A 53,548-nucleotide genomic window follows, 5' to 3' on the forward strand; every position below is an offset into this window, starting at 1 on the left:
CCAGGCCCTGCGCGACGCCCAGCTCCTCGCCGACGCGATCGTCACAGGCCACGGCGGCACGGAACCACTCGAATCGTCCCTCACCCGCTACGCCCGCACCCGCGACGACCTGTCGGCGGACATGTTCGCCGCCACCGACGCCCTGGCCTCCTACGACTGGAACCTGGCCGAGGCCCGGCACCTCCTACGCCACCTCTCCGCCGCCATGAGCCGGGAAGTCGAATTCCTGAGCCCGGTCCCCCTGGCCACAGCCGGCCGTCACAGCGCGGAGTAGGCCGTCGATGCGGTGCTGCAAGCCTTCGACGTCCAGGTGGGAGCGCGCGTCGGCCCAGGTCTGCGGGTCCACCATGGCGCGGACCAGAGCTTCGGTGTCCGCGTGGGACGCGCGTTCGCAGGCCGGGACCGGCGCGGTGATCTGCTCGCGGACGCGACCGGCGGCGCCGAGCAGTTCAGCGGCGAGCATGGCGTCGCGGAGGCATACCGTCGCCCGGGCGAGCGCTTCGAGCACGCTGGCCTGCCGCCAGCGGTCGCCGAGTTCGCGGTGGAGCCGCAACGCGGTGGCCAGGCGGCGGAGCGCCTCCCGGGGCCGGCCCTGGCTGAGGTCCACGAGGGCGAGCAGGTTCTCCGCCCAGGCGATGCCCTCCTTGAAGCGTACTTCGAGGAACATCAGCAGAGCCTGGGACAGCCGCCGGGAGGCTTCGCCGGTCCGGCCGGTGTAGAAGGCCGCCGCGCCCAGGTCGAGCAGGCACCAGGCGAGCCGTTCCCGGTCGCCGACCGGGTTGAACAGCCGGGCGGCCCGGCCGGAGCGGCGTTCGGCCGCCGCGAAGTCGCCCGACAGCCAGGACGCGAAGCCGAGGAGTTGTGCGGTGTGCCCGGCCGCCCAGCTGTCGCCGCGCCGCTCGGCCGCCGCGAGCGACCGCAGGCCCAGCTCGATCGCCTGATCGTAGTCGCCCAGTTCACGGCAGACCGCCCCGAGCAGTTCCTCGGCACGCGCCACCCCGCGCTCGTCGTCTTCCGCCTCGGACAATTCCATGGCTTTCCGGGCGAACGTGTCAGCCTCCGGATAGTCGCATTCCAGCGCGGCCAGCCGGGCCGCCGACCAGTACGCCTTCGCGAGCACCCGCCCCGGCACACCCGCGGTCGCCGCCTCCAGCGCTCCCCGCAGCCAGTCGCGTCCCTCTCCGTACCGGCCGCGCAGATAGTGGTAACGCCACAGGGATGCCGCCAGCCGCAGCGCGGACTCGGGGTCCTCGCCGGTCAGGCAGGCGACGGCGGCCTGGAAGTCCTCGTGGTGCTCGGCCAGTTCCGCCATGACGGCGGCCACACCCGCGCCCTGCAGCCGCCGCTCCGCCTCCTCCGCCCGGCGCAGGTAGCAGGCCGCGTGGTCCCGGCGCGCCTGAGCGAACTCCTCCGGACGGGCGGCCAACTGCTCCCGCGCGTAACCCCGTACCGTCTCCAGCATCTGATAACGCACCCCGGACGGCGTGTGCACGGCTTTGAGCAGCGACTTGTCCACCAGCCGGCTCACCGTCCGGATGATCGCCGATTCGCCGTGCACGGCCGCGGCCGCCTCCAGTGTGAACGTGCCGCCGAGGACGGAGAACCTCCGCAGCGCGCGGCGTTCCCCTTCGGTGAGCAGCTCGAAGCTCCAGTCGACGGTCGCCCGGAGCGCCCGGTGCTGCGGCCGCGCCCCCCGCGGCCCGTCGACCAGCACGGCGTACGGGTTCCCGAGCCCGCGCGCCGTCGCCGCCAGCCCCAGCAGCCGAGCCCTGACCGCGGCCAGCTCGACGGCCAGCGGCAGCCCGTCGCACCGGGCGCAGATGACGGCCACGGCTCGCGCGTCCGCCGGGGAGAGGTCCTCGATGTTCCCGATCCCGGCACGCTGCGCGAACAGGGTGACCGCGTCGTACCCGGCGAGATCGGCGGCAGTGCGGACCAGCGCCGGATGCGGCATGCCCAGCAGCGGCACCTGGCGGACCACCTCACCGGGCAGCCGGAACGGCTCCTGGCTGGTGGCGAGGATCTTCAGCTGAGTGCACCGGGTGAGCAGCTCCCGCACGATCCGCGCGCACTCCCCGACGAACTGCTCGCAGTTGTCCAGAACAAGAAGAACACGGTCCCCGGAGACCCGCCGCACCACCCGCTCGAATACAGCCCCATGAGACGCCGCCTCGGCACCTTGGGCCCTTGCGGTCATATCCACCGCACCGGGCGACACCCCTGCGCCGAGGGCTGCCGCGATCACGCCCACGACGCCGTCCTCACCCGCCGCCGTGGCGAGATCGGCGAAAGCGACCTCACCGACGCCCTCCGCCGCGCGTGCCGCGGCGAGCGCCAGCCGGGACTTCCCGCATCCGCCGAACCCGGTCAGCGTCACCAGGCGGGCCTCGTCCAGCGCGGCCCTCGTCGCCGCGATCTCACCGGCGCGCCCGACGAGCGTGCTCATCTCCTGCGGCAGGGCGGGCATCCCGGCCACCGACGCGGCAGGCGGAAGCCGCAGCAGCGCCCGCGGATCGGTGACCCCCCGCAGGACGCCCGCCTCGACGTGCCGCAAGCCCTCCCCCGGCTCGGCGCCCAGCTCGTCCACCAGCACCCGGCGCGCCCGCCGGTACATGCTGTGCGCGTCCCCCGACCGCCCGCTCACCTGCAACGCCACGATCAGCAGCTCCCACAGCCGCTCCCGCAGCGGATGCTCCGCCACCAGCCGTTCGATCTCCGCCGCCGTCGTGTCCCGCAGCCCCGCCGCCAGCCTCGCCGCGAACAGCCCCTCCTGCGCCTGAAGCCGCAACCCGTCCAGGTAGCCGGCCTCCGCCGCCGCCCAGCCGTACACCACACACCCGGACAGCGCCTCCCCGCGCCACAACGCCAGACCCCGGCCGAGCCCTCGCGCCGCCTCCGCGTAACGCCCCGACGCACTGTCGCGCAGCCCGCCCGTGACCACATCCTCGAACCGGTCCCGATCGACCCGTACGGCGTCCGCCGCCAGCGCGTACCCCGGATCACGCCGCTCGATCACCCGCCCGCCCTCCGGCTCGGCCAGGGCGGCCCCCAGCTTGGCGATGTGCGCGTGCAGCGTACGCATGGCCGTCGGCGGCGCGTCCTCCCCCCAGAGCCCGTCCACCAGCTGCTCGCCCGTGACCACGCCCCCGGCCCGCAGCGCCAGCAGCGCCAGCAGGCTCCGCCGCCGCGGCGGCAACACGACCGCCCGCCCCCCGCACCGCACCTCCAGCGGCCCGAGCACGTTGATCGCCCAGGCGCCGTTTCCGTCACCACGCCCTGCTGGCAGGGTTGTCGGCTGCCCCATCCCCGTACTATCGCCCCGGGTGCTGAAATTCCACTGATGCGGCACTGGAACCCGCTCGAAGGAGACCCGGATGACACATCAGGTCACATCCGCGAACGCGACGCTCCGCCCGACCGCCGTCCTGGCCGCGACCACGACCTGGCACGAGTTCCCCGACCTGTGGCCCCACCTGCTCGACGAGGTGCACGCCAACGTCCACTGGACCGGCACCGCCCGCAAGGGCCGCAACGTGATGCTCTACAAGAACGACATCCCCCACGTCGAAATAGGCGTGGAACTGGACCAACCGGCCACCGTCTCCGGGCGCGTGATCCAGTCCGCGCTGCCGGCAGGCGCGGTGGCGATGACCGTCCACCGGGGACCGTACGGGGACCTGGGGACAGCGCACGAGGCGGTGCTGCACTGGTGCGCCGACCACGGACTGCACCCGGCGGGCCCTCGCTGGGAGGTCTACGGGCACTGGACCGAAGACCCGTCCCAACTGGAGACCGAGGTGTTCTACCTGCTCTAGGAAACGATTTCTGAATATGGTGAACCTTCGCCGAAAACATCAATGGCGTCACCGGCCCACGACATCCGGCCCGGTCACAAAGATCCAAAGATCAAGCGTGAAATCCTGAACACAGTAGCATTCTCCCCATTTCATCCTTGACAAGCTAATATCGCCACGCTCATGACGGCGATCGCCCAGATTCAGATCCGGCAGGGGCGGGCAAATCCCTGCGCGATCTGGAACGCACCCGCCCGCACCTGCACACCGCCACCCAGGCCGCGTACGCGCTGGCGCTGGCCCTCTCCGGGGACCTCCAGACGGCCGAGCGCTTCGTTCCGGCCTGGAAGAACGAACAGGACGCTTCCGTGCTGCTTCGCGTCGCCCGCGTCCTGGAAACGATCGCACGCCGCCGCCTGGAGGAGGTCAGCCGGGAGGAGGCCGGCCGGGACGTGATCCGCCGGGAAGAGGCCCGCCTTGAGGAGGCTCACCGGCTGGCCGTCCGCGCTACGGCGGCGGACGCCAGGCCCCCGCTGCCTTCCCATCTTCTGTCACTGGAGGCGACTGAGCGGTTGACCAGGTGAGATGACCGTTTGGCCACAGAATCCGCCGGGTCGCGTATATGCCTTTTCCGGATGCCGGATGCCGTAATCTTTGACGGTGCCACGCACTGATGATCTTCGAGGCGAGGATTCGGACAATACCGTCGAATCCCAATCCTCGCCGGAGGGCAGCCGAACGGGCTCGCCTAAAAGCCCATCACTGCTTTCCCTCTTGTCCAATAATCGGCGCTTCAGGCATTACATGACGGGATCCGTCCTTTCGATGACGGGAACACGGACGTTGGGCGTCTGCTACCCGTTGCTCGCTTTCACCCTCACCGATTCGGCGACCTGGTCCGGTTGGGCGGTCTTCGCGCTCACCTTTCCCGGCCTGTTGTGCTATTTGCCGGCGGGGACGCTGGCCGATCGATTCGGCCACCGGGAAGTCATGATCTGGAGCGAAGCGCTCCGCTGCGCGCTGGTCGTCGTCGTGACCGTGGCGATGGTCACCGGACAACTCGGCATCGGCCTGCTGCTGGCGATCGCCTTCCTGGAAGGCGGTCTCTCCGTCGTCTCGGGGATCGCGGAGACGGCGCTGCTTCCGCTGGTCACCTCGGACGAGGAGCTGAACAAGGCCCTCGCCCTCCACGAGACGACCATTCACGGCGTCGTCCTGGCCGGCCGGCCGTTCGGGGGGTTCCTGTACAGCGCGATGTCGGCGGTTCCCTTCCTGATCAGTATCGCGACGTTCGCCCTCTCCGCCTCGGCCATATTCAGCGTGCGAGAAACCGGGCCCAGACCTGCTCCCCCTCGCAGGAAGATTCTCGACGAGATCCGCGCGGGCCTGGTGATCACATGGGATGACGGATTCCTCCGGTCCGCGATGTTGCTGACCGCCTTGACCAACATCGCCTTCCACGCCCTGGTCGTGATCTTCATCGCGGAGGGGGACGCGCTGGGCCTCCATCCCGTCCTGTTCGGGCTCATCCTGGCCGCGTCGGGCATCGGGGGAACGATAGGCGCCTTCATCTCCCCTTCCAGACTGACCATCGTCCAGCGAATCACCCTGCTGACCGCTCCCTATGAGCGGATCGCCCGTTTCACCAGCAGAATCGGGCTCACCGGCCGGGGCCGCTCGATGATGCTGGTCCATCTCTGGATCTGCGCCTGCGCGCTCGCCCTCACCCCCGTCTTCGCGCTCAGCCCGTACGGCTTCGCGTTGGCCATGCTCTTCATCGGCCTGGCGGGCGGCCTGAGCAACGTCACCATCCGTACGGTCTTCGCCCAGGTCCCCGCGCAGGACACCGGCAAGGTGGTCAGCGTCTTCCGTCTGGGCAGTTTCGGAGCCGCCGGATTCGGCTCACTGCTCGGAAGCGTGCTCTTCGAGAACTTCACGCCCGCCCAATCGGTTTGGACGCTCATCGCCATGGTGGGCATCACCACGCTCGCCGCGACCTTCATCAATCCGCTCAGGAGACACCTCTCCCCGGCCTGGGCGCACGCCACTCCCCGGCGGAACCACCGTCATCGCGTAGCGGGCGGGGCTGACGCCGAGGATGCGTTTGAAGTGGCGGGTCAGATGCGGCTGGTCGTAGAAGCCGGTCTCTACGGCCACGATGCTCGCGGGCAGGCCCTGGAGCAGCAGGCGACGAGCGCGGTCCACGCGGCGGGCGGTCAGGTACTGGTGGGGAGCCATCGCGAATTCGCGGCTGAACGCGCGGACGAGGTGCGTCGGATGCCGGCTCAGCAGCTGAGCGGCCTCGTCGAGAGTGAGGCCTTCGCGGATGCGGGAGTCGAGGAGGTCGCGAAGCCGGTGGGCGAGGCGGGGGTCGGTGCCGGCGTGGGGGTGTGTGCGGGAGAGGTGGTGGAGGAGGCGGTCGCGGATGAGGGTCAGGGTGGTCTCGGCTTCGAGTTCGTCGCCGGGGGAGGTCAGGGTGTGGTGCAGGTGGTCGATGCGGCCGCGCAGGGTGGGGTCGACGATGGCGGGGTGGTCGACGGCGGGGCCGATCAGGTGGTCGGCCAGTTGGGATCGGTCCAGGTAGAGGACGCGTTTGCGGAAGCCGTGGCCGTCGGCGGCGCGGCCGTTGTGCGGGACGTACGGCGGGAGCAGGGTCACGAGTTTGGTGAGGGCGCCGTGTTCGTGGCGGTCGAGGTCGTAGCGGACCGCGCCTGAGTCGATGATCAGCACGGTCCAGGAGGAGTGGACGTGCATGGGGTAGGCGTGCTCGGTGAAGCGGGCGTGCAGGACTTCCGCGATTCCCTTGACCGCTGGGCGCCACGCTTTGACGAGCTCGTGTCGGGCCGCCATGCCAGGATCGTACAAGACGGGCGGGGTACGGTCCGGGCAGCGTGCAGCCATGGAATCTGAGACCGTGCGCTTCGACACCAAGATCGCTGTCCTGTTGCGGGACGACCTTCTGGTGTGGCAGCGGCTGAACGTTACGGCCTTTCTGGTGGGCGGGGTGGGCGCCGCTGTACCGGAGGTGATCGGCGAGCCTTACCGCGACGCCGATGGCGGGACCTATCTGCCGATGTTCCGGCAGCCGGTGCTGGTGTTCGAGGCGAGCAAGGAGCAGCTGTCCGCGGCCCACGGCAGGGCGATGTCCCGCGAACTGCCGATGTCGATCTTCACGTCGGATCTGTTCGGGACCGGTCATGACGCCGCCAACCGGGCGGCGGTCCGCGCGGTCGGGACGGCCGCACTCGACCTGGTCGGGATAGCCGTCCATGGCCCTCGCAACGCGGTGGACCGGGTGACGAAGGGAGCACGCATGCACCCGTGATCGCCTCAGCCGGACGGGCCACGTGGCTGGCACGGCCAGGCAGAGGGAAGGATCGGACCCAGGGCGCGCGTCCTCCCGCTGTCCGAGGAACCGGCGCTCGCCTACCACTTCATCGAACTCGAGGGCGCGCGTCTCCCCTGCCGGATGGTGCGCGTCGCTCTATCCAGCGCCCCCAGATCGCTGCCCCAGGCCACCAGCGCGCGTGCTCCCGGTCGACTGGGGCGCGTTGCCCCGGTTCGGGGGGCTGCGGTATCAACGGGCATGGGATCGATCGTGATCGACCTGGCTGTCGGGCTGCTGGCCGTCTACGTCGTCTTCTCCCTGCTGATCAACGGCATCGTCGAAGGCATCGTGAAGTTCCGGGGGCTGCGTGGCCGGTTCCTGTGGGAGCACCTGCGCGACGAGCTCGATCCGCAGCGGCCGGCGGGCAGTCCCGCGAAGCTCTGGCGGTGGCTGGCGGGGCTGCCGCTGGTCGGGTCGATGGCGGGGCACAGTTTCCGGGAGATCCTCGATCCGTACCGGCCGAGGGCGGCGCGTAGCACGATGCGGTTCGCGCGCCAGTTGGTGATGGGCGGCAAGGACCACCGGCCGTTCTTCGAGCAGGCCGGGAGCCCGGCGATGGAGGAGCCCGTGGCGCTCGCGGATCTGCTGCACCAGCGGCTGCGCGCGATCGACGATCCGGAGCGCGGCGGGCGGAGCGGGATCAAGCGGATCTCGCCGAACCTGTTCGCCCGCGCGATGGCGGAGATCGTGGAGGAGCTGGGCGGGGCCGAGCAGGCGGTGGTCAGGCTGCGGGCCGGCGGGAACCCGTTCTCCCGGTCACTGCATCTGATCAGGCAGAAAGCGGGCGACGATGTCGAGAAGCTGCACCAGGCCATGGAGGAGTGGTTCACGATCCAGGACCAGTTCGTGTCGGGGCTGTTCCGGCGGCATCTGCTGCGCGTCATCATGGTCGTCGCGTTCGGGCTGACCTGCCTGTTCGCGGTGGACACCCTCGCCTACGTCCAGGACATCGTGAACGACAACGCGCTGCGTGCGCACCTGGCGTCCGACGGCGGGATCGACGACGCGGCGGTGCCGAGCATGATGCCGTGCCCACCCGGCGGCCCGGCCGACGTGTGCGTGGCGATGGAACTCGGCAGGCCGGCCCTGATCGAGGTGTTCGCGCACTCCCCCGTCCGCCTGACCTTCCCGCCGTACGGCCCGCCGACGCTGGTCCTGGACGTCGAGGGCTGGTGGGATCGGCTGACGGACTCCAACCACTGGCTGGGCTACGGCGTGACGTTCGTGGCGCTGGCCATCGGCTCCAGTTTCTGGTGGAACGTCGTCCTGTCCATCGTGGGCATGCGCCCCCGCCGCTGACTTCCGGCGGGCCTCAAAACCGGCCGCGCGCCGTGGAACAACCAGGAAACAAGATCGTCCGCTCACCTTAACAAACCGGTCATATCGTGCGAACCACTCGGCGCTCCTGATCATCGCAGGGGCTCCACCGGTTCGTACGAGTAAGGCCCTCCCTTGAGCAATCTCCTCCGCCGCGCGCGAGGTCTCGCCGCGGTACTCACGCTCGCCTGCCTGCCTTCCGCCCTCGTCACGGGGACCGCTTCGGCGGACCCCACGCCCGCCGACACGGTGGCCTCCGGGCCGCAGTGGTCCGTCACCCGTGTCGCGGGCGGTTTCCGCGTCACCCTCGAACTCACCGGGGAACTGCCCGTCATCGGCAGCGCCCCCATCCTGTCGGCAGACGGCAAGGTCCTCGGCCCGGCCACGGAATCCGCCGACGGGAAGTCCCTCTCCCTCGTCACCACCGACTCCTCGGTGCTGGCGGCCACCTCGGTGACGACCGACATCCCGGCGTCGCCGGAACAGCCGTCCTCCGCCCGTACGGCCCCGGGCGCGACGGCCGCCCAGCCGTTCGCCCCGCTGAGCGTGCTGCAGACCGACCCGTCGGCTCCCGGACCGCACCACGTCTCCGAGGGCGTCTACGACTTCGGCGACCTGGCGATCCCGCTGCTCAACATCGGCGGCGTACGCGGCGAGCTGACCGGCAAGATCTACCTGCCGGACGGCCGCGGCCGCAAGCCCGTCGTGATCTTCTTACACGGCCGCCACGCCTCGTGCTTCGGCTCGGGCGCGGCCAACCCGGCGCGCTGGCCCTGCCGCCCCTCGCCGGACAGCCCCTCCCAGCGTGCGACGATCCCCAGCTACCTCGGGTACGACGCACCCGCCCGCGCCCTGGCCGGCAACGGCTACGCGGTGGTCTCCATCTCGGCCAACTCCATCAACGCCAACGACAACCAGCTCGCCGCCGACTACGGCGCCCAGGCCCGCGGCCAGCTGATCCTCGACACCCTCACCATGCTGGAGCGGGCCGACGACGGCGACCCCGTCGTCTACCACGACACGTTCACCAACCGCGACGTCACCCTCGCCCAGGCGCTCACCGGCGACATCACCCCCGCCGACCTGGTACGCGCGTTCGACCTCAACAACGTCGGAATCATGGGCCACTCCCGCGGCGGCGAAGGAGTGGTCGCGGCGGCCACCCTCAACGACGCCCTCCCGCTCTGGCAGCAGCACGGCATCAAGGCGGTGCTCCCGCTCGCGCCCGTGGACTACGACCGCATCTCCCTGCCGAACGCGGCGACGGCCACGATCCTGCCGTACTGCGACGGAGACGTGGAGAACCTGATGGGCCAGCACATCGTGGACGACTCGCGGCACAGCTTCGACGACGACGTGCTGCGCTCGGCGGTGCTGGTGATGGGCACGAACCACAACTTCTTCAACACCATCTGGACCCCCGGCGGCTGGCCGTCGGGCACCGCCGACGACTGGGTGTCGCTGGCCACCGGCGCGAGCGACCCGGTCTGCAACCCGTCCGCCCCGGGTACGACGCGGCTCACGGCCGCCCAGCAAGTGCAGGTGGGCGCCACGTACATGGCGGGCTTCTTCCGGCTCACGCTCGGCGGCGAGAAGCAGTTCCAGCCGCTGTTCGACGGCTCGGCCGTGACCGCGCCCTCCACGTCCTTCGCGGGCATCTCGGTGGCCGCGACGCAGCCGGCGAAGTCGCGGACGGACATCGCCACCTTCGAGCGGGCCGACCCGGCCGTGCGAGTCTCCGGTGACGCGACGGCCGGCACCTGTGTGAACATGGGCGGCAGCGGCGGCGTGCAGCTCCCGCAGACGCTGCCGCACTGCACGACCACGCTCAACTCGGCGGCCGTGCCGCACTGGTCTCCCGCGCTGTGGGCGTTCAACATCCCGTCCTCGCCGATGCTGCACCTGACGTGGACGTCGCCGAGCGGGCAGGTGTCCGTCGCCGTCCCGCCCGCCGCCCGCGACATCAGCCGCTTCGAGCAGCTGTCGGTGAAGATGGCCGCGGACGAGTTCGTCGCCACCGGCACCGACGTCGTCGTCAGCGTGCTGGACGGCTCGGGGAACACCTGGTCGTCGCCGGTCTCCGCGCTCAACCCGGCCGCCGTCACCCGCCTGCCGGGCGTCAGCTCGCCGTGGCTCCGCAAGGTGATCCTCCAGCAGGTGACGATCCCGACGTCGTCCCTGATCGGCGTCAACCTGACCGACGTCCGCGAAGTGCGCTTCTCCGCCGGTACGGCCTCCGGCGGCGTCTACCTCTCCGACCTCTCCGCGGAGAACCGTTCGGTCGGCGCACGCTCTCCCCGGCAGCAGACGGCGGTCAACCTGGTGGCCGCCAACGTCGAGGAGGGCTCCGGCCCGGGCAACGCCGAGATCGCGGCCGTCCTGTCGGCGCGAACCGGCCACCCGGTCACCGCGTACGTCAGCGTCTTCGGCTCGGCCACCGGCCGGACCGGCATCAGCATGCGCGAGGTCGCCTTCGCGCCCGGCCAGATCTGCGTGCCGGTTCCGGTGACGACGCTCGGCGACCAGCTGCCCAGCTCCACTCCCGCCACGTCGTTCAAGGTGTCGGCGACCAACGTGGCCGGCGGCGTCATGGGCGACAAGGGCTTCACCACCTTCACCGTACGCGAAGACGACGGCGTCACCGGCGGAACCCCGGCCCCCCAGGTCGGCGTGCCGGGCGACGTCTGCGCCGAGTACGCGGCGTCGCTGAAGCCCGGCTACCTGCACGTCGCGGGCGTCGTGACCGCCGGGGCGACGTCCACGCTCAGCGCGGACGGCTACCGGGCCGGTGAGAGCGTGGAGTTCCGCCTGGACTCGACGCCGCTCGGCCGCGCGGTCGCGGACGGCGCCGGCGCGGTCTCCTTCACCGCGGCGATCCCGGCGGGCACCCCCGCCGGAAAGGTGACGCTGACGGCGACGGGCGCCGGTTCCGCGTACACGACCACGACGAAGATGAAGGTCCGACCGGCTCCGTGACGCTGAGCGGTGCGGCCGGGCAGACGTCCCGGCCGCACCGCTCAATCGGCAGTCTTATCCACCGGGGCCGCGCTGCGCGGCGAAGAAGGTCCAGATGGTCGTCGTGGCGGCGAACGCGTTCGAGGGTTCGTCGAGGCCGAGAGCCTCGCGGAGCGCCGAGTCGCGGCCGCCCGGCCACTGGTGGCCCGCTCCCGACACTGTGACCAGGTCGACGGCGCGGCCGTTCGCGCAGGTGGCGGTGGAGATCGTGCTCGGCCCCTCGGTGCGTACGGCGGCCGCGCCGCAGCCTCCGGCCGTACGCCATCGGGTGATCAGGTCGGGCACGGGCGGGCCGTCGACGGCGACCTGGCCGATGCCGGGGCTGCCGTCGTACCGGACGCGCCGGTCGGTGAGGCCGTGGATGTGGATCAGCGAGGACCGTCCCGGCTGGGGGCACTGTCCCAGGAGGGTGCCGGCGACGGGGGCGATGGCGGCGAACAGGTCGGTGTCGCAGGCCAGGCGGTAGGAGAGCATGGCGCCGTTGGACATGCCGGTGGCGTACACGCGGGAGGGGTCGACGGGCAGGTCGCGCCGGATCACGGTGACGACCGCGGTGACGAAGGCCACGTCGTCGATGTCCTGCGCGCCGGGTTTGCCGCAGCAGCCCGCGCCTACGTTCCACGCGCGGGAGAGGCCGTCGGGGTAGGCGACCACGAACCGGCCGGTGTCGGCCATGGGGTTCCAGCCGTAGTCCCGTTCGGCTTGCGCGCCGCTGCCGAAGGCGCCGTGCAGCATGACCACCAGGGGCGCCTCCGCGGGCAGTTCGCTGGGGCGGTACACGTGGAATGTGCGGGTCTGGCCGTCGACCACGATCGTGTGGTCCGAGCGGCCGACGGGGATGACGTCACCTGCTTCGGCGGGCACGCAGGCGACCGCGCCGGCCAGGAGGACGAGCGCGCTCAGCGCCCGCGCGAACCGGGGCATCGTGTCGGTCCCTTCGCCTGCGGCGGGCCCGCCGGAGTCACGGCGGGCCTGGACTCCATCATGCGCCGAATCCCTCCGCCGCGCGGGGACAGCGGATCGCGGTCACCTGCACGTGCGCACCCGGATACGCGGTCGGCCCGGAGGAGGTGCGCGCCTCAGTCCCTCGGGTCGCCGGCCGTGCGTGGGCCCGTGAGCAGGCGGAGCGCGAGCCGTACCGGGCTGTGGCGGGTGGCGCGGGCGAAGGTGGTCTCGCCGAGGGCGATGCGGCGGAACTCGCGCCAGCCGACGGGTGTGCGGGCGAGTAGCGCGTGCATGATGCGCGGGTGGCGCTCGAAGGCGGCGAGGAACGTCGCCCCGGCGCTCATCTCCTGGGCCAGGGTGGATGCGATCCGCTCGGCGTACTCCGCCTGAAGCCACTCGGGGTCCTTCTGGACGGCCTCGGCCGCGAGCCGCCCCGCCATGCTCCCCGACCGGACCGCGAAGGAGATCCCCTCCCGGGTCCACGGTTCGAGCAGACCGGCCGCGTCGCCGCACAGCACGACCCTGCCCTTGCCCAGCGGCGACCGCGGCGTACGGCACCTGGTCAGATGCCCGGAATCCTGCACGACCTTCGCGTCCTGCAGTCCCTGCTGCCGCAGGAACGCGGCGAGGTAGTCCCGCGTCTCCCCGGGAGCGCCCTTCCGCGCGATGACCCCCACCGTCAGCCGCTCCCCTTTGGGGAACACCCACGCGTACGACCCCGGAATCGGCCCCCAGTCGAGATGGATGCGGTTCCGCCACGCGTCCGCGTGGTCCCCCGCCTCCAGCTCCACTTCGAGCCCGAGGTCCACCTGGCTCAGCTCCACCCCCACGAACCGGCCCGTACGGCTGGCGCTCCCGTCCGCCCCGACGACATGCCGCGCCCGCACCGGACCCCGGTTCGTCCCCAGGACGACCGTGTCGCCCTCCTCGGCGATCGACGTCACGGTGGTTTCCAGCCGCGCGACGGCCCCTTCCCGGACCGCCCTGGCCAGCAGCGCGTCGTCGAATTCGGCCCGATCGACCAGCGAGAGGATGCGCTTCCGCGACTCCCTGCGCAGCACGGACTTCCCGTCCCGGCTGAAGGTCGTGGCGAAGATCTCCTGCCGGACCGGCACGTCGAGGTCGCCGGGCAGCGATCCGAGCGTCTGGCCGATGAGCCCTCCCCCGCAGGTCTTGTACCGGGGAAACCGCGACCGGTCCAGGATCAGCGTGTCCGCCCCCAGCCGGGCCGCCGCCAGGGCCGCGCTGCTTCCCGCCGGACCCGCGCCGATGACGACGACATCATGCGCAACGTCATGCGCAACCGAGCTGTCCCGTGCCATCCCGTAATACTCTCAGGCTCCCGAGGCCCGGGACGCCTCCGCGGAGCGGGCCCGGTAGGCGGCCACGTTGGTGCGATTGCCGCAGTATTCGTACGAGTGCCACCGCCGGGTACGGCTCCGCGTGGTGTCGTAGAACACCTCCTGGCACTCGTCGTTGGCGCAGAACCGCAGACGGGACCAGTTGCCCGCCGACACCAGGTCGGCGACCTCGCGGGTGATGCGCCCGGCGACGGGATCCCCGGTGACCTGCCGGAGCTCCACCCGGCCGGGCGTGGAGAAGTCCTGCAGGAAGGTGACGGCGGAGGCGCGCCCGGTCAGCGCGGCCCACGCGCCGGGGTCGTCGGCTCCGACCAGGCCGAGGAGGTCGGAACGCAGCGCGCGGACGAGGCCGAGCCGCTCCGCCGAAATCACCCCGTCGTGCCCGAAAGGACGCAGCACCTCCGCGGCCCGCGCGGGATCGTCCAGCTTGTCGCCCAGGTTCGCGTACGGGCGCGAGTTCAGCAGATCCACGAGCGCGACCACGGCATCGGGAACCGCCCCATCCCGATCGGTTCGCGTCGCCATCCCCCCAGTATAGGGCGACATGGTCTTTATCCGAACGACCTTTACATGCTCCGACGCCCGCCGACCCGGCCGAGGCGCTGCGGGAACTCGGCGGCGCGGCGGCGATCATCAGCTCCACGTCCACCGGCGCGTCCAAGTCGGGGCTGCTCCCCGGGCTGGCCCCGCGCGGCCGGCTGGTCGTCGTGGGGGGCGGGTTCGACCCGATCTCCGTACAGCCCGCCGACCTGCTCTTCGGGACCCGCTCGATCGTGGGCAGCCTGGTCGGCAGCTCGATCGAGAACGAGGACAATCTCGCGTTCGCCCGGGATCAGGGCATCCGGTCGATGAACGAGGTCATGCCGCTGGCGGAGGCGCCGAAGGCGTACGAGCGGATGAAGTCGGGGCGGGCGCGGTTCCGGGTGGTGCTGGACACGACCGCCTGACGGTACGCGGGTTCAGAGGCGGACCCAGGCCGTGACCACGGACGTCCCGTCGGCGGGGGTCACCCGCAGCCGGAACGGGCCGTGGCCGGCCAGGTCCACCGCGAACCGGCCCGACTCGTCCGTTCTGAGCGTGGTCTGCTCGTCGCGTCGCTGCACGCCGACGTCGGCCGGGCCGGGCGGCAGCAGCCTGCCCACCAGCCTGCTGGCCGTACCCGTGTCGGAGACCTCCATCTCGACCGTGACGGCGCCCGACTCGAAAGTGAGCGCGCGCGGCCCGGCCGGGCCCCGGACCAGGGCGGCGGAGCTCTCCCAGAGCGAGTCGAAGGTGAGCTGGGCGAGTTCCGCGTCGAGCGCGCGCACCGCGAAGGCGTACATGGCGTGGTCGAAGAGGGTGAGAGGGACCGGGTCGAAGCGCTCGGCGGCGCCGCGCAGTTCCTCTTCCGGGCCGGTGTATTCGTCCATGGCCTTCATCCGAATTCCGGGAACCCTTGGATTCCCCGCTGGGCGAGCAGGGCGCCGAGCTTGCGCAGGCATCGGGCCCGGTTGGGGCCGATGCTGCCCACGGCGATGCCGAGGCCCTCGGCGATCTCGCGGTAGGAGGGCCGGGGCGAGGCGATCAGGATGCGCAGCAGGCGCTGGCAGCCCTCGGCGAGTTCCTGGAAGGCGCTCCACAGCAGTTCGGCGCGGTCGAGGTCGGCGGCGGCCTCCTCCGCCTCGATCATGACGCTCTCCGGCGTCTCCTCGGTGACCTCCAGGGAGACGAACTCCAGGTCGCCGAAGGACGACGTCCTGCGGTTCTGCTTGAGCACCAGCAGGGCCTCGTTGCGGGTGGCCCGCGCGAGCCAGGCGCCGACCTTCGCGGGTTCCCGCAGCCGGGTGAGGTTCTCCGCCAGCCTCAGCCAGATCGTCTGGCAGACGTCGTGGGCGTCATCGTGGGTGAGGTAGGCGCGCGCCACCGCCCAGACGAGCCCGCTGTGCTGCTGGTAGAGCTCCTTCCAGGCCGCGGCGTCCCCGCTCGCGGCCGCCCTGACCAGGTTCGCGACGCCGTCATCGTCCACTGTCGTCCTTCCCGGAGGGAGGCGGGTAGTCAATGATATGACGCCGTACGGGCCTCGATCGGAGCCCTTTCGATCAGAGCCACAGACCGCTGAGGTCCGGGATCGCGAGCCGCCCCTGGAGCAGGTCCTTTGCGGCCTCCCGTGACTTCTTGCCAGTTCTGGTCATGTACGCCGCGATGAGGCCGGTCACGATCGGTGTCGCGAAGGACGTCCCGCTCCACTGCGCCAGCGCGTCGGGGAGGTCGAGCTTCTCGCCCTTGGAGATCGGGGCCACGCAGGGGCAGCCCAGGTACGAGGGATTGTGGGGGTGGAATCGGCAGGTCGTGCGGGCGTCGTAGTCGTAGGAGTAGGTTCCTTCGATGAAGGCGTTGACCATTCGCTCGCCGGGCGCGTACACCGACACCCAGTCGCCGTAGTTGCTGAAGCAGGCCCTGCCCCGGCCGTCCGCGCGCAGCGCGCCGACCGACACCACCATGTCCGGGATCGACTCCGCCAGCGCGGCCGGCCAGAACGGCTCGTCCTTTCCGTCGTTCCCGGCCGCGGCGACCAGGAGAGTGTCGGGGTGATCCGCCAGGTCGCGGCGGAAGTCGGAGAAGCCGAGAAGAGGCTTGTCGTGATCGGTGCTGGTGCCGGCGGGGAGGCAGATGATGTCCGGCCACCCCATGGCCTTGAGTGTCCGCATGATCACAAGGCACACCTGATCCTCCAGTCCCGCGCCGATGATCTTCATCGCGTCGGAGACATACACCGTGGTTGCGGGCGCCACGCACCGCAGCACACCTGCGACGAATGTGCCGTGGCCGGCGTGGGGCAGGATCGAGCCGTCGTCGACGTCGAGTTCCGCGCCCGGTTTGAGAACGTCCCCGTCCACCTTGGGAATGGGCCGGGGACCGTTGATCTCCGCCAGCCAGGAGTGCCTGTCGTAGCCGTCGACCAGACCCGTGTCGAAGACCACGACCTTGACGCCGCGTCCATGGGGGAGCGCCGAGAGCGGAGGGTTGAGCGGTCCGATGCGCGGCACCGGTTCGTCGGCCGAGCACAGGTTGCCGGTGGCGACCGAGATGAAGTGCACCGGTGTGGCCTCGATGTCCTCTTCTCTGTTGAGAAGTTCGATGACGTGGTAGATGTCTCGTCTGCCGATGAAGAGCCGGCGGACCGAGATCAGGTCCCGGTCCTCGTCCGGCAGCAAGGCGACGTGAACCGGCTCGCTCGCGTCGTCGCGCCTGATGACGCGGATGGCCCGGTCCACGTTGTCCCGGTGCACGAGAACGTGCTCCGAGAGATACGCGTAGGCCGCCGGAATCCGCCCGAGGCCGGGATCGTCCGCGCCCTTCGGTCCCGCCAGCGCGCAGCTGTCGCCGGGCAGGGCGTTCAGGGCCTTCGCGGCCACGTTCAGATCGTTGAGCTGCTGCCAGAACCGGGTGTCCGCAGTGTCGTGTGAGCGCATCGCCGATCCTCCTCGAGTGAGACGCTGGTCACACTTTGATGAGAAATTTCGCCCACGTTTGATACACGTGGACGCCCGATGGCCCCCGATCTAGGATCGATCCATGTCTGGGGGAACGGCGAAGGATCGCCCCGCTTCCCGGGTCCCGGACGATCCGCATGACGTGCTGGCCTTGGTCTTCGCCCGCCCCCGGGAGGCCATGGCGGTGGCGCGGGACATGCTCGCCGCCGGGCTCGGGCCGTACGAGACCTCGATCGCCCGGCAGGCGCTCGGCATCCTCTACCGCGAGTTCGGCGACCTCGACGCGGCCCTCGGGGAACTCCGCCAGGCCGTACGGCTCGCGCGCCGGACCGGCTCGGCCGACCGGGAGGCCGACGTGCTGGCCACCCTCGGCATCGCGCTGGTGCACCGGGGCATGGCGGCGGCCGGGCTGAAGGCCCTCGACGAGGGGGTGGCGCGTTCGGCGGGGCGTACCTGGGCGCGGGTGCTGTTCCGGCGCGGCGGCGCGCTGTGGATCCTCGGCCGCCACCAGGAGGCCCTCGACGACCTCGGGCGTTCCGCCGCCTGGCTGTTCGAGGCGGGCGACACCCTCTGGGCGGCCCGCGCGGTCAACATCCGCGGCAACGTGCACCTCGCCCTGGGCTCCATCGAGCAGGCCCGCGCCGACTTCGAGACGGCGCAGCGCGTGTTCGCCACCACCAACCAGGTCCACGACTCGGTCGGGGCCATCCAGAACCAGGGCCTGGTCGACTTCCGGTCCGGGGACCTGCCGGCCGCGCTGGCCAAGTTCGACGAGGCCGACCAGGGCTTCCGCCGGCTCGGCACGCCCATGTTCGAGCTGCCCGCCGACCGCTGCGCCGTGCTCCTGGCGGCCGGCCTGGCGCGTGACGCCCTTCAGCACGCCGATTCGGCGCTGGAACATCTCGCGCGGCTGCGCGGCCAGGCCACCCGGCGGGCCGAGCTGCTCCTGGTCGCGGCGCGGGCGGCGCTGGCCACGGGCGACGCCGCCGTGGCGCGGGAGCGCGCCCACCAGGCGCACACGCTGCTGGCGCGGCAGGGACGGCCCTGGTGGACGGCGCACGCCAAGCTGATCCTCCTCCAGGCGGACTTCGCCGGGACGGCCGCCTTGCCCTCGTTGCTGTCCGCCTCGGCGCGGCTCACGGAGCGGCTCGCCGCGCTGGGTTCGCCCGACGTGTGGCAGGCGCACCTGATCGCGGGCCGTACCGCGCTGGCCTTGGACCGCCGCGCGGTCGCGGAGCTGCACCTGTCCGCGGCCGCCCAGGCCCGCAACCGCGGCCCCGCCATGTCCCGCATCGCGGGCTGGCTCGCCGAGGCCCTGCGCGCGGAGGCGGCCCGGCAGCCCCGGCGGCTGCTCCACGCCTGCCACCGCGGCCTCGCCCTCATCGACGCGCACCGGCTGACCCTCGGCTCGGCCGAGCTGCGCGCCCTGGCGAGCGCGCAGGGCGCCGAGTTCGCCGCCCTCGGCCAGCGGCAGTATCTGCGCTCGGGCCGCACGGGCGACCTGCTCACCTGGACGGAACGGTGGCGGGCGACCGCGCTCGCGGTCCCGGCCGTACGGCCGCCCGACGACCGCGAGCTGCAGGCCAGGCTCACGGCGCTGCGCCAGACCGACGCGTCGCTGGCGAAGGCCCGCGCGAACGGCTCGGCCGCCGCCGCCACGCTCGACCGGGAGCGGCGGCAGCTCGAAGCCGAGATCCGCACCCGGACCCTGCGACTGCGCGGCTCCGGCCCGTACGACGGGCAGGCTCCGGACCGCCGCCGCGTCCTGAACGCTATCGGCGACACCGGCCGGCTGATCGAACTGCTGGTCGTCGACGGCGACCTGCACCTGCTCCTGTGCGGCGGAGACCGGGTGCGCCGGTACGAGATCGGGCCGGTGTCCGCCGCGCTCGCCGAGATCGAGTTCGCGCGCTCCCGGCTGCGCCGCCTCGCGTACGAGACCGTCCCGCCCGCCCACGACCTAGCCGAGGCCGGCCGCCGGCTCGACGCCGCCATCCTCGGTCCCGCCGCCCGCCACCTCGACGGCGACCCCGTCGTGGTCGTGCCTCCCGGCATCCTGCACGCGACCCCCTGGGGGCTGCTGCCCTCCCTGCGCCGCGGGCCGTTCAGCATCGCCCCCTCCGCCGGCTCCTGGCTCCGCGCCCGCGCCGCCCAGCCCCCCGCCGACGACGCCGTCGTCCTCGTACGCGGCCCCGGACTCCCCCACGCCGACGACGAGATCCGCTCCATCGCCGACCTGTACGGCAAAGCCACCGTCCTGGAGAACGGCTCCGCGACCGCCCCCACCGTCCTGGCCGCCCTCGAAGGCTGCGCCCTCGCCCACGTCGCCGCCCACGGCACCTTCCGCGCCGACAGTCCCCTCTTCTCCGCGCTCCACCTCGACGACGGCCCCCTCACCGTCTACGACTTCGAACGCCTCGGCCGGGCCCCGTACCGGCTGATCCTGTCAAGCTGCGACTCCGCCCAGATGGCCGCCGTGGGCGCCGACGAACTCCTCGGCCTGGCCGCCGCCCTCCTCCCCCTCGGCACCGCGGGCATCGTGGCCAGCGTCGTCCCCGTCAACGACGCCGTCGCGGCCTCGTTCATGGCCGCCCTCCACGCCCGCCTGCGCCTGGGCCGTACCCTCGCCGAAGCCCTGCACGAAAGCCGCGGCCCCGACGTGTCCTTCATCGCCATCGGCGCAGGCTGAGCCGCCGGCGCTCTTATCCGATATGGATGGCACTTATTTTGTAGTCGTATTTGTGTGGGTTGAATTCGCTATACTCGAGTTCCAGGATCGCCGCGAATTCTTCGGACGCCCATGGCAGACGGCCATACTCTGATGGATTGGCCAGAAGGTCTCCGCAGGCCTGGGTGCCGATCGTGTAGATGCCGCAGAAGACGTAGATAAATTTCCCCGGTGCCCAGGGATTGCGGTACCTGGCCGCCAGCGCATAGTCGCGTTTGATCGCGACTGGATCGTCCGGATCCGGTAGTGCCATCGGATCATTCGCCGTCCAGCGCCTGCCCCGCAGATCGGCGATGTACCGCTGCCCGTGTTCGTCCACTCCGAACCGATGGCCGATCGCCGAACTGAGCCCCATCGCCTGGTCGAGCACATAACGGGTGAACGCGTTCGCGAAGGGAGAGCAGATCAGGATGATGTTGGTCGCCAGGTATTCCCCCAGCTCCCTCATGGCAGCGATGTCGGCCACAATGAAGGAGCGGAGGCTCATGAGCGTGAGCGCGTTCTGCACCTGCGTGGCCGCGTGAATATCGCAGGACGTGTGATAAACGTATCCCTCCTCTTCGTTGATCTTCGAAGAGAGGATGATCGGAACATTGTCCGAGCCGGGAAGTTTGAAAAGACGCTCGACGTGAATCAGGTCGGACGAGGACTCCAGCAGATCCTCCAGAAAAGCCTCCAGCTTACCGGTCGCGGAATCACCGGGCCATCGGCTCAGGTCGATGGCGGTGACCCCGCGGCGTTTCAGGTCGTTCACTTCGTAGTCACTCGGGGACAGGAGCAGCGCGTAGTGCCTCGGGGTCATCTCCCCCATGGAGGCGAGGACGTGTTCATAGATGCTGTTGAAGTCAGGATCACTCAGGCTGTAGCCGACGAACAGGAAATTGAATGATGAGAGGTCGTGGCGGAGCGCCTGAGTGAGAACCGGACGGTCGTATTCGAAGCGCGCGTACTGGGCTCGGGTCAAGACATAGCTTGAGGCAAAACCCACGGACCCGTGAATCTTCCGGACCTGCGGGGATCCCACTCGCCGCTCCATGTAACGCCGCGCCGTATCGTCATCCAGAACCAAATCGAAAGACCGGTGTGCCGCGAGCAGGGCGGTTTCGAGCAGGGTATCGAGATTGGTGGTGTAGAAGAGGTCGCAGGGCAGGCGGGCGAGCAGGGTGTGCGGCCTGGAAAACGGCACGGTGGGTCGCAGCATACGATCCACCCTGATGCACAACGATTTCATGCCGAACTCGTTCGCGTAGTACTGCGGAATCACCGGCAACAGACTCGGCGAGTAGCCCCGATCCATGTCAGGGGCGATGCCCAGGTCGGCCGCCAGTTCGGAGACCAGGGCGTTCCAGTCCGGCAGGCCGGCGGAGAGTGAGACACCCGCGCCGATGAACAGCGCGGCCCTTCGTTCCCGCAGGGCGGCGACGAGGTCGCCGGGGAGGGCGGGCGGGACAACCATATCTCTTCTCCAGGCGTAGGGACGCGGCGCTAGGTACGGCTTTCCGCTTCAGCCAGGCGAGCCAGCCAGCTGGGAAACCTGTCGGGGAAACGATCGGCGAAGAACGTCGCGTAGTACTGCATGAGGTCCTGCTGTTTCAGCTCGCAGCCCATGCAGATGTCGAACGTGGGGCGCTGGTCCCGGGTAAGGGCCACGACAGATTCAATCGAGGAGTTGGCGGGGATCGTGCCAAGCACGTTGGTGAGGTTGATTTCCTGCACACACGGCAGAATCTGGCCGTTGGCGTTCACATGGAGGAACATATACAGCTTGTGGCAGGAGTCCACGGCCAGCCCGGCGGATCCCCGGACAGCGACCGGCCGCCGGTTGTAGCCGCCCAGTGCCTGTTCCTGTTCGATCTGCCGGTCCAACTCCAGATAGCCACCACGGCGGTGCATTCCCTTGATGGCGACATGGGGGGCGCCTAGCGAGGCCCAGAACGCCCTGATGTCGTCTGCGGAGGTCTGGTCGGTTTGCACCGTGGTCAGGCTGAACGGATATCCCGAACTGTTCAGCGCCGACAGTAGCCGCTGAATGGACTGGAACTTCAGGCCGCCCATCAGCGCCTCGTAACTGGCGGGCGAATAGCCGAACACCGATATCTCCAGCAGATCCAGACCGGCGTCGAAGTACTTGTCGAGCGAACCCTCGGTCATCCTGGAGCCATTCGTGGTGATCTTTATCACCAGATCCGGCCTGGATCGCCGGGCGACGTCGATCATGTCGACGATACGCGGATGGAGAGTGGGCTCGCCGAAGCCCACCAGGGAGAGCATGGGAATAGGGGTGGGCAGGATGGTGTCCATGATCCCCATGTAGGTTTCCCAGCTCATCATCCGCAGTTTGCGGGTCATGGATTCGCGGGGGCATATGGCGCACGTCGCATTGCAGGCGTTCGTCGGCTCAACATGCGCGTATACGTAGTACTTCCGGCAAAGCCTACGCAGGTAGGAAAGAGCGTCCGGTGTTCCCAGCTGATCTGACATCCTGCAGCACCTTATGTCTTGGTCATGTCTTGGTCATGTCTTGGTCGAGTTGTCCTTGTGATCGGGTGAGCCATTCGCGGGAACAATGCGGCTGGGCCTCACCGGCAGTCCCGCGGCCCGGTAGACGGCGTCTATGAGATGGAGATTCCTAACCGACGTGCTGGGGGGTGTCAGATTCGGACTGACGCCCCGGATCGCCGCAACGAACGCTTTGAGCTGGTAGTAATACGTCGTCCGCTCGGACGGGTACGAGGTCGCCGTTGAGCTCAGAGCCGTGCCGGACATCCGGATCGCTCCGGAGCGGTGCCCCGCGAAGGGATTTCTGACAGTCATCCGCCCGCTGGCACCCTCAATCTGGGCGTACCTACCGGGGGGAGCGGTCGACAACATCGACGCCGTCAGGGAGGCTCGGAGGCCGCCGGGGAAGAGCAGCTCCGCGTCCATCCTGCGATCGATCTCGGGCGCGGCCACGGCGGCGTTCGCGGTGACCGCTTGCGGGTCGCTCTTCATGATCATGTTGATCAGGGAAACGGCGTAGCAGCCGACATCCATCATGGCACCGCCGGCAAGCCGGAAATCCCAGCGTATGTCGTGTCTCCTGAGCAACGGAAAAGCGAAACGGACGTGCAGCTTACGGAGCGGGCCCAATTCAGAGAGGTTCGCAAGGATGTCCTCGGCCAACGGATGGTAGCGCCAATGAAATGCTTCCATCACCACCAGATCAGGATGTTTCGCCGCCTCGTCCTCGATCAGCAGAGCCTCCTCGTGGTTGGCGGCAAGAGGCTTCTCGCACAGTACGTGCTTTCCCTCGCCGAGGGCTCTCAGCAGAAACTCCGCGTGCAGCGCGTTGGGCAGTGCGATGTACACGGCATCGATGTCCGGGTCCGCCAGGAGTTCCTCATAGCCGCCGTAAACCGTGGCGATGTTGTAAAGTTCCGCGAAGAGCCGGCCGCGGCGACGATCACGCGACGCGATCGCGGTGACCTCCACATCGGAAAGCCGCCCGGCAGGATCCAGGATCCCTGCGGGAGCAATTCTGGCAGCACCGAGGACGCCCAATCGAAGGTGTTGTCGACTCATATTTTTCTCGGATTCCGATCCATGCGATCCAGTTCCTGTCCGGCGAGCGCCTCTGACGGCGGCGTCCTCGACGGTTTGGCGGGACGAATAGGATCTTGATTATCCTGGGAGGGTCGCACCTGGAGAAGCTCCTTTTGTATCGGCGGCCGGTATGTTTTGGGTCGGAGGTGGAACGGATTGTGGAGAACGTCGACCAGCCAGCGCCCACGCAAGCGCAAGAAGTCATCGAATGGTGCCTGCGTGCCCTAGCCGGCCGTGGCCTCCTCACGTCGGCGGCCTCGATCGCCCGGCAGTTGGACCGGAATGAAGTTCAGGTGCGTAAAGTGCTGAAAGGGGAACGGCCCCTGAAGCCGGATTTTTTACGCGATCTCGGAGTGCTGTCCGGAATTCCGGTGTCGGAGCTCTTTCAGGCCATCGGCTGGCTTCCCGAATGGGAGGTGACCGGGGCGGGCATGGCCGAGCTCGCGCACGGCATGAAAAGCGCGATCAGGGCGCTGGAGAGTGCCCAGCCCTATCTCGCCGGGCTGATCCGGACGGTGCCCGCTGCCCCGTTCACTGCCGCTGAACTGCTACTGAGCGATGTAACCGCGGCTGAGCGCTTCGACGTACGGCTCGCACAGGTCGTTTCCGGACTGCGCTACCGGGCGATCACCACCATGCTCGCCGAATTCTCGCCACAGCCCGGGGTCCGGCCTCTGGCCGAAGACACGCTCACCCGGATGGCAGGGGCCGCGGGAGTCACCTGGCGGCCGGGGGACGACGGCTGTGAGGGGGACTTCGGGTCGATCCGGCTGGAGCTCATGGCGCGCACCAACCTCGGACTCAATGACGGACAGGAGTACACGTGGCAGGGCGGCGCAAGTCACCGTACGTGGAAGAGCGCCGCCAGAGCGTGGCCGGCGCACCTGCTCGTTCAGGACACGATCGGCGGACGGCAACTGCCACCCGGCAGCGATCCGTGGGGTGATACGGGGCAACGCACGATCGTGATGGTCGGTGGGCGGCACGGCACCGGCCCGGCCGCCGCCCTGCTCGCCGAAGCGCTCGGCTGGCAGTACGTACTGGTACGGCCCAACCTCGCCCTGACGAGAGAGGGTCACGTCCAGGCCGTGCCCGTGGACGCGGTCAGGACTCGCGGACGGAGCTGGCTGGCGGTCGCGGACCATATCTCGGCTCAGCACTCGGCCGGACGTCCGTGGAAGGCCGTCGTGCTCGTCCGTCCCGCGGCCTTCGAGGCCGACGATCCGGATTTCCCTGAGCGCGGACGCGGCGAGATCGATCCGGCCGCGCTGCGCGCGCTCGTGGAGAGCCCGGCGCGCGTGATCTACGCGAGACCGCCAGTGGCATATCTTCGCTGGTGGGCGGAGCGGACTGCGGGTGACCATACCCCGGGAGCGTATGACCCGGTCAGGGCGGCCGAGCGGCTGCGGCTTCTCTACGCCCGAATCGAGAGCGGGCTCGGTGATCGTATAGCCGGGCGTGATCTGTTCCTGAACGTTCCCGGCCCCGAGGGTGATCTTTTCCCGTTCGCGCCACAGGTTCCTGATGAGGTGTTCGATCAGACCGTCCGGGTCGCGTGGGCAGCCCTGGGCTGGCTGTCCGAAAGCGCCAAGGTCCCGCCCACGTCCCGGCCCGGACGGCTCTGGAGCTGGCAGGCGAGTCTCCGTACGGATCCGGACGCGCTTCTGCCCCGGTTGACGATCATTGGGTAATTCGACGGGCTGGACGACGTCCCAGGCCCGGTCGGCGACGGATTCGGCTGACGTGCGTACCTGCCAGGCCGGCGCGGGGAGACGGTCGCCGAGTCCCTGCGCGAAAGCCGCGGTCCCGACGTGTCCGCATCTCCATCGGCGCGGGCTGAGTCTGCGCGCCTTCCATTGACGCCGCCTCGGTGGGTGGCCGACAGTCGGGTCGTGGAGAAGTCGCCGGGGAAGTCGGGCGGGCCGTTCTGGCCGTGGGATCTGCGCTGGGCGATCGTCGCGCTGCCGGTGCTCCTGATCGGGTTGCTGAGCGTGGTGGCGCTCATCCGGGTGATCACGGGATGGCCCGGCGCGACCAGTGAGGGTCTGGTGCTGGCGGGCATCCTGATCCTCGCGGTGCTCCCCCTCCTGCTGGTCCTGCTGGGTGTGCTCGCCGATCGCGGCGGCTCGGTGGAGGCGCTCGGCCTGCGGCTCCAGTTCGCCGACTCGCAGCCCATGCAGCGGGAGATGATCGTTCCGCCGCATCTGGGCCTCCAGGCCGGCATTCCGCTCGCCGACAGCGGCACCGGGCAGATCCTCACCACGCTTCGCGAGGCCGTACGCAACGACGTGGCGGTCGTCGACCTGGAGGACGGCACCGCCTGGTGGGAGACCCGGCTGCTCGTGCTCTGCTCCGGCGCGGCGCGCCTGGACCGCCCCCGGGCGGTGGCGTTCCTGGCCACGTCGGGCGGGACGGCGGGGGTCTTCAAGGGGTGGGCGACGCCTCGGGATCTGCTCGACGGCCTGCTCGCCAAGCGCCCCGACCTGGCGCTCGCCCGCGACCGGGCCATGAGCATCAGCCGCCAGTGGGAGCTGGCCGTGCCGGAACCGGCGTTGCACGCTCCCGTTCTCCCCTTCCAGGTCAGCCCGGCCGCCGCCCAGGGAGGCATGGTCATGTTCGCCGGGCGGGACGGTTCGCCCAATCCCCTCGGGCCGGAGCAGATCCTGGCGCGGGAAGTAGGCGCTCTGGAGCAGAAGGGCGAGCACGGGGTCATCACCGTCACCCGGTTGGAGGAGCTCTTCCACCAGTCCCTCCGTACCACCGCCATCGACCTCGACGCCCCAGCGGACTGGGTGCCCACCGTCTTGTCCAGCGTGGATTCCTTCGTCGGACTCTCCCACAGCGGCCGCTACGCCGGTCTGCTTCCGCGGGATCAGGCGGTCAACGAGATCCTGCGGGCGCTCGTTCCGCCGTCGTGAGGCGTCAGGTCTCCCGTACCGCGCGGAGACAGCGGTTCCCCAGCGTGCGAAGGGCCTCGGTGAGTTCCGGGGGGCCGCCGGCGAGGGTGAAGTCGGCGTTCACCGAGGTGATCATCCAGGCCAGGTCGGCGGGGGTCTCGGCGCCGAGGTGGAGGAGGCAGCTGTGGTCGTCGACGGGCTGGACGGCGCCCATGCCCGGCCAGACCCGCTCGGCGACGGATTCGGCTGACTCATGGAGGGTGACCGTCGCGCGTACGGGCCAGGCTTGTGCGGAGAGGCGGTTAGCCAGGTACGCGGCGACGTCGCCGTCAGGGGGTGGTCTGGGGGTGAAGCGGGGGCCGGTGGGGGTTCGGGGGGTGAGGCGGTCCACGCGGAAGGTACGCCAGTCGTCGCGGGCGGTGTCCCAGGCGACGAGGTACCAGTGGCGGCCGAAGCTGACCAGGCTGTGGGGCTCGGCGGAGCGGGTGGTGGCGCCGCCGCGGAGGTCGGTGTAGTCGAAGCGGAGGCCCTCGTGGCGGCGGCAGGCGTCGGCGATCGTCATCAACGTGTCGGGGTTCACGGCGGGTCCGGGGGCGCCGACGCGGACGGTCGCGGTGTGCAGGGTGTTGACGCGGTGCCGCAGCCGGGAGGGCAGCACCTGCTCCAGTTTGGAGAGCGCCCGCAGGGACGTCTCCTCGATGCCGGCGACGGAGCCGCCCGCGGCGGTGCGGAGCCCGACGGCCACGGCGATCGCCTCGTCGTCGTCGAGCAGCAGCGGCGGCAGGGACGCGCCCGCGCCCAACTGGTAGCCGGCGGTGCCCTTCGTGGCGTGGACCGGGTAGCCGAGCGCGCGCAGGCGTTCCACGTCCCTGCGGACCGTACGGGTGGTGACGCCCAAGCGGTCGGCGAGGTCGGCGCCGGACCAGTCGCGGTGGGTCTGGAGCAGCGACAGCAGCTTGAGCAGGCGGGCGGAGGTCTCCAGCATGCCGTCCAGAATGGCAGACGCTTAGGACCGTACCTGTCCCAGGAGGTTCAGGGCTTGCTAGAGGCTTTGAGGCTTGCTGGGGCTTGGGGCCTTTGGTAAAGGCTTGGAGACGGACACGCCGACCGGGTGTTCGCGGGTGTGGCTATGGGGGATGTGGGCGGTCAGCCGCCGGGGCCGGTGTTCTGGATCGGGGCGCCGTCTCCGGTGGTGGGGAGGTCGCCGCGTTGTACCGGGCTTGTGACGGCGGTGAGGTTTCCGGGGCTGTCAGGTCGGCGCGGCGCGCTCCGGCTCATAGTGCCAGGTCAACGGATACGTCCCGCTTCGCCCCCGGCGCACGGACAAGATCGGCGCGGCTACACCCCTCGGGAGGCCGCGAACGCCGAGTTTCGATGGGCACTCACGCCCGGTCGCTGGGCCGGCGGCCGTGCCAGGTATAGGTGACGTCCGGTTCCCCTGGTTCGTCGTCGAATCCGGAGACGGTGAAGCCGTGCCGTTCGTAGAAGCGGCACGCTTCCGTGTTCCGCTGGAAGGTGTGCAGGCGCAACCCTTCGGGTCGGGCGCGTTTGGCGCGGACGATCAGGTCGGTGCCGATGCCCTGACGTCGCAGGGCAGGAGTCACGAACAGATGGCCGAGTTGGTCGGGGCTGAGCGTGGCGAAGCCGACGATTCGGCCGCGTAGTTCGGCGACCCAGAGTTCGTGGCTCCGGCCGCACGCCAGGAAGCCGTCGATCCATTCGGAGGTTCCCGCGTCCGGTTCGGTCTTCCGCAGGTACGGCTTGGCGGCAGTCGCGGCCAGATACACCTCACGGACCTCGACGGCGTCTCCAGCCCACCCTCGCCGGATCAGCGGCAGGGCGTCGTGCAGGACGAGCTCGGCCATCTTCGCCAGCTGTCGATACGGTTCCACGGCGGGCAGCTGGTGCACGCCAGCGACACATTTCCGGAGCACCGACCGCGTGTCGCCGGTCAACTGGCCGCCCGAAAGGAGATATTTCCGGATGCAGTCAGAAATGTCCGCTGCTAGGGCGTCGACATACGGACGGGGCCTGCTGGTCCACAACGACTGGACGGTCTGATACATCGCTTCGTGGGCGTCCGGCCCGTACCAGCGGAAGCCGGATCGATAGCGGTGTTCGTCGGAGCGAAGGCCGTACCCCCGCTGTTTCTGCGCCCGGCGGCGGGTGGCGAATGCGGCCATCTCCCGTAGCCAGGCCGCGCGGCTGGATTCCAGAACCTCCAGGGCCTGCGGCAACGGCACCGAGCCGGTGATGTACTGCCAGGTGGCGGTGAAGCCGAGGGGCATGTGCCGTTCGACGGCACCGCGAAGGGCCATGCGCCGCAGGCCGTACGGCAGAGTGTGGTCGCGCACGCGCCGGGCGTGGGTGGCGAAGCTCATGACGCGGCCTGCTCTGCGTCGAACGATGTTCGTGACAAGTTTATGGCGGCCCGCGCGATCCCGGATCGAGTAGCTTCGGCCGCATGGCGCCCGAGGACTCCCCGAATGTGCGGCTCACCGAGCGGTACGAGGAGAGGGAGCGGCGCGAGCAAGTCGTCCGGCAGGCGCGGGCGCGGCTCAAGCAGGCGTGCAGGGCCGCCTACCAGGACATCCCCGGTTCTTCCCAGCAGGCCGCCCAGTCGCTGGGCCTGTCGGCGACGACCGTACGCCAACTGGCCTCGGACGGCGAGAAAGGATGGCGCGAGCCGAGCATCGCCACCTGCCGGAAGATCGACGAGTATCTGCGCCGGACGACCGCGGACCCCGGCCTGACCGCCCTGCGTGAGGAGTTCGACAGGGCGGTCCTGCGGTTGAGAGCCGCGGAGAAGGCCCTGCTGGCGGCGGAGAGCGCGGCGGAACTGGCGGAAGCGGCCCGGGACCTGTACGCCGGGGAGCTGGAAAGCTACCTTCTCGCGCTGTCGGAGTCGCTGGGCGAGACCCAGCGGTGGACGCCGTACCAGGACCTGGAGCAGGGTTTCGAGCAGCGGAAGGTGAAGGTGGCCGCCGGCGCTCCCGAACGGGACGAGAACGGCAACCCGCGGTACGGCCCGGCCCGCGCGCCCTTCCGGGGCGAGGTGAGCTGGGAGCAGGCCGTCAAGCACGTGCCGATCGCGGTGCTCCTCGCCGACGCGGGCTACGGCAAGACGTGGCTGCTGCGCCACCACTGCCGAGTGCTGTGCGAGCGCGCCCTCCAGCGGTTGCGTGCGGGCGCGGATCCGGAGACGGTGGAGATCCCGCTGTGGGCGCACGCCGCGGACCTGGCCAGGCGATGGGACGAGGACCTGCCCCCACGCGACTGCGTCGTCCGGGCGGCCATGATGGCGCCGCGCGCGCGTGGGTTCTCCCCCACCGCCGAGTTTCGCGGCTTCCTCGCCGGACGTGTGAGCGCCGCGTCCACACGCGTCCTCGTCGACGCCTGCGACGAGATCTTCAGCGATCGGCTGCGCGGCGCCCTGGGTGAGGCGCTGTCGTGGCTGGGCGGGCTGGCGGCGCCGTCCGGACTCCAGCTGATTCTCACCTCCCGGCACGCCGGATACGCCGACCCGTTCCGCCCCGGCACGGCTCACCGGCCGCGCTACTACTACCTGGGCATTCTGGACGAGCACCAGGTCCGGCGGCTGTGGGCCCGCTGGTTCGAGTTCCGCTCCCTGCCCGTCCCGGAACGACGCCTGGACGCGGTGTTCGCCCCGGGCTCCCCGTTGAGCGCCTTCGTGTGCGTCCCGCTCATCGCGGCGTTCTGCGCGTGGGTGGCCGAGGACGAAGCGGTCGAGGGCACCAGGGCCGGCCTGTACGGCCAGGTCGTCCGCAAGTTCGTGGCCCAGGTGTGGAAGGCAGGCACTCGCGACGCGGGAAACCCGGCGATCGTGCTCCGCCAGGATCCCGCCCGGCGGTCGCAGGTCCACGCGGCGCTGGAGGCGCTCGCCTGGGACATGGCGGCGGGCGGCCCCGAATGGCGGGACGCGGTCGGCGCGGCCGAGTCCGAGAACGTCCTGGCGGCCACCGGGCTTCCGGCGTCGGCGGGCGTGAGCCGGACGTGGGAGGTGGTCCGCGTGGTGGGCATCCTGGTTCCCGCCACGTCGGACGAGACGGGCTCCGGGGAGTCGCCCCTGCTGTGGATCCACCACAGCCTGCACGAGTATCTCGCCGCCCGGCGGCTGGTCACGCGTACCGAGGACGAACTGCGCGAGCTCCTCGCGGACCGCGCCTGGCTGAGCCGGGAGTGGGGCAACGTCCTGGACTTCGCGCTGGGCCTGGAGGCCGTTCCTGAGCACGGGGACCCGCGGGCCACCCGGGTGCTGCGGGATCTCGCGACCGGCGGCGGGGACGGTCTGGGCTGGTTCGCGACGGTCTTCATGACCGCCACGGACGGGGTCGCGCCGGACCGGGAGCTGTGGTCGCCGGTGATCGAACGCACGTGGCGGCTGCAGCGGGCGGGTTTCGCGTCGCTGGCCACCGTGGCGCGGGTCCTCGCGCTCACCCCTGGAAGCGATCCGGACGCGCTCGTCCCGTCCTTGTTCGCCCGCGTGAGCCCCGGCGCGAACGTCCAGGAACTGTGGGACGCCCTGGCCTGGTCCGGTCCCGCGGGGCGGGCCGCGCTGGCGGAGGTCGTCCGGACCGGGCAGGTGACGGCCGGGGCGCTCACCGCGCTCCACCGGGTGGACGGCCAGGCGGCCGTGGCCGCGCTGCGCGACCGCGTCGCCGGAGGGCTGCCCCTGTCCGTCGACGCCTCCCCGGTCCTGCGCGAACTCGGCGACGACCGCCTCGGCCCCCTGCTGGGCGCCTACCGCGCCGAACCGTCCTCGGTCGGCTGCGCGCAGTCGCTCGGCTGGACCAAGCTGCCCCGCGCCCGCGCCGAGCTGATGGAGCGGCTGCGCCGCCCCGATCCCGACCCGCTCGTACGGCTGGCCGCGGTCAAGGGCCTGTTCGCCTGGTACGGCTACGAGTTCGACGCGGAAGGCCTCGACCTGCTCGTCCGGCTGGCCGCCTCCGATCCGGACGCCGACGTCGGCCTGCAGGCGCGGGTGACCCTGGAGACGGTCGCGACCGGGGTCCCCTGGGTGCGGGAGCGGATCGGCGAGACCCTGCCGCGAATCCACGGCGCCCTCGCGGAGCCGCCGGCCACGAGTCCCGGGGAGATCGCCGCACACCTGTATCCGTTCAACCCCGCGACGTACGGCACGCTCGCCCGTCTCGACCCCGCCCTCGTCACCGGGCCGGTGGCCACCGCCCTGGAGCGCCTGGGCGAGCAGGCGCTCCGCGGCGAGGTGGGCGACGACCCCATCGTCCTGATCGCCGGGCTGCTCGGGCCGGCGTTCGTCGACCGGGCCTTCCAGGCACTCCACGAGGCAGAGTCGCCCCACCTGGAGCACCTGGCGTTGGCCGTCGGCGAACTGATGCCCGCCAGCCCGCAGGCCTTCGAAGCCATGGCCGTCTACGCCGGACGCCACCCCGGCCTGCTGGTGGAGGCGGGGCTGCGCGCCCACGGCTCCGACCGCGCGCAGCGCGTCCTCACCCTGCTGCGGTTGCTCGTCTCGCTCGAGGAGCGACGCCGCAAGGCGGTGGAGATCTGGGCGCCCACCGCGCGGGCGCTGCTCCTGGAACTCCCGCCGGCCGAACGGCGGGAGTTCCGGACCCTCTGCGCCCAGGTGACCGTGTATCTCACCGATCTGCTCGAGCCGGAGTGATCAGTCCAGCAGCGGGACGACCTCCCGCCGCCACAGACGATCGAGCCGGTCGCGCAGGCCGTCCGGGATGAGGGGATCCCGGAAGTGCTTCTCGGCCAGTTGGAACGCCTTGCTGACGTAGGCCTCCGCGTAGCGGGGCAGGGTGGTGAACTCGGGGTTGGGCGCGGCGGCGGCCCGCGCCATCGCCTCCGACTCGGGCGCCATCCCCGGACCCCACTCGGGCAGCCGGGGCAGCCGCGCCAGGCGCTCGACGACGCCGTCGTACCACACCTGCCGCAGGCCGTCCGCGCCCGGCAGGCGGGGCAGCGTGAGCTCCGCCGCCATGGCGACGCCCTCCGCCACCAGGACTCCGGCCCCGAACTGGATCCGGTGCGCCAGATCGGGCCGGCCCTCGTCGAGCAGGGCCGCCATGTGGTCGAGATGCGTCCCCACGTGCACGCCGAACCAGACGGCGGTCTGCTCCGCCGACAGGATGCACGGCACGGTCACCAGGCACGGCCCGCCGCCCACCAGCATCCAGTTGCGCCAGGTCAGACCCGCCAGCCCGGACACGTCCCGGCACGGGTGCGGCCGTGCCGCCGCCCGCCAGGGCATCGTCTCGGCGAGCGCCGACTCGACCGCGCGGGCGTCGGCCACCAGGGGTCCGCGGGACGTCGCGGGCGTACGGGCCAGCCGGTCGGCCAACCGGGCCAGTTGGACCGCGTGACGCCGCACGACCGATGACGGTGCCGACGGAACCAGGTCGCGGGGCCGTTCGGCCGGGTACGGCGTGCGCAGGGGACCCATCCGGGTGCGGAGGGTGCGCAGCCGGAACGCCAGGCGCGCCTGGACCGGGGGCAGTCCGGCGGCCGCGTCGTCGACCGCCGCCACCAGGTCCATGTCCCCGGTGGCCCGGGAGCAGACCAGTAGCTCGGCCAGCCCGCGCGCCCGCCAGTCGGCGGCCTCCGCCCCGGCGGCGGGGACGTCCAGCGCCAGGGCGACCTGGTCGCACGCCTTCACCGGGTCACCAGCCGCACGCGCAGCAGCAGGCGGCCGGGGTCGGCGAACGTGGTGCGCCCGTGGAGCATGCTGCGGTTGTCGCAGATCAGGACGCTGTCGGTGGCCAGGGGCAGCTGCACGAGCCGGGGGTGCGTCTCGACGTGGTCCCGGAACGCGGTCGCGACGTCCGCGAGTTCGGAGCCGACGTCCAGGTTGTCGAACCGCCAGCGGATCGCGCCGTCCGGCTCCAGCACCGGGCGCGGCGTGTCGCGCTCGCCGCCGAAGACGCGGGGCGGAACCCAGCGCCACTGCGGACGCCGCAGCGCGCCGAGGATCCCGTCGTCGAGGCCCGCCACGGCGTCGGCCGCGTGGAGCAGGCGGGACAGGCCGCCGTCGCGGGCCGGGCGTACGCAGAAGAGGGCGAAGAGGGGTTCGGGGTCGGCGCGGTAGGCGGCGTCGGTGTGCAGGAGGGCTTCGCCGTCGCGTCTGCTGAAGGTCTCGCCGGGGTCGGTGGTGGCCGGCTGGACCGGCCAGACGGCGCGCCCGCCGTCGCGGCTGGACGGGCTGCCGAACAGTTCGGCGATCGTGGTCACCGCGGCGTGGTCGATCTGGTGGCCGTCGGTGAAGCCCGCGCCGGGCAGGACGGTCCAGCCCTGGGTGGCGAGGCGCTGCCGGGCGGCGCCCAGCGACGTGGTGTGGGAGTCCATTTGCCGTCTCCTCGGTCCGGGAGGCACCGGGTGGGCCTCCGTCTGGATCGAGGAAAATCCGTGTCGCGGGGCGTTCCGGGGCGTGCGACGGGTCCGCGACGGCTTTCCGCGGTTCCCGGGCGGAACCAAGATCTGGCCGGGGGTGCCGGGAATCCCCCAGAATGAGCTTGGCACGCACGGCGGCGGGGGCGAAATGACGGACGCGGACATCGATCTGGCTCACGCGTCCCGGCCGGAGCGGCGGGCGGAGCTGGACGCGATCCGCGCGCTCGTGGTGGTCGGGCTGGTGTTCTTCCATTCGGCGCTCGTGTTCGACGCGCGCGACGACTACTACGTGAAGAACGCCGAGACCACCGACGCGACCATGATCGCGGCGGGGCTTGGTGTGGTGTGGGCGATGCCGACGCTGTTCCTGGTGGCCGGTCTCGGCGCGTGGCACTCGCTGCGGCGTCGCGGGACCGCCGGGTTCGCCTCGGAGCGGCTGCTGCGGCTCGGCGTGCCGCTGGTCTTCGCGACCCTCACGATCATCCCGGTGCCGCAGTGGCTGCGGTTGCGGGCGGATCCCGCGTACCGGGAGTCGTACCTGGAGTTCCTGCCGCGGTTCTTCGACGTCCGCCTGGATTTGTCGGATTTTCCGTTCGTCGTGGCGGGTGAGCAGTTCGAGACCGGGCACCTGTGGTTCGTCGTGATGCTCCTCGCGTACGCGCTGCTGCTCGCCCTGGCGCTCCGCTGGCTGCCCCGCGAGCGCGCCCACCGCATCCGCGACCGTCTCGCCCAAGCCCTGGGACGGCGCGGGACGATGCTGCTCCCCGCCCTCCCGATCGCGCTGATCACCGCCCTGCACGGCATGGAGGAGCCCTACGCCGGCTGGAGCCGCTGGGCCTACCTGCTCTTCTTCCTGTACGGCTTCGCCCTCGGCGGCGACGACCGATTCCGTACGGCCATGCGCCGCGACGCCCCCCTCGCCCTCGCCGCCGGCCTGATCCTCCTGGCCACCGGCATGCCGGCCTTCCTGGCCGTGACCCAGACCCCGGGCGCGGACCCGTTCACCGACCTGACCCCCCTCGCGATCACCGGCCGCGTCCTGTACGGTGCGGCGGGCTGGTGCTGCGTCGTCGCCGTCGCGTACGGCGTGGTCCGCTGGGACGCGCCGATGGCGGTCAAGTACCTCGCGATCGTCACGTCCTCACTCGTCCTGACCGTCGCCGCGTACGACCTGCTGGTACGCCGCACGCGGCCGACCCGGTTCCTGTTCGGCATGCGCGGTTAACGCCGCGGCGTCACGACGTACAGCCGCCGTCCCTTGCCCAGGACCACCGCGCACGGCAGCGCCTCCAGCAGGAACGCCGCCTTCCCTCCGGTGACGGTGTCCCCGTCGGACGGCGGGTCCCAGCGGGTCCATCCGCCGCCCGCCGAGGACGTCACCCAGACCTGCTGGTCGTAGCCGACCACCGCGACCGAACAGCCGGTGCCGTCGGGCATCGTGCCGACGGCGTCGCGAACGCGGGCGTCGCCGGGACGGCCGTGCGCCGTCCAGCCGGGTGCCCCTCCGGGTGTCCATCGCCGGGTCCACACCTGGCCGCTCGGGGAGCCGACGACCGCGATGTCCAGCGCGGAAGAGCCGGGGACGGCTTCGACGCCGATCCCGGCGGCGATCCGCTCGGCGGAGTTCGGGGTGCCCAGGTCGGTCCACCGGAACCCGCCGCCGTCGGGGACGCTGGCCCAGAGGTGGCCGTCGCCGGTGACGGCCACGACCACCGGCACGTTGGACGCGGGGAGGGTGGCCGCGCCGACGAGCGCGAAGATCAGCTGGCCCGCGGGGGTCTCCCGGTCGGTCCACCGCCATTCGCCGCCGATGCGGGAGCGCATCCACAGCCGGCCGTCGTCGGCCAGCACGTGCACGATCGGCCCCGCGACCGGCGGCACTCCGGCCTTGATCGACCGTCCGGCGGGCGCGCCGTGGTCGACCCAGGTCCGGCCGTCCGCGGAAGCCGTACGCGCCCAGAGCCGCCCGTCGCTTCCGACCACGAACGCCCAGGCGGGCTGCTCGCTCCCGCCGCGAACGGTGTGCACGCCCACACCTCTCGCGCAGGTGACGCCCGGCGCGGGCGTGCCGTGAGAGATCCAGGAACTGGACGAGTCGTAGAAGCCGTCGGACGGGTTCCCCCAAACCCGGCTGTGCCACAGCGCGCCGTGCTCGTCGATGGCGTACGCCGCGATCGGCAGATCCCAGGTCTCGGGCTCGGGAGCGTCCGTGTAGGAGCCGACCACCGAGACCAGTGAGCCGGGGCTGCCGTGCGCCTCCCACCGTACGCCGCCGCCGTCCGACTCGAACGTCCACAAATCGGAGTCCCAGGACACACCGGCACCCCACAGCCCGGCGGCCGTCTCGTACGCGCCGGCCGGGCTGACCACCGCCACATCGCCCGGCGTCGTCCCGAGGTTCCGCCAGGCGCCGGTCAGCGTACGCGTCCAGAGCTCGTGACCACTGCGTGCCACGATGACGGGCTCGTCCCCGGGTCGGGGGTCGGGCCCTTTGGCCGCCACCACGGCGGCCCCGGCTCCGCGCGGGTCGGGCGGCACCCCCAACGCGACCCACCGCCAGTCCCGCCCCGACCCGACGACCATGCTGATGCTCGTCGGATCGCCGGTGCCCAGGATCGCGCACGCCTGGAGCCGCCCGCCGCCGTCCCGAAAACTCCCCGCCGAGACCACGACGACGCCCTGCCCGTTGGGCGCCGGCCCGCCCGGATCGACCCACGTCCAGACGGAGTTCTCCAGCACCCCGATCCGGAGCCGGTTCTGGTACGTCTCCCGATCCTGCACCCGCGCGAAAATGTGCAACTGCGGCGGCGACCCGGCGGCCACGGACGCGAACGCCGTGTCGAGTTCCAGCCCGATCCAGTCGTCGTCGGACGTGATCCGGAACCAGACGCCGTCGGGGTCCACGCCCTGCCGCATCCACGGCCGCCCGCCCGCGCTACAGGCCACGAGCGTGTGCCGGAACTGCCCGCTGCCGCCCGCGGCCAGTTCACCGGCCTCCACGAAGTGCGGCATGCCCGGCTCCGGAGCCGGACCGGCCAGCCCGACCCACTCCCCCGCCTGGTGCAGCCAGACCTTCAGGTCCCCACCGAGCACGACCGGAACGACACCGTCAACCGTGGTGATCAGGGCCGCGTCGATGACCTCCTCGGCGGTCGGCGGCACGCCGGCACGCTCCCACCGCCACCCCGCCTCCGTACGCCGCCGGAGATGCAGATGCCCTCCAGCGGTTCCAACAGCGATCACCGAGGTATCGCGGCCGGCCCTGGCCCACAGGACCCCGCCGGGACTGCCGAGCCCGGTCCACGCGACGGCCGCCATCAGCGGACTCCTGGGCGAGGAAGCTTCATCGGGAAGGACCTTCCACTCGACGGGGTCAGGGAGCGAGGGTGCCGGGGAGCTGGCTGCGATGCTCGATGTTCAGCTTGCGATAGACGCGATACAGATGACTGTGCACGGTCCGCACCGATAAGTGCAGGCGTTCGGCGATCTCCCGGTCGGACAGCCCACGGGAGGCGAAGCCGGCCACCTCGTACTCCCGGCGGGTGAGGAGCGCGGGCGGTGAGGAGAGGCCGGGCGTGCGGGCGCCCTCGCACCCCGCGGACAGCTCCTTGAGCCGGGCCGACGACGCCATCGCCGACCCGGGTCTGCCTTCGGACTGGTGGATCAGGCTCGCGGTGGCCGCAGCCTCGGCGGCCCACAGCACGCAGCCGCCCGCCTCGGCCTCCCGGGAGACGTCGTCGAGCGCCACCGCGTCCCGTTCGGCCAGGGCGGCGGCGTTCCTGGCCATGAGCCCTTGCAGCGTGCTCTGGCAGGACGAGGCGAGCCGCCGGAGATCGTCGGCGACCGTCGCGGCGGCGCCCAGACGGGCGGCGTCGTGCAGCACCCAGGACGCCATCAGCAGCGACCCCACCCGTTCCAGCTCCGCGCCCTGGGTGAGCGCCAGGTCCACGGCGGCGGTGAGATCGCCGTCGGCGTACCGGGCCCAGACGGAACCGCTCCGGCGTGGGGCCGCGTACCCGCCGGGAAGGGCGGCGCGCAGGCGTTCCATGGCCCTCGCCGCCCGGTACGCGTCCCCGAGCACGGACTCCGCCTCGCTCAGCGCGTCCAGGCCCCACATCTGCGGGCTGGCCACGATGCCGTGGATGGGCATCACGGCGAGCGCCTCCCGCAGCCAGCGCCGCGCGGTGGCCGGACGGCCGGAGAGCAGCAGCACCTGCCCGAGATCGTGCGCCCAGTAGGCACGCCACGTCGCGGCGGTCCCGGTCGCCGCCGCGTCCAGCGCGGACCGGCCGAGTTCGATCGCGTCGGCGATCCGGCCGTCGAGTGCCAGGGCCTGGAGCAGGGCCATGCGGATGAGCTCCGCGCGCGGGCTGTCGAGACCGTCCAGGGCGCCTTGGGCGAGGGCGATGGCGTCCCGGGTCCGGCCCGCGCAGGCGAGCGCGCGCACCTGGGTGACGGCGAGCGCGGCCAGCACCTCGGGGTCCGCGGAGTGCCGTTCCAGGATGCGGTCGGCGAGTTCCACCGACTCGCCGATGTGCCCGGTGGCGAGCGCCTGGGAGGCTCTGCCGATCTCCAGTCGCAGCCTGGCCCGCGGGTCTGCCGTCGTCCGCGCGGCGGAGGCCAGGGTGTCCCTCGCCTCGCCGACCTCGCCGCGGATCAGGTGGACGCGCGCCCGCGCCGTGAGCACCCTGGCCCGGGACGCGTCGTCCGGCGCGTCCGCCTCGATCTCCCTGGCCAGTTCGATGGCGCGCGCGGACTCGCTGAGGTAGGGCAGTTCGCGGACGAGCGCCAGCCGCGACTCGAAGGATCCGTCGGCGTCGACCGCGGCCTGCAGCAGGCGTCCGGCGAGTTCGTGGTCCAGCGCCTCCGACGCCTCCCGGGCCGCCCCGCGGAGCAGGGCGGGGTCGGCGGCCACGCCCGCGTCGACCCGCCACACCGCGATCCTGACCCGGTCCCGCCGCCGGCGCGCGCCCGCGGCCTCGACCGCGCCGGCGAGTCGTCTGCGGTGGTCTCGGGCCCGCAGCGGCGGAAGGGTGGCGCGTAACGCCTCGCCGTACAGGGGGTGGACGAGGGCGACCAGGTGGCGGCGGCGGTCGGGGACGGTGGTGAGCAGCCGCTCGGACTCGAGTTCCGCGATCACGTCGGGGGTGATGAGACGTTCGAGGAGCTCCGCGCCGACCGGTTCCGCCAGGGCGACCAGCTCGGCCGCCGCCCGTACGGCGGGAGGGAGCCGGTCCAGGCGGGCCGCGATGGCGGACGGCAGGTTCGCGTCCTCGAAGATCGGCTGGAGGAGCCGCCAGACGCCGTTCACCTCGGTGAGGGTCGCGGCCTCCACCAGCTCACGGAGCAGGAGCGGGTTTCCGCCGCTCAGCCGCAGCAGATGGGCGGGCAGCGCCGACTCCACCTGACCGCCGAGCGCGGCGGAGAGCAACTCGGCCGTGTCCCTCTCGGTCAGCCCTTCCAGCGCGATCCGCGCCAGGTCCCGCCACCATCCCGCGGCCTCGCCCCGCACCGCCAGGATGACCGGAACCGAGGCGCCCGCGACGAGATGCCGGGCCAGGGCGTCCGACGCCGGATCCAGCAGGTGCGCGTCGTCGATCACCAGCGCGCCCGAGCCGGCGATGCGGGCGGCGGCCCCCGTCAGCGTACGGGTGAGCTCGCCGCCCTGCGGCGGCAGCAGGTGCGCGAAGGGCAGCAGCGGGATCCCGCCCGGCGTGGCGAACACCCAGTTCACCGCGACCCCGCCGACCTCGGCCCTCGACCGGGCCTCGGCGAGCAGGCGGCTCTTGCCGATCCCGGCCGAACCGGTCACCACCAGGCCGGGGGCGGCGCGTCCGGTCATCACCGCCACGATGCGATCGAGTTCGCGCTCGCGCCCCACCAGTGGCCAGGAGCTCATAGCGGCACAGTACTGCGCATGCCGTACGCCGAGAATGCAGTAATCCACTACCGATGTGCGCGCTTCCGCGTGGTCACACAGTGGTGCCATGACATACGACGTGGTGATCGCGGGCGCCGGTGTGGCGGGGTGCACGGCCGCGATCCTGTACGGCAGAGCCGGCCTGCGGGTCGCGATCATCGAGAAGCATCACAACATCTCCACGCACAAGGCGCTGTGCGGGCATTTCGTGCTCGGCGGGGCGCAGCCGATGCTGCGGCGTACGGGCCTGTGGGAGTCCATGGTGGCGGCGGGGGCGGCCGTGGGCGGGATCGCGCGCTGGACGGCGGCCGGGTGGTCCGTGCCCGGGCCCGGTCTGCCCGAGTGCATCAGCCTGCGCAGGGAGAAGCTGGACCCCCTGCTGCGTACGCTCGCGGCCGGCACGCCCGGGGTCGATCTCGTGCTCGGACGCGCGGTGACCGGCCTGCTCGAATCGGGCGGGCGGGTCACGGGGGTGCGGGTGGGGGACGAGGAGATCCCGGCGCGGCTCGTCGTCGCCGCGGACGGGCACCGGTCGCCGGTGGCGCGGCTCGCGGGAGTCGCCGAGGACGTGGCGCCCAACGAGCGGTTCGGCTTGTGGGCCTACTATCGCGGGGTCGTCCCACGCGGGCCGGCCGGGAACCACGTGTGGTTCCTCGACCCGGATGTCGGCATTCTCGTACGGACCGATCACGACCTGCACATGCTGGTGGCGTTCCCGGCCAAGACCCGCCTCGACGACTTCCAGGCCGACCGGGCCGGCGCGCTGGAGCGGTTCATGGCGTCCCTGCCCGATGCGCCGGATCTGTCCTCGGCGGAGCGCGTCTCCAAGGTGATCGGCACGAACGACTACCCCTGCGTGAAACGCGAACCCACTCCGAGGCCGGGACTGGTGCTGGTGGGGGACGCGGCCATCACCGGCGACCCCACGCCGGCCGTCGGCTGCGGGTGGGCGTTCCGGGGCGCCGAGTGGCTGGTGGAGTCGACGGCTCCCGCCCTGCTCGGCGGCGGAGACCTCCAAGCCGGCGTCGCGGCCTACCGCAAAGCGCTCGGCTTCGTCATCGACCATGACCGGTACGGCCGTCGGGACGCGCTGGCCCGGCCCTCGAACCCCGTGGAGAAACTGATCGCCCGCGCGGCTCTCCGTGATCCCGAACTCGCCCGGCGCGTCTATCTGTTCGCGATGCGTTCCATCCCGGCGGGCGAGTTGATCAACCCGCGGACTCTCGTCCGGGCCGCCTGGACGTTGGCCCGGACATCCCCGTAGGGTTCAGGCAAGATCGCTTCATGTTGGGGGCTCGGGGATGACGCGGAACAGGGACCTCTACCTCGCGGCGGCCGCGTCCGCGGCCGACCTGCTCGCCGCGCCCGAGGTGGCCGGCTCCTGGCACGAACCGAGCGCCCTGCCCAAGATGAGCGTCCAGAGCCTCGCCGGCCACCTGGCCGGGCAGGTCTTCTTCATCCCGAAGATGCTCGCAGAACCCGTGCCCGCGGAGCCGGTCATCCCGATCCACGAGTACTACGCGCGGGTCAGCTGGATCGGGTCCGATCTCGACGATCCGTTCAACGAGCTCATCCGTACCAGCGGCGAACGGGACGCGAGCGACGGTCCCGCGGCCCTCGCCGCCCAGGTCGCGGCGACCGTCCAGGACCTGCGCGCCGTCCTCCCCGCCGCCCCTTCACGTCCGGTACGGCGTTCCACCTGGGGCGACTGGTCGATCAGCCTGGACGACTTCGTGACGAGCCGGCTGCTGGAGGTGGTCATCCACTCCGACGACCTCGCCTGCAGCGTGGGCATCCCCACCCCGGAATTCCCCGCCGAGGCCGTCGAAACCGTCGTGGACCTGCTGACGCGCATCTCCCTCCGCCGCCACGGCGCGACCAGCGTCCTCCGCGCCCTCAGCCGGGCCGAACGCGCCCCCGACACGATCTCCGCGCTGTAACTCCCTGGCTCAGGCGGTGCGGGCGTCGTAGGTCGCGCGGCTGGCGAGCACGTCGTCCATGTGCGTCTCGGCCCAGGTCTTGAGGCCGCGCATCAGCTGGTGCAGGGAGAGGCCGAGGTCGGTCAGCTCGTACGAGACCGTAACGGGCACGGTCGGCGTCGCGGTGCGGGTGATGAGCCCGTCGCGCTCCAGGGAGCGCAGCGTCTGCGTGAGCATCTTCTGGCTGACGCCGGCCAGCAGACGGGCCAGCTCCGAATAGCGCATCGCCCGGGGCTCGCCGGCGCAGTCGGCGCCCAGCTGATGCGAGCCGCCGCCGCCCAGCGCGGCCAGGATCAGCGCGACCCATTTGTCGGAGATACGGTCGAGCAGCTTGCGGCTAGGACACACCGCCAGGAAAGCGTCATATTCCGCCTTGGCCTGTGCCCTCTTCTGGGCCGCCGTCATCGTCGCCATCGACCGCTCCTCCAACCCGTGGGTGCCTTACGCACTCCGAGGTGCCTACTTCCTGCCGGGAAGCTACCTATCCAGAATGATGCAGCGAACCGTTTTACACCACCCGGCTCAACAGGGAAGACAGAGGAATGAGCACGCTCTCCACTTCGCTACCCGGCGGCACCTGGACCCTGGGCGACCTGACCGTCACCCGGTTCGGCTACGGCGCCATGCAGCTCGCCGGTCCCGGGGTCATGGGTCCGCCCGCCGACCACGACAGCGCTCTCGCCGTCCTCCGCGAGGCCGTCGAGCTCGGAATCACCCACATCGACACCAGCGACGCGTACGGGCCGCGCGTCACCAATCAGCTGATCCGTGAAGCGCTGCATCCGTACCCCGAACCGCTGCGCATCGTGACCAAGGTCGGCGCGACCCGCGACCAGCAGGGCGGCTGGCCCCCGGCCCGGCAGCCCGAAGACCTGCGCCGCGCCGTCCACGACAACCTCGAAGCCCTCGGCCTCGACGTGCTCGACCTGGTCAACCTCCGGCTCGGCAACGCCCAGGGACCCCAGCCCGGCTCGGTCGCCGAGCCTTTCGAGACGCTCGTCGAACTCCAGCGGCAGGGCCTGATCCGGCACCTGGGCGTGAGCAACGCGACGGCGGAACAGGTCGCCGAGGCACAGGCGATCGCGCCGATCGTGTGCGTGCAGAACATGTACAACCTCGCCTACCGCCACGACGACAAGCTGATCGACGAACTCGCCGAGAAGGACATCGCCTACGTGCCCTTCTTCCCGCTCGGCGGCTTCAGCCCACTCCAGTCCTCGGCGCTCTCGGCCGTGGCCTCCCGCCTGGGCGCGACGCCGATGTCGGTCGCCCTGGCCTGGTTGCTCCACCGGTCGCCGAACATCCTGCTGATTCCCGGCACCTCATCGACGGCGCACCTGCGCGAGAACGTCGCCGGCGCGGGACTCTCCCTGTCCGGCGAGGAACTCGCCGAACTCGACAAGATCGGCTAGGCCTCCGGGCGCTCATCCCCCGAGACTCCAGGCCCGGAGTGTACGGTCCTCCGTCGCGCCCGCCACGACGGCATGACCGGCGAGTTCGGCCAGCGTCACGAAGGGCGCGCCGCCGGTCGTGCCGTCGGGGCCCGAGCCCAGTTCGCCGATGACCTCGCCGTTTTCGAGGTTCCAGATTCGGACGGTGATGTCGCCGCCTGCGGGAGCGTGGGCCACGACCGCGACAGGCAGGTCGCCGCGGTGCCCGGCGGCGAGGGCGGCGGCGCCTCGGTCGTCGGGGCTCCGGTCGCTGAACGTCCACTTCTTCCGGCTTCTGCCGGTGGCCAGGTCGTGGACGCGGAGGGTGGCGTCCAGGTGAGTGGAGACGAGGACGGGCTTGCCGTCCAGCTCACCGCAGGCGAGAAGTTCGATGCCGCCGATGTTCCCGGTACGGAACGAACGCCGCAGCCTGCCCGTGGACAGGTTCCAGAGGCGGATACGTTCGGCTCCGTCGCCCGTGACGAGCACGTCTTCCTGGCCGAGACGGCCGAACGCCAGGCCGTGGATGCCCTGGAAGTGGTCGGTGATCGTGGCGCCGATCTGCTTGCCGGTGGCGACGTCCCAGAGGCGTACGACGCTGTGGAGGTCGCGCAGGCTGTCGTACTTCTGCGAGACCGCGACCACCCGGTCCCCGGCCGAGACGGCGATGACGCGATCACCCGCCCGGCGCGACGCGAGTTCCGCGCCCGTCAGGCTCCACATCCGCATCCTGCCGTCAGCGTGACCACTCACCACCACCGGAGTCCCGCCACTGGTGCCGGCCGCCACCGAGGTAACCGCACCGCCTCCGTCACCCAGCCGAGTCGGCGACGTGGCTGTGGCCGCGTCCCACGCGAACACGATTCCCTTCGACGTGCCGCAAGCGACGATGGACCCGGCGGCGGCGACAGCCGTCGGATCGCCATCTCCATCCGTCAGTGAGACAGGCCCTTTGACCTCCGAACCGAAAGGCCCAGCCACCGCAACCGGAGTCGGGACCGGGGTGGGCGTCGGTGTCGAGGTGGCGTTCGCAGCCGGGGAAATCCCAGGCGATCCGGAAGAAAGCGTGGTCAAGGATCCACTGCCCTCCTTGCCGGTGCCCGATCCGAAGATCTCCTCCCGAAAGATGGCGAAAGCCGAAATCGCCACCGCGCCCACAGCCGCCGCACCGCCGATCACGACCCGCCGACTGATCTTCCCGACCGGAGGCGGCGCGGTAACCGCGTCCCGCACCGACGCACCCGTCCCCTGGTTCGGCCTGGGGACAGGCGCGGCGGCTGGCCCAGGAACCTGGCCGGCAATCGAGTCGGGGATCGGGCCGGCCTGTCTGATCAGCTGTCGGAGCAGGTCGGTTGCGGGTGGTCTGGCCGAAGGGTCTTTGGCGAAGCACGCCTGGATGGCGTCCATCAGGTGGGGCGGCACCCCGGAGAGATCCGGTGCTGTGCTGAGAATGCCGTTGATCAGGGCGGGAACCGTATCGCCCGGGAACGGCTGGCGGCCGGTCGCGGCGAACACCATCGTGCCCGCCCAGCTGAAAATGTCGGACGCGGCCCCGACGCGCTCACCCCTGAACTGCTCCGGCGACATGTACGCAGGCGTCCCGATCGGCCCCGACGCCAGCGTCGTCGAATCGAACGCCTTCGCGATGCCGAAGTCGATCACGATCGGCCCCTCCGGCCCGACCAGCACATTGCCCGGCTTGAAATCACGATGCACGATCCCGGCTTCGTGAATGGCGGCAAGCGCCGTCATCGTAGATATCGCCAGACGATCCAGCGCGCTCCCCGCCCGAGGCCCAGCCGACCGCACGACCGCCTGCAGCGTATCCCCGGCCACGTACTCACTCACGATGTACGGCTGCTCCCCCAGCAACCCGACATCCAGCACAGCCGCCGTACAGAACGCGGCCACCCGCCGCGCCGACTCCACCTCGCGCAGAAACCCCCTGGTCGCATCGTCATCCCGGCTCACCTGACTGTGCAGCAACTTGACCGCGACCACCCGCCCGGCCTCGTCAACCCCCTGATACACCACTCCCTGGCCACCGGACCCAAGCACCCCGACCAGCCGATACTCCCCAATCCGCTCAGGATCCCCCAGCCGGAGCGGGCGAACTTCCGGCATCCCACTCCCTCCTCCGGCCTACTCGGGCGATCTACACGATACGACCGCAACGCCCCGCCCGCTCAGGGACCTCCTGAGCGCCGGCCATCCCGGCGCCAACGCAATGCGGACATGAGGGACGAGCCGCGACATCGAACCGCGAGCGCTCAATGGAAGATCGGACATTTCGCGGACCAAGCGGACGCCCGGTCGCCTCCACGACGCCGCACCAGGCGCGAGTCGACCGGTCAGCTCACCAGGTCGACGGCCGTGCCGTGGTCGCGGGCGGCGGAGACGAAGTCCGGGGGTGCGGCGGCGCCGGTGATGAGGAGGTCTAGTTCGGGGAGGTCGCAGATGGGGGCCAGGCCGATGCGGCCGAGTTTGGCGGAGTCGGCCAGGACTACCCGGCGGCGGGAGGCGTTGATCATGCGGCGTTTGAGTTCGGCTTCGAGGAGGTTGACGCCGGTGACGCCGGAGTCGAGGTGTACGCCGTGGCAGCCGAGGAAGACCGTGTCCGCGTGGATGCGCTCCAGCATCGGGGCTCCCAGGGGGTCCACGAGGGAGTGGGTGACCGGGCGGAGGGTGCCGCCGGTGACGAGGACGGAGAAGCGGGGGATGGCCGGTTCGAGTTCCACGGCGACGCGCAGGCTGTTGGTGAAGACGACGAGGTCGGAGAGGTCGGCGCGGGCGACGAGGGCGCGGGCCAGGAACGTGGTGGTGGTGCCGGTGTCGATGATGATGCTCTCGCCGTCGCTGACGAGGGCGGCGGCGTGCCGGGCCAGCTGGGCCTTCTCGATGGCCGCGTCGCCCAGCGCCACCTCGTACGACGACTCGGCCGGCGGCGCGGACCTGACCTGCATGGCGCCGCCGCGGACCCGCCGGACCACGCCCTGGCGGTCCAGCAGTTCGAGGTCGCCGCGGATGGTCACGCTGGACACGCCGAAGATCTCGGCCAGATCGGTGACCCGGACGAACTCGTGCTCCTGCACCAGGGCCGCGATGCGGTCGCGCCGGACCGCGGCCGCGACGTCGGTGGCGGACGTCTCCGGCGGAGCGGCGTCCCTCATCGGCCCGCCTCGCCGTGCGTGAGGCCGGCGGGCAGGTAGGCCGCGTGCGCCTGGATGAGTTCGTCGCACACCGCCTCGATGGCCGCCAATGGAAGGGTGGCCGAGGTGTTGGGGTCGAGCATGGCTGCCTGGTACACCGCCGATCGTCGTTCCTCGAGGGCCGCTGTCATGGTCAGCTCTACCACATTCAGGAACGTGCGGTTGAGCGCCGCGAGCTGCACGGGCAGCGGCCCGACCGGCACCGGCCGGATGCCGTCGCCGTCCACGAGGGCGGGCACCTCGACGCACGCGCTCGGCGGCAGGTTGTCGATCAGCCCGTCGTTGGGCAGGGTGAGCTGGACCTCGCGCGGCGTGCCGGTGAGCATGGAGTGGATCACCTCGGAGGCCATCTCGAAGTGTTTCCACCGGGCCAGCACCGGCTCGCCGGAGGCCAGCGCGCCGCGCAGCCGCTCGTACGCGTCGAGTTTCCTGGCGCGGCGGCGCAGGCTCTCGTTGAGCGGCAGGCCGAGCCGGACGACCTCCTTCTCGTGCGGGAGGAACCAGGGCACGTACTCGGCGGCGTGTTCGCTGGACTCGGTGGGGAAGTAGCCGAAACGCCGGTAGATCTCGGCCCTGGCGTGGCCGCGTAGTTCGGGGTCGCCGTCCATCACCAGGTCGAGGTCCTCGTACAGGGAGCGGCCGCCGCTCTCGAAGCGGAGGACGAACGCCTGGTGGTTCATCCCGGCCGTGCGGAAGTCGATCTCGCCGAGCTCGCGGCCGATCAGGTCGGCGAGCAGGGCGTGCGTGTCCCGGACGGAGTGGCACAGCCCGGCCACCCGGCGCAGCGGCGTGCCGGTGAGCACGGCCCCGCACAGGGTGGCCATCGGGTCGGTGTAGCTGAGCAGCCACGCCTGCGGGCACAGCCGGGTCATGTCCCCGGCCAGGCCGAGCATGACGGGGATGGCGCGCAGGCCCCGGAAGATGCCGCCGAGGCCGAGGGTGTCGCCGACGGTCTGGCGTACGCCGTACCGGCTGGGGATCTCGAAGTCGGAGAGCGCCGCGTCGTACCCGCCGACGTCCATCTGGCAGATCACGAAGTCGGCCCCGGCCAGGCACGCGTCCCGGTCGCCGCCGGCCTCGATCACGGCGCCCGCGCCCGTCTCGGCGTCCAGCCGCCGGGACAGCGTCTCGGCGGTGGCGAGGCGGCCGGGGTCGATGTCGTGCAGGGCGACCCGCAGCGTGCCGGCGAGTTCGGGGCTGGACATCAGGTCGGAGAGGATCTTGCGCGTCAGTTCGACGTTCCCCGCCCCGATGAAGGCCAACTTTGCCATCCGAAACCTCCTGAAAGCAGGAGACTACCGTTTTGGAAAGCGGTGCGTCTCGGTTCACTTCACCAGCAGCCGGTCCGAGATCCGGCCGGCCGGGCGCACGTACGGCCCGAAGTCGACTTCGCGCCCGTCGACCAGGAAGCGGAGCCGGTCGAGCCTGCTGATCTCCGGGTCGCCGGTGAGGAAGGCCACCAGGGCCCGCCGTTCCGGCTCGTCCAGCCAGGCGATCGGGTCGGAGACGGCGCGGAACCCGCAGATGGCGGCGAGGTCGGTGAGCAGCCGCTTGCACTCGTCGTCGAGCAGGTTGTAGCGGGTACGGAAGAACACCGGGTCCGGGTCCACCTCCAGCAGCGGCCGCAGCCACAGGCGGTGCAGCGACGCGATGACCGCGTTGCGCGCGCCCGCGCCCGAGTAGTCGTCGGACCGTTCGCTGTTGTCCCAGTACGGCGCCACGTCCGGGCTCGCCCGTACCCCGTCGAGCACGCCGATCGACGGGATGATCGGGGCGCCGCTGCCGAGCAGGTAGGTGTCGTCGCCGGCGACCTCGCGGATCAGCTCCACGGCCTCCCGGTACGCCTGCTCGCGCGGCACGTCGCCGTGGCGTGCCCCCGACAGCGCCGCCGCGTACGCGAAGTCGAGCTTGAGGTACCGGTAACCCCAGTCGCGTACCCGCGCGAAGGTGGCCGCGAGGTGGTCGCGGGCCTCCGGCAGGGTGGTGTCCAGCGCGAAGTAGGAGCTGCCCCAGTTGTACCCGGCCGGTTTGGGGTCGCCGGCGGCGTCGCGCAGGAACAGGTGCGGCCTGGTCTGGAAGATCTGCGAGTGCGCCGGCGCGATGAAGGGCGCCAGCCACAGCCCGGGAACGAACCCGTGGTCCCGGATCCGCACCGCCATGTCCGACATGCCGGACGGGAAGTCGGCGCCGGCCTCCCAGTCGCCGACCGCGGCCTGCCAGCCGTCGTCGAGCTGCACCACGTCGAACGGGTAGCCGCGCAGGTCGTCCAGGACCTTGTGGATGAGCGGCTCGGTGATGTCCTCGAAGAAGGAGTACCAGCTGCACCACACGTTGCCCGCCCGGGTCGTACGGCGGCCGAGCCGTTCGCCGAGCAGTTCTGCGTACCGGGCGAAAACGGTCTCCTCGGGGCCGTAGCCGAGGAACCAGTCCGCGCCCGGATGCTCCGAATGCCCGGCCAGCAGCCGGTCGTCGGCCTCCACCCGGGGCACGTCCAGGCCGAGACCGCCGAGCAGCAGCACGTTCCCGTCGCCCGCGTCGAGCGCCCCCACGGCGCTGCCCGCGTGCCGGTACGGACTGTCGTTGTCGATGTCGTCCGCCGTCAGCATGCGCTCGGACCCGGGAATGCGCAGCGGCGGCCCGCCCAGCGGCCACCACGCGGTGGGACTGTAGGAGTTCCAGCCGTGCCGGTAGAAGTCCACCGCGCCGAAGGGGTGCAGGATGCGGACATCCCCGGCGGGCACGATCAGCCCTCCCGTCACGGCACGCGGCTCCCCGGGGAGCACCGCGGGCAGCCGGTGGCCCCCGAACTGCAGAATCGTCTCCATCGCCGTCCTTATCGCGAGGCCGGGCCGGTACGGTCGCACCGGCCCGGCGGGGGTTACTTGAGGATGTCGGCCACGCGGGCGTCGAGCTGCTTGAGCGCGTCCGCGGGGGCGACCTTCAGCTCCTGGATCTGGTCGATCACCGCCTGTGCCTCGGTGTTGATCTCGTTGGCGCTGCCGGTGATCGGGTAGTACGACAGGCTGTTGGGGTCGGCCGCGATGTCGGTGAACGCGGACACGTCCACGCCCTTCGCCCGGTGCGTCTCCGCGGCGGTGGTGGCCGCGGTCTTGATCGCGGGGAACACCACGGCGCGCTTGGCCACCAGGTCCTGGCAGGCGGGCGAGCCGATGAACGAGACCCACTGCCAGGCCTCGTCCGGGTGCTTGGTGCCGGCCGTGATGGACGGGGCGAGGCCGTTGATGATGGTCTTGCGGCCCTGCGGGCCCGCCGGCAGCGGCGCGAACGCGAACTTCTGCTCGGTGCTGCCGGCCCAGGTGCCGATCCGCCAGGATCCGTCCGGGACCAGGGCCGCCTTGTTGGTCTGCATCATCGGCTCCAGGCCGAGGCGGCCGGCCTCCTCGCGCGGCAGCACGTACCCGGCCTTCATCTGCTCCTGCCACCAGGTGATGGCCTCGGCCAGGCGCGGGTCGTCCAGCTTGTAGTCGGTGCCGAACGGGTTCTTGTCCAGGTACTGGAAGCCCATGGAGAGCGGCATCCAGGACCACTGGGTCTGCCCGACGACGCCGCCGCCCTGCTCCAGGCCCCAGCCGTACGTGGCGACCTTGGTCTTGTCGAAGCCGGCCTCGTCGCCGCGCTTGCCGTTGGCGTCCACGGTGAGCTTCTTGATCAGCTCGCCGAAGGTGCCGCCGTCGGAGGGATTCCAGGTGAGGTTCTTGAGGCTGGCCGGGTCGATCCCGGCGTCCTCGATGTCCTTGACGTTGTAGACGAGCGCGATCGTGTCCCAGTCCTGCGGCAGGCCGTACCGTTTGCCGTCGCGGACCCAGAGGGAGGCGAGGTCGCCGGTGTAGCGGGTCAGGTCCACCTTGTCCCTGGCCACGAAGGGCTCGATGTCCAGCAGCTGGTTGTTGGCGGCCAGCTCGGGATAGTACGCGACGTGGTTGGTGATCACGTCGGGGGCGGTGCCGGAGACCAGCGACGTGGTGATGCCGTTCCAGTAGTCCTCCCAGCCCTGCTGGGTGATCTTCACCTCGATGCCGGAGGAGGCGGTGAACGCGTCGGCGCACTCCTGGTAGGCGGGCAGCTGGTTGGGGTCCCAGAGGCTGTAGGTGAGGGTGACCTTCTCCTTCGCCGCGGGGGTCTCGGGAGCGGTGCCGCCGCAGGCGGCGGTCAGGACGGCGAGCGCCAGAAGGGCCATCGGCTTTCTGATCATGGTTCTGCCTTCACTGGGTTTCGGGGGATGGTCGGCTCCCGGCACCGCGTACGGCACCGGTCAGGGGATCCGACGGGGGTTTACTTGATGCCGGTGAACCCGATCGAGTTCACGAGTCTGCGTCCGAACACGATGAGCAGGAGGAGGACGGGGATCACCTGGAGCGAGGCCGCGGCCATCAGCCCGGCCCAGTCCGGCGAGGAGGTCGGCGAGGACTGCGCGAACACGCCCAGCGCCACGTTGAGCAGCCGCACGCCCTCGTCCTTGCCGACCAGTTGCGGCCACAGGTACTCGTTCCACGAGAACACCGCCGTGATCACCGCCAGCGTGGCCAGCGGGGCGGTGCTCATCGGCAGGATGATCCGCCAGAACACGGCGATCTTCCCGGCGCCGTCGATGGTCGCCGCGTCCTCGATCTCGGGCGAGATGCCGAGGAAGAACTGCCGCAGGAAGAAGATCGCGAACGGCGTCATCAGCAGGTACGGCGCGAGCAGGCCGGGGAACGTGTCGAGCCAGCCGAGGTCCCGGACCAGGGCGAAGTTGGGCAGCACCGTGAAGATCGGCGGCACCATCAGCCCGGTCAGGAAGACGGCGAACAGGGTGTCCCTGCCGCGGAACCGCAACCGGGCGAAGGCGTACGCGGCGGTGGCGCTGAAGCCCACCTGCCCGGCCACCACGGCCAGCGTGAAGATCACCGAGTTCCGCAGGTAGAGCCAGAAGTCCACCTCGGCCCCGCTGCCGCCGGCCGCGATCGACTCCTCGGCCGTGGCGTGGCCGAGCACCCGGGAGTAGTTGACCAGCGTCGGGTCGGCGGGGATGAGCGAGTAGTCGCCGTTGAAGATCGCCCGGTTGCCGGTGAACGCGGTGCGCAGCATCCAGACGAACGGGTAGAGCGTGACCAGCAGCAGGAGCGCCAGCGCCGTCCAGGCGAGGATCCGGCCGGGCCTGAACCGGCGGCGCGCGCCGGAGGTGTGGTGTGCCATCGTCGCCGTCCCTTACCGGAGGTCCGAGCTGGAGGCGCGGAGCATCCGCATCTGGGTGGCGGTCAGCACGATGAGCAGCACGAACAGGGTCGCCGCCATCGCCGCCGCATAGCCCATGTGGAACTCGTTGAACGCCTTTTGGTAGATGTAGTAGTAGATGACCCTGGTCGCGTCGGCCGGGCCGCCCTTCGTGGTCACCGCGACGGTGTCGAAGATCTGGAACGAGCCGATGATCGACACCACCAGGACCAGCACGGTCACCGGCCGCAGGAGCGGCAGCGTGATCCGGCGGAACAGCGTCCACTCCCCCGCGCCGTCCACCGCCGCCGCCTCGTACAGGTTGCGGGGGATCATCTGCATGCCGGCGAAGAACAGCAGCGCCGTGTAGCCCATGTTGCGCCAGGTGTTGACCAGCGCGATCGTCGCGATGGCCTGGTCGGAGTCGCCGTAGAAGGACTGCGGCTCGAATCCGAGCACCTGCAGGATGTGGTTCACGAAGCCCACGTTGTGGTCGAGCATGAACAGCGTCACGATCGCCACCGTGACGTTCGGCACCAGCCACGGCACCACGATGGCCGCGCGGACCAGCACGGACCGGGTGAGCCGGTCCATCAGCACCGCGATGGCGAGCGCGAGCACGGTCTGGGTGCCGATGTTGATCACCACGTACTCGGCGGTGATGCGCAGGGCGTTCCAGAACTTGTCGTCGGCCAGCATGGCGCGGTAGTTGTCCAGGCCCACGAACTCCGGGTCGGAGAGCAGGTTCCAATCGGTGAGGCTGATCCAGAAGCCGCGGAGCGTCGGGGCCAGGTAGAACACCGTGAACCCGATCAGCGCCGGCAGCAGGAACAGCCAGGCCACCACGGGGTCGCCGGCCGGCTTCCCGCGGCGTGCGCCCGGCGGCGCCGTACGCGCGGGGCGGGGCCTGCCGACGGTCAGCGTCACGAACCCACCACCTGGATCCGCAGCCCGCGCTCGCGCAGCGCGGCGAGCGCGTGCGGGTCGGCGGACGGGCCGGTGATCAGCAGGTCCACCTCGCTGATCGGCGCGACGGCGGCCAGCTGGATCTGGCCGACCTTGGAGCCGTCGGCCACCACGATGCGTTGCGCGGTGGCCCGCAGCATGCGCTGTTTCATCTCTGCCTCGGGAAGGTTGATATTGGTGATGCCCGCCTCCGGGTGCACCCCGTTGCAGCCGAGGAAGACCGTGCAGGTGTTGATCCGGTCGAAGACGTGGTGGGCCAGCGGGTCCACCAGCGAGTGCTGGAGCCGCCGCAGCGTGCCGCCGGTGAGCACCACGGTCAGGCGCGGGATGGCGCTCTCCAGTTCCAGCGCGATGTTGAGCCCGTTGGTGAACACCACGACCTCGGCCAGTTCGGTGCGCGCCGCCAGGGCGCGGGCGATGAACGTGGTGGTCGTGCCGACGTCCAGGGTGATGCTCTCGCCGTCGTTGACGAGGGCGGCGGCGGCCTCGCCGATCAGCGCCTTCTCGATCGCGGACGTGCTGAGCGCCTCCTCGAAGGAGGGCTCCTCGCGCAGCCGGTTGCCGACCGCCATCGCGCCGCCCCGCACCCGGCGGAGCATGTTGCGCCCCTCCAGGGCGTCGAGGTCGGCGCGGGCCGTGACGTCGGAGATGCCGAAGGCCGTGCTGAGGTCGGCGACCCGGACGAACTCCTGCTCCAGCACCATCGCGAGGATCCGCTCCCGCCGCACTTCCGCGGGAATCGGCTCGAACACGTTCGACATGTCGGCAATCTTCGAAAACCTTCGCTTACTTGTCAATAGGAAAGTCCGTTGTTGCCGTTACGAAGGAGTAACGGGAAGCTGATCGCTTTGTGTGCATATATCGTGCTTCCGATGCGAAGGCATGCTGCCGCAGGGCCAGCGGCTGCGTGGCCCTGCGGCAGGCTGTGTACGGCT

General features: G+C 70.9%; 41 protein-coding genes and 2 pseudogenes (1 of these 43 running past the window's edge). 16 read left to right on the plus strand and 27 right to left on the minus strand.

Annotated elements, in window-relative coordinates; translation table 11 throughout:
- Positions 1–274: the final stretch of an NAD(P)/FAD-dependent oxidoreductase gene (locus tag Aph01nite_RS16445; RefSeq protein ID WP_204041758.1), read on the plus strand. 911 nt of this gene lie to the left of the window's left edge; the window shows 274 of its 1,185 coding nt (coding positions 912–1,185); its start codon lies beyond the left edge, outside the window; it ends in the stop codon at positions 272–274.
- Here the strand turns inward: Aph01nite_RS16445 and Aph01nite_RS16450 are convergent.
- Positions 185–3,304: an AfsR/SARP family transcriptional regulator gene (locus tag Aph01nite_RS16450; protein ID WP_204041759.1), complete on the minus strand. Its 3,120-nt coding sequence runs from the start codon at positions 3,302–3,304 to the stop codon at positions 185–187. The two genes, Aph01nite_RS16445 and Aph01nite_RS16450, sit on opposite strands and share 90 nt — an antisense overlap.
- Before the next feature lie 70 nt (positions 3,305–3,374).
- On the opposite strand from Aph01nite_RS16450, the gene Aph01nite_RS16455 reads away from it, so the two are divergent.
- From Aph01nite_RS16455 to Aph01nite_RS41485, 3 genes and pseudogenes are all read left to right on the plus strand, one after another.
- Entirely contained in the window at positions 3,375–3,815 is a 441-nt protein-coding gene (locus Aph01nite_RS16455) for a GyrI-like domain-containing protein (RefSeq protein ID WP_204041760.1), read from the plus strand.
- Positions 3,816–4,162: 347 nt separating this feature from the next.
- Complete coding sequence (locus Aph01nite_RS16460; protein ID WP_204041761.1) at positions 4,163–4,378, plus strand: hypothetical protein; 216 nt, start codon at positions 4,163–4,165, stop codon at positions 4,376–4,378.
- A gap of 76 nt (positions 4,379–4,454) precedes the next feature.
- Positions 4,455–5,480, plus strand: a pseudogene (locus tag Aph01nite_RS41485) (MFS transporter); the annotation flags it as partial.
- Between the two features lie 216 nt (positions 5,481–5,696).
- Here Aph01nite_RS41485 and Aph01nite_RS16465 read toward each other — a convergent pair.
- A complete protein-coding gene (locus Aph01nite_RS16465) occupies positions 5,697–6,695 on the minus strand; it encodes a helix-turn-helix transcriptional regulator (protein WP_307836781.1) in 999 nt (332 codons plus the stop codon).
- On the opposite strand from Aph01nite_RS16465, the gene Aph01nite_RS16470 reads away from it, so the two are divergent.
- The 3 genes from Aph01nite_RS16470 (at position 6,694) to Aph01nite_RS16480 (ending at position 11,475) form a co-directional block, all read left to right on the plus strand.
- Entirely contained in the window at positions 6,694–7,119 is a 426-nt protein-coding gene (locus Aph01nite_RS16470; protein ID WP_239161740.1) for a DUF2000 domain-containing protein, read from the plus strand. The genes Aph01nite_RS16465 and Aph01nite_RS16470 overlap by 2 nt on opposite strands.
- Positions 7,120–7,392: 273 nt before the next feature.
- Positions 7,393–8,481: a hypothetical protein gene (locus tag Aph01nite_RS16475; protein ID WP_204041762.1), complete on the plus strand. Its 1,089-nt coding sequence runs from the start codon at positions 7,393–7,395 to the stop codon at positions 8,479–8,481.
- Positions 8,482–8,634: 153 nt separating this feature from the next.
- Positions 8,635–11,475 (plus strand): alpha/beta hydrolase, encoded by a 2,841-nt coding sequence (locus Aph01nite_RS16480; protein WP_204041763.1) that lies wholly within the window; start codon positions 8,635–8,637, stop codon positions 11,473–11,475.
- Positions 11,476–11,529: 54 nt separating this feature from the next.
- Here Aph01nite_RS16480 and Aph01nite_RS42165 read toward each other — a convergent pair whose 3' ends face one another.
- From Aph01nite_RS42165 to Aph01nite_RS16495, 3 genes are all read right to left on the minus strand, one after another.
- Positions 11,530–12,438 carry an extracellular catalytic domain type 1 short-chain-length polyhydroxyalkanoate depolymerase gene (locus tag Aph01nite_RS42165; protein WP_204041764.1) on the minus strand — a complete coding sequence of 303 codons (909 nt, stop codon included), beginning with the start codon at positions 12,436–12,438 and terminating at the stop codon, positions 11,530–11,532.
- Between the two features lie 155 nt (positions 12,439–12,593).
- A complete protein-coding gene (locus tag Aph01nite_RS16490; protein ID WP_204041765.1) occupies positions 12,594–13,781 on the minus strand; it encodes a geranylgeranyl reductase family protein in 1,188 nt (395 codons plus the stop codon).
- 12 nt (positions 13,782–13,793) lie between these two features.
- Entirely contained in the window at positions 13,794–14,345 is a 552-nt protein-coding gene (locus Aph01nite_RS16495) for a CGNR zinc finger domain-containing protein (protein WP_204041766.1), read from the minus strand.
- A 182-nt stretch (positions 14,346–14,527) separates the two neighbouring features.
- On the opposite strand from Aph01nite_RS16495, the gene Aph01nite_RS16500 reads away from it, so the two are divergent.
- Positions 14,528–14,767: an MDR/zinc-dependent alcohol dehydrogenase-like family protein gene (locus tag Aph01nite_RS16500; protein ID WP_204041767.1), complete on the plus strand. Its 240-nt coding sequence runs from the start codon at positions 14,528–14,530 to the stop codon at positions 14,765–14,767.
- A 12-nt stretch (positions 14,768–14,779) separates the two neighbouring features.
- Here the strand turns inward: Aph01nite_RS16500 and Aph01nite_RS16505 are convergent, their stop codons facing one another.
- From Aph01nite_RS16505 to Aph01nite_RS16515, 3 genes are all read right to left on the minus strand, one after another.
- Positions 14,780–15,229 carry a hypothetical protein gene (locus Aph01nite_RS16505; RefSeq protein ID WP_204041768.1) on the minus strand — a complete coding sequence of 150 codons (450 nt, stop codon included), beginning with the start codon at positions 15,227–15,229 and terminating at the stop codon, positions 14,780–14,782.
- A gap of 5 nt (positions 15,230–15,234) precedes the next feature.
- Positions 15,235–15,825 (minus strand): RNA polymerase sigma factor, encoded by a 591-nt coding sequence (locus tag Aph01nite_RS16510; RefSeq protein WP_204041769.1) that lies wholly within the window; start codon positions 15,823–15,825, stop codon positions 15,235–15,237.
- A 73-nt stretch (positions 15,826–15,898) separates the two neighbouring features.
- Positions 15,899–17,272, minus strand: coding sequence for a S8/S53 family peptidase (locus tag Aph01nite_RS16515; RefSeq protein ID WP_204041770.1), 1,374 nt, complete (start codon positions 17,270–17,272; stop codon positions 15,899–15,901).
- Between the two features lie 103 nt (positions 17,273–17,375).
- Between Aph01nite_RS16515 and Aph01nite_RS16520 the strand changes: the two genes are divergently transcribed.
- Positions 17,376–19,982, plus strand: a complete 2,607-nt coding sequence (locus Aph01nite_RS16520) for a CHAT domain-containing protein (protein ID WP_204041771.1) — start codon at positions 17,376–17,378, stop codon at positions 19,980–19,982.
- Between the two features lie 13 nt (positions 19,983–19,995).
- Here the strand turns inward: Aph01nite_RS16520 and Aph01nite_RS16525 are convergent, their stop codons facing one another.
- Genes Aph01nite_RS16525 through Aph01nite_RS16535 form a run of 3 tightly spaced genes read right to left on the minus strand, consistent with a single transcriptional unit; the run spans position 19,996 to position 23,561 of the window.
- On the minus strand, positions 19,996–21,477 hold the full coding sequence (locus Aph01nite_RS16525) for an SIR2 family protein (RefSeq protein WP_204041772.1): 1,482 nt from the start codon (positions 21,475–21,477) through the stop codon (positions 19,996–19,998).
- A gap of 29 nt (positions 21,478–21,506) precedes the next feature.
- On the minus strand, positions 21,507–22,502 hold the full coding sequence (locus tag Aph01nite_RS16530) for a radical SAM protein (protein ID WP_204041773.1): 996 nt from the start codon (positions 22,500–22,502) through the stop codon (positions 21,507–21,509).
- A 33-nt stretch (positions 22,503–22,535) separates the two neighbouring features.
- Positions 22,536–23,561 (minus strand): Gfo/Idh/MocA family protein, encoded by a 1,026-nt coding sequence (locus tag Aph01nite_RS16535; protein ID WP_204041774.1) that lies wholly within the window; start codon positions 23,559–23,561, stop codon positions 22,536–22,538.
- A gap of 200 nt (positions 23,562–23,761) precedes the next feature.
- Between Aph01nite_RS16535 and Aph01nite_RS16540 the strand changes: the two genes are divergently transcribed.
- Positions 23,762–25,294, plus strand: a complete 1,533-nt coding sequence (locus tag Aph01nite_RS16540) for a hypothetical protein (RefSeq protein ID WP_204041775.1) — start codon at positions 23,762–23,764, stop codon at positions 25,292–25,294.
- A gap of 183 nt (positions 25,295–25,477) precedes the next feature.
- Positions 25,478–26,521: a hypothetical protein gene (locus tag Aph01nite_RS16545; RefSeq protein ID WP_204041776.1), complete on the plus strand. Its 1,044-nt coding sequence runs from the start codon at positions 25,478–25,480 to the stop codon at positions 26,519–26,521.
- 4 nt (positions 26,522–26,525) lie between these two features.
- Here the strand turns inward: Aph01nite_RS16545 and Aph01nite_RS16550 are convergent, their stop codons facing one another.
- Together Aph01nite_RS16550 and Aph01nite_RS16555 are read right to left on the minus strand one after the other, a co-directional pair.
- Complete coding sequence (locus Aph01nite_RS16550) at positions 26,526–27,485, minus strand: helix-turn-helix transcriptional regulator (protein WP_204041777.1); 960 nt, start codon at positions 27,483–27,485, stop codon at positions 26,526–26,528.
- Between the two features lie 397 nt (positions 27,486–27,882).
- Complete coding sequence (locus Aph01nite_RS16555; protein WP_204041778.1) at positions 27,883–28,881, minus strand: GNAT family N-acetyltransferase; 999 nt, start codon at positions 28,879–28,881, stop codon at positions 27,883–27,885.
- An 83-nt stretch (positions 28,882–28,964) separates the two neighbouring features.
- Here Aph01nite_RS16555 and Aph01nite_RS16560 point away from each other — a divergent pair, with 83 nt between their 5' ends.
- Entirely contained in the window at positions 28,965–32,165 is a 3,201-nt protein-coding gene (locus tag Aph01nite_RS16560) for an NACHT domain-containing protein (RefSeq protein WP_204041779.1), read from the plus strand.
- Here the strand turns inward: Aph01nite_RS16560 and Aph01nite_RS16565 are convergent, their stop codons facing one another.
- Positions 32,166–33,164: a hypothetical protein gene (locus tag Aph01nite_RS16565; RefSeq protein ID WP_204041780.1), complete on the minus strand. Its 999-nt coding sequence runs from the start codon at positions 33,162–33,164 to the stop codon at positions 32,166–32,168.
- Positions 33,161–33,850 carry a TauD/TfdA family dioxygenase gene (locus Aph01nite_RS16570; protein ID WP_204041781.1) on the minus strand — a complete coding sequence of 230 codons (690 nt, stop codon included), beginning with the start codon at positions 33,848–33,850 and terminating at the stop codon, positions 33,161–33,163. The genes Aph01nite_RS16565 and Aph01nite_RS16570 overlap by 4 nt, the downstream gene beginning before the upstream one ends.
- Positions 33,851–34,043: 193 nt before the next feature.
- On the opposite strand from Aph01nite_RS16570, the gene Aph01nite_RS16575 reads away from it, so the two are divergent.
- Entirely contained in the window at positions 34,044–35,120 is a 1,077-nt protein-coding gene (locus tag Aph01nite_RS16575; protein WP_204041782.1) for an acyltransferase family protein, read from the plus strand.
- Here Aph01nite_RS16575 and Aph01nite_RS16580 read toward each other — a convergent pair.
- Complete coding sequence (locus Aph01nite_RS16580) at positions 35,117–37,213, minus strand: hypothetical protein (protein WP_204041783.1); 2,097 nt, start codon at positions 37,211–37,213, stop codon at positions 35,117–35,119. The two genes, Aph01nite_RS16575 and Aph01nite_RS16580, sit on opposite strands and share 4 nt — an antisense overlap.
- 55 nt (positions 37,214–37,268) lie before the next feature.
- Positions 37,269–39,794 (minus strand): helix-turn-helix transcriptional regulator, encoded by a 2,526-nt coding sequence (locus Aph01nite_RS16585; RefSeq protein ID WP_204041784.1) that lies wholly within the window; start codon positions 39,792–39,794, stop codon positions 37,269–37,271.
- A gap of 88 nt (positions 39,795–39,882) precedes the next feature.
- Here Aph01nite_RS16585 and Aph01nite_RS16590 point away from each other — a divergent pair, with 88 nt between their 5' ends.
- The gene (locus Aph01nite_RS16590) at positions 39,883–41,079 is read left to right on the plus strand and encodes an NAD(P)/FAD-dependent oxidoreductase (RefSeq protein ID WP_204041785.1); all 1,197 of its coding nucleotides are present in this window, start codon (positions 39,883–39,885) and stop codon (positions 41,077–41,079) included.
- A gap of 37 nt (positions 41,080–41,116) precedes the next feature.
- Positions 41,117–41,755 (plus strand): maleylpyruvate isomerase N-terminal domain-containing protein, encoded by a 639-nt coding sequence (locus Aph01nite_RS16595; RefSeq protein WP_204041786.1) that lies wholly within the window; start codon positions 41,117–41,119, stop codon positions 41,753–41,755.
- Between the two features lie 9 nt (positions 41,756–41,764).
- Here Aph01nite_RS16595 and Aph01nite_RS16600 read toward each other — a convergent pair whose 3' ends face one another.
- Entirely contained in the window at positions 41,765–42,208 is a 444-nt protein-coding gene (locus Aph01nite_RS16600) for a winged helix-turn-helix transcriptional regulator (protein WP_204041787.1), read from the minus strand.
- Positions 42,209–42,336: 128 nt separating this feature from the next.
- On the opposite strand from Aph01nite_RS16600, the gene Aph01nite_RS16605 reads away from it, so the two are divergent.
- Entirely contained in the window at positions 42,337–43,206 is an 870-nt protein-coding gene (locus Aph01nite_RS16605) for an aldo/keto reductase family oxidoreductase (RefSeq protein WP_204041788.1), read from the plus strand.
- A gap of 12 nt (positions 43,207–43,218) precedes the next feature.
- On the opposite strand, the gene Aph01nite_RS41495 is transcribed toward Aph01nite_RS16605, so the two are convergent.
- The 9 genes and pseudogenes from Aph01nite_RS41495 to Aph01nite_RS16645 form a co-directional block, all read right to left on the minus strand.
- Positions 43,219–43,947 carry a WD40 repeat domain-containing protein gene (locus Aph01nite_RS41495; protein ID WP_239161742.1) on the minus strand — a complete coding sequence of 243 codons (729 nt, stop codon included), beginning with the start codon at positions 43,945–43,947 and terminating at the stop codon, positions 43,219–43,221.
- A gap of 669 nt (positions 43,948–44,616) precedes the next feature.
- Positions 44,617–45,348, minus strand: a pseudogene (locus tag Aph01nite_RS42630) (serine/threonine-protein kinase); the annotation flags it as partial.
- Positions 45,349–45,575: 227 nt separating this feature from the next.
- Positions 45,576–46,394: a DeoR/GlpR family DNA-binding transcription regulator gene (locus tag Aph01nite_RS16615; protein ID WP_204041790.1), complete on the minus strand. Its 819-nt coding sequence runs from the start codon at positions 46,392–46,394 to the stop codon at positions 45,576–45,578.
- Positions 46,391–47,704, minus strand: a complete 1,314-nt coding sequence (locus Aph01nite_RS16620) for a family 4 glycosyl hydrolase (protein ID WP_204041791.1) — start codon at positions 47,702–47,704, stop codon at positions 46,391–46,393. Before Aph01nite_RS16620 ends, Aph01nite_RS16615 begins: the two co-directional genes overlap by 4 nt.
- 54 nt (positions 47,705–47,758) lie before the next feature.
- Complete coding sequence (locus tag Aph01nite_RS16625) at positions 47,759–49,258, minus strand: glycoside hydrolase family 36 protein (RefSeq protein WP_204041792.1); 1,500 nt, start codon at positions 49,256–49,258, stop codon at positions 47,759–47,761.
- 53 nt (positions 49,259–49,311) lie between these two features.
- A complete protein-coding gene (locus Aph01nite_RS16630; protein ID WP_204041793.1) occupies positions 49,312–50,646 on the minus strand; it encodes an ABC transporter substrate-binding protein in 1,335 nt (444 codons plus the stop codon).
- Positions 50,647–50,726: 80 nt separating this feature from the next.
- On the minus strand, positions 50,727–51,629 hold the full coding sequence (locus Aph01nite_RS16635; RefSeq protein ID WP_204041794.1) for a carbohydrate ABC transporter permease: 903 nt from the start codon (positions 51,627–51,629) through the stop codon (positions 50,727–50,729).
- Positions 51,630–51,641: 12 nt separating this feature from the next.
- On the minus strand, positions 51,642–52,574 hold the full coding sequence (locus tag Aph01nite_RS16640) for a carbohydrate ABC transporter permease (RefSeq protein ID WP_204041795.1): 933 nt from the start codon (positions 52,572–52,574) through the stop codon (positions 51,642–51,644).
- Complete coding sequence (locus tag Aph01nite_RS16645; protein ID WP_204041796.1) at positions 52,571–53,374, minus strand: DeoR/GlpR family DNA-binding transcription regulator; 804 nt, start codon at positions 53,372–53,374, stop codon at positions 52,571–52,573. The genes Aph01nite_RS16640 and Aph01nite_RS16645 overlap by 4 nt, the downstream gene beginning before the upstream one ends.
- Positions 53,375–53,548: the final 174 nt, after the last annotated feature.

The sequence above is a fragment of the Acrocarpospora phusangensis genome (assembly GCF_016862995.1).
Classification (GTDB): Bacteria; Actinomycetota; Actinomycetes; order Streptosporangiales; family Streptosporangiaceae; genus Acrocarpospora; species Acrocarpospora phusangensis.

Coding starts and splice junctions, on each gene's coding strand:
- Aph01nite_RS16590 (WP_204041785.1), top strand. CDS start 39,883: ATGACATACGACGTGGTGATCGCGGGCGCCGGTGTGGCGGGGTGCACG.
- Aph01nite_RS16530 (WP_204041773.1), bottom strand. CDS start 22,502: ATGTCAGATCAGCTGGGAACACCGGACGCTCTTTCCTACCTGCGTAGG.
- Aph01nite_RS16645 (WP_204041796.1), bottom strand. CDS start 53,374: ATGTCGAACGTGTTCGAGCCGATTCCCGCGGAAGTGCGGCGGGAGCGG.
- Aph01nite_RS16450 (WP_204041759.1), bottom strand. CDS start 3,304: ATGGGGCAGCCGACAACCCTGCCAGCAGGGCGTGGTGACGGAAACGGC.
- Aph01nite_RS42165 (WP_204041764.1), bottom strand. CDS start 12,438: ATGCCCCGGTTCGCGCGGGCGCTGAGCGCGCTCGTCCTCCTGGCCGGC.
- Aph01nite_RS16630 (WP_204041793.1), bottom strand. CDS start 50,646: ATGATCAGAAAGCCGATGGCCCTTCTGGCGCTCGCCGTCCTGACCGCC.
- Aph01nite_RS16595 (WP_204041786.1), top strand. CDS start 41,117: ATGACGCGGAACAGGGACCTCTACCTCGCGGCGGCCGCGTCCGCGGCC.
- Aph01nite_RS16615 (WP_204041790.1), bottom strand. CDS start 46,394: ATGAGGGACGCCGCTCCGCCGGAGACGTCCGCCACCGACGTCGCGGCC.
- Aph01nite_RS16495 (WP_204041766.1), bottom strand. CDS start 14,345: ATGGCGACGCGAACCGATCGGGATGGGGCGGTTCCCGATGCCGTGGTC.
- Aph01nite_RS16620 (WP_204041791.1), bottom strand. CDS start 47,704: ATGGCAAAGTTGGCCTTCATCGGGGCGGGGAACGTCGAACTGACGCGC.
- Aph01nite_RS16470 (WP_239161740.1), top strand. CDS start 6,694: ATGGAATCTGAGACCGTGCGCTTCGACACCAAGATCGCTGTCCTGTTG.
- Aph01nite_RS16515 (WP_204041770.1), bottom strand. CDS start 17,272: ATGCGCTCACACGACACTGCGGACACCCGGTTCTGGCAGCAGCTCAAC.
- Aph01nite_RS16560 (WP_204041779.1), top strand. CDS start 28,965: ATGGCGCCCGAGGACTCCCCGAATGTGCGGCTCACCGAGCGGTACGAG.
- Aph01nite_RS16550 (WP_204041777.1), bottom strand. CDS start 27,485: ATGCTGGAGACCTCCGCCCGCCTGCTCAAGCTGCTGTCGCTGCTCCAG.
- Aph01nite_RS16570 (WP_204041781.1), bottom strand. CDS start 33,850: ATGGACTCCCACACCACGTCGCTGGGCGCCGCCCGGCAGCGCCTCGCC.
- Aph01nite_RS16490 (WP_204041765.1), bottom strand. CDS start 13,781: ATGGCACGGGACAGCTCGGTTGCGCATGACGTTGCGCATGATGTCGTC.
- Aph01nite_RS16600 (WP_204041787.1), bottom strand. CDS start 42,208: ATGGCGACGATGACGGCGGCCCAGAAGAGGGCACAGGCCAAGGCGGAA.
- Aph01nite_RS16575 (WP_204041782.1), top strand. CDS start 34,044: ATGACGGACGCGGACATCGATCTGGCTCACGCGTCCCGGCCGGAGCGG.
- Aph01nite_RS16525 (WP_204041772.1), bottom strand. CDS start 21,477: ATGGTTGTCCCGCCCGCCCTCCCCGGCGACCTCGTCGCCGCCCTGCGG.
- Aph01nite_RS16555 (WP_204041778.1), bottom strand. CDS start 28,881: ATGAGCTTCGCCACCCACGCCCGGCGCGTGCGCGACCACACTCTGCCG.
- Aph01nite_RS16580 (WP_204041783.1), bottom strand. CDS start 37,213: ATGGCGGCCGTCGCGTGGACCGGGCTCGGCAGTCCCGGCGGGGTCCTG.
- Aph01nite_RS41495 (WP_239161742.1), bottom strand. CDS start 43,947: ATGTGGAGCCTGACGGGCGCGGAACTCGCGTCGCGCCGGGCGGGTGAT.
- Aph01nite_RS16455 (WP_204041760.1), top strand. CDS start 3,375: ATGACACATCAGGTCACATCCGCGAACGCGACGCTCCGCCCGACCGCC.
- Aph01nite_RS16520 (WP_204041771.1), top strand. CDS start 17,376: ATGTCTGGGGGAACGGCGAAGGATCGCCCCGCTTCCCGGGTCCCGGAC.
- Aph01nite_RS16625 (WP_204041792.1), bottom strand. CDS start 49,258: ATGGAGACGATTCTGCAGTTCGGGGGCCACCGGCTGCCCGCGGTGCTC.
- Aph01nite_RS16465 (WP_307836781.1), bottom strand. CDS start 6,695: ATGGCTGCACGCTGCCCGGACCGTACCCCGCCCGTCTTGTACGATCCT.
- Aph01nite_RS16585 (WP_204041784.1), bottom strand. CDS start 39,794: ATGAGCTCCTGGCCACTGGTGGGGCGCGAGCGCGAACTCGATCGCATC.
- Aph01nite_RS16605 (WP_204041788.1), top strand. CDS start 42,337: ATGAGCACGCTCTCCACTTCGCTACCCGGCGGCACCTGGACCCTGGGC.
- Aph01nite_RS16505 (WP_204041768.1), bottom strand. CDS start 15,229: ATGGACGAATACACCGGCCCGGAAGAGGAACTGCGCGGCGCCGCCGAG.
- Aph01nite_RS16635 (WP_204041794.1), bottom strand. CDS start 51,629: ATGGCACACCACACCTCCGGCGCGCGCCGCCGGTTCAGGCCCGGCCGG.